The organism is Amycolatopsis sp. NPDC054798 (assembly GCF_053611505.1).
Genome location: NZ_JBSHAM010000030.1, coordinates 1 through 55,051, shown reverse-complemented (window position 1 = coordinate 55,051; position 55,051 = coordinate 1). Strand labels below are relative to the sequence as shown.

At 68.7% G+C, this 55,051-nt stretch carries 60 protein-coding genes and 1 pseudogene (1 of these 61 cut by a window edge); 34 read left to right on the top strand and 27 right to left on the bottom strand.

What is annotated here, in order from left to right; translation table 11 throughout:
• The 5 genes from ACWGIC_RS20125 to ACWGIC_RS20105 all read right to left on the bottom strand — a co-directional run.
• On the bottom strand, positions 1 to 294 hold the 5' portion of the coding sequence (locus ACWGIC_RS20125; protein WP_452077454.1) for a hypothetical protein. The gene continues 177 nt to the left of window position 1, outside the view; the window shows 294 of its 471 coding nt (coding positions 1-294); its start codon is at positions 292 to 294; the stop codon falls past the left edge of the window.
• Between the two features lie 191 nt (positions 295 to 485).
• On the bottom strand, positions 486 to 1,121 hold the full coding sequence (locus tag ACWGIC_RS20120; protein ID WP_452077495.1) for a DUF3558 domain-containing protein: 636 nt from the start codon (positions 1,119 to 1,121) through the stop codon (positions 486 to 488).
• A gap of 2 nt (positions 1,122 to 1,123) precedes the next feature.
• A complete protein-coding gene (locus ACWGIC_RS20115) occupies positions 1,124 to 1,354 on the bottom strand; it encodes a hypothetical protein (RefSeq protein WP_452077453.1) in 231 nt (76 codons plus the stop codon).
• A 230-nt stretch (positions 1,355 to 1,584) separates the two neighbouring features.
• On the bottom strand, positions 1,585 to 2,223 hold the full coding sequence (locus tag ACWGIC_RS20110; protein WP_452077452.1) for a DUF3558 domain-containing protein: 639 nt from the start codon (positions 2,221 to 2,223) through the stop codon (positions 1,585 to 1,587).
• A gap of 141 nt (positions 2,224 to 2,364) precedes the next feature.
• Positions 2,365 to 3,522, bottom strand: a complete 1,158-nt coding sequence (locus tag ACWGIC_RS20105; protein ID WP_452077451.1) for an acyl-CoA dehydrogenase family protein — start codon at positions 3,520 to 3,522, stop codon at positions 2,365 to 2,367.
• Between the two features lie 120 nt (positions 3,523 to 3,642).
• On the opposite strand from ACWGIC_RS20105, the gene ACWGIC_RS20100 reads away from it, so the two are divergent.
• A complete protein-coding gene (locus ACWGIC_RS20100; protein WP_452077450.1) occupies positions 3,643 to 5,316 on the top strand; it encodes a class I adenylate-forming enzyme family protein in 1,674 nt (557 codons plus the stop codon).
• A 45-nt stretch (positions 5,317 to 5,361) separates the two neighbouring features.
• Here ACWGIC_RS20100 and purE read toward each other — a convergent pair whose 3' ends face one another.
• Together purE and ACWGIC_RS20090 are read right to left on the bottom strand one after the other, a co-directional pair.
• Positions 5,362 to 5,859 (bottom strand): 5-(carboxyamino)imidazole ribonucleotide mutase, encoded by a 498-nt coding sequence (gene purE / locus ACWGIC_RS20095; RefSeq protein ID WP_037815998.1) that lies wholly within the window; start codon positions 5,857 to 5,859, stop codon positions 5,362 to 5,364.
• Positions 5,860 to 5,870: 11 nt separating this feature from the next.
• Positions 5,871 to 7,055 (bottom strand): 5-(carboxyamino)imidazole ribonucleotide synthase, encoded by a 1,185-nt coding sequence (locus ACWGIC_RS20090; RefSeq protein ID WP_452077449.1) that lies wholly within the window; start codon positions 7,053 to 7,055, stop codon positions 5,871 to 5,873.
• An 814-nt stretch (positions 7,056 to 7,869) separates the two neighbouring features.
• On the opposite strand from ACWGIC_RS20090, the gene ACWGIC_RS20085 reads away from it, so the two are divergent.
• Together ACWGIC_RS20085 and ACWGIC_RS20080 are read left to right on the top strand one after the other, a co-directional pair.
• Positions 7,870 to 8,043 (top strand): hypothetical protein, encoded by a 174-nt coding sequence (locus ACWGIC_RS20085; protein ID WP_452077448.1) that lies wholly within the window; start codon positions 7,870 to 7,872, stop codon positions 8,041 to 8,043.
• Positions 8,044 to 8,055: 12 nt separating this feature from the next.
• Positions 8,056 to 8,235, top strand: a complete 180-nt coding sequence (locus ACWGIC_RS20080) for a hypothetical protein (protein ID WP_452077447.1) — start codon at positions 8,056 to 8,058, stop codon at positions 8,233 to 8,235.
• Between the two features lie 156 nt (positions 8,236 to 8,391).
• Here the strand turns inward: ACWGIC_RS20080 and ACWGIC_RS20075 are convergent, their stop codons facing one another.
• Both ACWGIC_RS20075 and ACWGIC_RS20070 read right to left on the bottom strand, forming a co-directional pair.
• Positions 8,392 to 9,726: a glycosyltransferase 87 family protein gene (locus ACWGIC_RS20075; protein ID WP_452077446.1), complete on the bottom strand. Its 1,335-nt coding sequence runs from the start codon at positions 9,724 to 9,726 to the stop codon at positions 8,392 to 8,394.
• A gap of 53 nt (positions 9,727 to 9,779) precedes the next feature.
• Positions 9,780 to 10,631: a GGDEF domain-containing protein gene (locus tag ACWGIC_RS20070; protein WP_452077445.1), complete on the bottom strand. Its 852-nt coding sequence runs from the start codon at positions 10,629 to 10,631 to the stop codon at positions 9,780 to 9,782.
• 256 nt (positions 10,632 to 10,887) lie between these two features.
• On the opposite strand from ACWGIC_RS20070, the gene ACWGIC_RS20065 reads away from it, so the two are divergent.
• The 4 genes and pseudogenes from ACWGIC_RS20065 to ACWGIC_RS20050 form a co-directional block, all read left to right on the top strand.
• Positions 10,888 to 13,164, top strand: a complete 2,277-nt coding sequence (locus ACWGIC_RS20065; RefSeq protein ID WP_452077444.1) for a sigma-70 family RNA polymerase sigma factor — start codon at positions 10,888 to 10,890, stop codon at positions 13,162 to 13,164.
• Between the two features lie 10 nt (positions 13,165 to 13,174).
• The gene (locus ACWGIC_RS20060; RefSeq protein ID WP_452077443.1) at positions 13,175 to 13,675 is read left to right on the top strand and encodes a GtrA family protein; all 501 of its coding nucleotides are present in this window, start codon (positions 13,175 to 13,177) and stop codon (positions 13,673 to 13,675) included.
• Positions 13,676 to 13,712: 37 nt separating this feature from the next.
• A complete protein-coding gene (locus ACWGIC_RS20055) occupies positions 13,713 to 14,237 on the top strand; it encodes a GtrA family protein (protein WP_452077442.1) in 525 nt (174 codons plus the stop codon).
• A pseudogene (locus ACWGIC_RS20050) lies at positions 14,234 to 14,764 on the top strand (HAD family hydrolase); the annotation flags it as partial. The gene ACWGIC_RS20055 and the pseudogene ACWGIC_RS20050, both read left to right, overlap by 4 nt.
• Positions 14,765 to 14,850: 86 nt before the next feature.
• Here ACWGIC_RS20050 and ACWGIC_RS20045 read toward each other — a convergent pair.
• Together ACWGIC_RS20045 and ACWGIC_RS20040 are read right to left on the bottom strand one after the other, a co-directional pair.
• Complete coding sequence (locus tag ACWGIC_RS20045) at positions 14,851 to 16,134, bottom strand: ATP-binding protein (RefSeq protein WP_182894666.1); 1,284 nt, start codon at positions 16,132 to 16,134, stop codon at positions 14,851 to 14,853.
• Between the two features lie 12 nt (positions 16,135 to 16,146).
• Positions 16,147 to 16,848: a response regulator transcription factor gene (locus ACWGIC_RS20040; RefSeq protein ID WP_009072764.1), complete on the bottom strand. Its 702-nt coding sequence runs from the start codon at positions 16,846 to 16,848 to the stop codon at positions 16,147 to 16,149.
• A gap of 42 nt (positions 16,849 to 16,890) precedes the next feature.
• Here ACWGIC_RS20040 and hisN point away from each other — a divergent pair, with 42 nt between their 5' ends.
• Positions 16,891 to 17,682 carry a histidinol-phosphatase gene (hisN, locus tag ACWGIC_RS20035; protein WP_452077441.1) on the top strand — a complete coding sequence of 264 codons (792 nt, stop codon included), beginning with the start codon at positions 16,891 to 16,893 and terminating at the stop codon, positions 17,680 to 17,682.
• Here hisN and ACWGIC_RS20030 read toward each other — a convergent pair.
• The 6 genes from ACWGIC_RS20030 to ACWGIC_RS20005 form a co-directional block, all read right to left on the bottom strand.
• The gene (locus ACWGIC_RS20030) at positions 17,676 to 17,939 is read right to left on the bottom strand and encodes a hypothetical protein (protein ID WP_452077440.1); all 264 of its coding nucleotides are present in this window, start codon (positions 17,937 to 17,939) and stop codon (positions 17,676 to 17,678) included. The genes hisN and ACWGIC_RS20030 overlap by 7 nt on opposite strands.
• Positions 17,936 to 18,751, bottom strand: a complete 816-nt coding sequence (locus tag ACWGIC_RS20025) for a TNT domain-containing protein (RefSeq protein WP_452077439.1) — start codon at positions 18,749 to 18,751, stop codon at positions 17,936 to 17,938. Before ACWGIC_RS20025 ends, ACWGIC_RS20030 begins: the two co-directional genes overlap by 4 nt.
• Positions 18,752 to 18,833: 82 nt before the next feature.
• Positions 18,834 to 19,412, bottom strand: coding sequence for a GNAT family N-acetyltransferase (locus ACWGIC_RS20020; RefSeq protein ID WP_452077438.1), 579 nt, complete (start codon positions 19,410 to 19,412; stop codon positions 18,834 to 18,836).
• A complete protein-coding gene (locus ACWGIC_RS20015; protein WP_452077437.1) occupies positions 19,402 to 20,331 on the bottom strand; it encodes a hydroxymethylglutaryl-CoA lyase in 930 nt (309 codons plus the stop codon). Before ACWGIC_RS20015 ends, ACWGIC_RS20020 begins: the two co-directional genes overlap by 11 nt.
• 1 nt (position 20,332) lies before the next feature.
• Positions 20,333 to 20,908, bottom strand: a complete 576-nt coding sequence (locus tag ACWGIC_RS20010; protein ID WP_452077436.1) for a PH domain-containing protein — start codon at positions 20,906 to 20,908, stop codon at positions 20,333 to 20,335.
• Positions 20,909 to 20,991: 83 nt separating this feature from the next.
• A complete protein-coding gene (locus ACWGIC_RS20005; RefSeq protein ID WP_452077435.1) occupies positions 20,992 to 21,801 on the bottom strand; it encodes a biotin--[acetyl-CoA-carboxylase] ligase in 810 nt (269 codons plus the stop codon).
• 80 nt (positions 21,802 to 21,881) lie between these two features.
• Here ACWGIC_RS20005 and ACWGIC_RS20000 point away from each other — a divergent pair, with 80 nt between their 5' ends.
• Positions 21,882 to 22,991 carry a C40 family peptidase gene (locus tag ACWGIC_RS20000; RefSeq protein WP_452077434.1) on the top strand — a complete coding sequence of 370 codons (1,110 nt, stop codon included), beginning with the start codon at positions 21,882 to 21,884 and terminating at the stop codon, positions 22,989 to 22,991.
• Between the two features lie 2 nt (positions 22,992 to 22,993).
• On the opposite strand, the gene ACWGIC_RS19995 is transcribed toward ACWGIC_RS20000, so the two are convergent.
• Both ACWGIC_RS19995 and ACWGIC_RS19990 read right to left on the bottom strand, forming a co-directional pair.
• Complete coding sequence (locus tag ACWGIC_RS19995; RefSeq protein ID WP_452077433.1) at positions 22,994 to 23,365, bottom strand: hypothetical protein; 372 nt, start codon at positions 23,363 to 23,365, stop codon at positions 22,994 to 22,996.
• Positions 23,362 to 23,916: a MarR family winged helix-turn-helix transcriptional regulator gene (locus tag ACWGIC_RS19990; RefSeq protein WP_452077432.1), complete on the bottom strand. Its 555-nt coding sequence runs from the start codon at positions 23,914 to 23,916 to the stop codon at positions 23,362 to 23,364. Before ACWGIC_RS19990 ends, ACWGIC_RS19995 begins: the two co-directional genes overlap by 4 nt.
• Positions 23,917 to 24,068: 152 nt before the next feature.
• Here ACWGIC_RS19990 and ACWGIC_RS19985 point away from each other — a divergent pair, with 152 nt between their 5' ends.
• Positions 24,069 to 24,575, top strand: coding sequence for a hypothetical protein (locus ACWGIC_RS19985; protein WP_452077431.1), 507 nt, complete (start codon positions 24,069 to 24,071; stop codon positions 24,573 to 24,575).
• Here the strand turns inward: ACWGIC_RS19985 and ACWGIC_RS19980 are convergent.
• Positions 24,535 to 27,474 carry a BTAD domain-containing putative transcriptional regulator gene (locus ACWGIC_RS19980; protein ID WP_452077430.1) on the bottom strand — a complete coding sequence of 980 codons (2,940 nt, stop codon included), beginning with the start codon at positions 27,472 to 27,474 and terminating at the stop codon, positions 24,535 to 24,537. The genes ACWGIC_RS19985 and ACWGIC_RS19980 overlap by 41 nt on opposite strands.
• A 70-nt stretch (positions 27,475 to 27,544) precedes the next feature.
• Here ACWGIC_RS19980 and ACWGIC_RS19975 point away from each other — a divergent pair, with 70 nt between their 5' ends.
• The 3 genes from ACWGIC_RS19975 (at position 27,545) to ACWGIC_RS19965 (ending at position 30,309) form a co-directional block, all read left to right on the top strand.
• The gene (locus ACWGIC_RS19975) at positions 27,545 to 28,405 is read left to right on the top strand and encodes an alpha/beta fold hydrolase (protein ID WP_452077429.1); all 861 of its coding nucleotides are present in this window, start codon (positions 27,545 to 27,547) and stop codon (positions 28,403 to 28,405) included.
• Positions 28,406 to 28,539: 134 nt separating this feature from the next.
• On the top strand, positions 28,540 to 29,376 hold the full coding sequence (locus ACWGIC_RS19970) for an alkaline phosphatase family protein (RefSeq protein ID WP_452077428.1): 837 nt from the start codon (positions 28,540 to 28,542) through the stop codon (positions 29,374 to 29,376).
• 111 nt (positions 29,377 to 29,487) lie between these two features.
• A complete protein-coding gene (locus ACWGIC_RS19965) occupies positions 29,488 to 30,309 on the top strand; it encodes an NBR1-Ig-like domain-containing protein (RefSeq protein WP_452077427.1) in 822 nt (273 codons plus the stop codon).
• Positions 30,310 to 30,435: 126 nt separating this feature from the next.
• Here ACWGIC_RS19965 and ACWGIC_RS19960 read toward each other — a convergent pair whose 3' ends face one another.
• Positions 30,436 to 31,419 (bottom strand): GlxA family transcriptional regulator, encoded by a 984-nt coding sequence (locus ACWGIC_RS19960; protein WP_452077426.1) that lies wholly within the window; start codon positions 31,417 to 31,419, stop codon positions 30,436 to 30,438.
• A gap of 70 nt (positions 31,420 to 31,489) precedes the next feature.
• Here ACWGIC_RS19960 and ACWGIC_RS19955 point away from each other — a divergent pair, with 70 nt between their 5' ends.
• From ACWGIC_RS19955 to ACWGIC_RS19945, 3 genes are read left to right on the top strand one after another with little or no spacing between them, the layout of a single operon-like run.
• Positions 31,490 to 32,191 carry an NAD(P)H-dependent oxidoreductase gene (locus ACWGIC_RS19955; protein ID WP_452077425.1) on the top strand — a complete coding sequence of 234 codons (702 nt, stop codon included), beginning with the start codon at positions 31,490 to 31,492 and terminating at the stop codon, positions 32,189 to 32,191.
• A 31-nt stretch (positions 32,192 to 32,222) separates the two neighbouring features.
• Positions 32,223 to 32,789: an SRPBCC family protein gene (locus ACWGIC_RS19950; protein ID WP_452077424.1), complete on the top strand. Its 567-nt coding sequence runs from the start codon at positions 32,223 to 32,225 to the stop codon at positions 32,787 to 32,789.
• 33 nt (positions 32,790 to 32,822) lie between these two features.
• Entirely contained in the window at positions 32,823 to 33,098 is a 276-nt protein-coding gene (locus ACWGIC_RS19945; protein ID WP_452077423.1) for a hypothetical protein, read from the top strand.
• Here ACWGIC_RS19945 and ACWGIC_RS19940 read toward each other — a convergent pair.
• Complete coding sequence (locus tag ACWGIC_RS19940; protein ID WP_452077422.1) at positions 33,095 to 33,913, bottom strand: GNAT family N-acetyltransferase; 819 nt, start codon at positions 33,911 to 33,913, stop codon at positions 33,095 to 33,097. The genes ACWGIC_RS19945 and ACWGIC_RS19940 overlap by 4 nt on opposite strands.
• A gap of 93 nt (positions 33,914 to 34,006) precedes the next feature.
• Between ACWGIC_RS19940 and ACWGIC_RS19935 the strand changes: the two genes are divergently transcribed.
• The 7 genes from ACWGIC_RS19935 (at position 34,007) to ACWGIC_RS19905 (ending at position 39,530) form a co-directional block, all read left to right on the top strand.
• Positions 34,007 to 35,551 (top strand): hypothetical protein, encoded by a 1,545-nt coding sequence (locus ACWGIC_RS19935; protein WP_452077421.1) that lies wholly within the window; start codon positions 34,007 to 34,009, stop codon positions 35,549 to 35,551.
• Between the two features lie 14 nt (positions 35,552 to 35,565).
• Entirely contained in the window at positions 35,566 to 37,203 is a 1,638-nt protein-coding gene (locus tag ACWGIC_RS19930; RefSeq protein WP_451995431.1) for an acyl-CoA carboxylase subunit beta, read from the top strand.
• 7 nt (positions 37,204 to 37,210) lie between these two features.
• Positions 37,211 to 37,423 carry an acyl-CoA carboxylase epsilon subunit gene (locus tag ACWGIC_RS19925; RefSeq protein ID WP_452077420.1) on the top strand — a complete coding sequence of 71 codons (213 nt, stop codon included), beginning with the start codon at positions 37,211 to 37,213 and terminating at the stop codon, positions 37,421 to 37,423.
• A gap of 98 nt (positions 37,424 to 37,521) precedes the next feature.
• Positions 37,522 to 38,142 carry a helix-turn-helix transcriptional regulator gene (locus tag ACWGIC_RS19920; protein ID WP_452077419.1) on the top strand — a complete coding sequence of 207 codons (621 nt, stop codon included), beginning with the start codon at positions 37,522 to 37,524 and terminating at the stop codon, positions 38,140 to 38,142.
• Positions 38,143 to 38,150: 8 nt separating this feature from the next.
• Positions 38,151 to 38,534, top strand: coding sequence for a RidA family protein (locus ACWGIC_RS19915; protein ID WP_452077418.1), 384 nt, complete (start codon positions 38,151 to 38,153; stop codon positions 38,532 to 38,534).
• Positions 38,521 to 38,808 carry a hypothetical protein gene (locus ACWGIC_RS19910; RefSeq protein WP_452077417.1) on the top strand — a complete coding sequence of 96 codons (288 nt, stop codon included), beginning with the start codon at positions 38,521 to 38,523 and terminating at the stop codon, positions 38,806 to 38,808. Before ACWGIC_RS19915 ends, ACWGIC_RS19910 begins: the two co-directional genes overlap by 14 nt.
• Entirely contained in the window at positions 38,796 to 39,530 is a 735-nt protein-coding gene (locus ACWGIC_RS19905; protein WP_452077494.1) for an alanine racemase, read from the top strand. Before ACWGIC_RS19910 ends, ACWGIC_RS19905 begins: the two co-directional genes overlap by 13 nt.
• Position 39,531: 1 nt before the next feature.
• Here the strand turns inward: ACWGIC_RS19905 and ACWGIC_RS19900 are convergent, their stop codons facing one another.
• On the bottom strand, positions 39,532 to 39,933 hold the full coding sequence (locus ACWGIC_RS19900) for a hypothetical protein (protein WP_452077416.1): 402 nt from the start codon (positions 39,931 to 39,933) through the stop codon (positions 39,532 to 39,534).
• Between the two features lie 12 nt (positions 39,934 to 39,945).
• Complete coding sequence (locus tag ACWGIC_RS19895) at positions 39,946 to 40,557, bottom strand: TetR/AcrR family transcriptional regulator (protein WP_452077415.1); 612 nt, start codon at positions 40,555 to 40,557, stop codon at positions 39,946 to 39,948.
• A gap of 73 nt (positions 40,558 to 40,630) precedes the next feature.
• On the opposite strand from ACWGIC_RS19895, the gene ACWGIC_RS19890 reads away from it, so the two are divergent.
• Complete coding sequence (locus tag ACWGIC_RS19890) at positions 40,631 to 41,938, top strand: MFS transporter (RefSeq protein WP_452077414.1); 1,308 nt, start codon at positions 40,631 to 40,633, stop codon at positions 41,936 to 41,938.
• On the opposite strand, the gene ACWGIC_RS19885 is transcribed toward ACWGIC_RS19890, so the two are convergent.
• Positions 41,928 to 42,644: a tyrosine-protein phosphatase gene (locus ACWGIC_RS19885; RefSeq protein ID WP_452077413.1), complete on the bottom strand. Its 717-nt coding sequence runs from the start codon at positions 42,642 to 42,644 to the stop codon at positions 41,928 to 41,930. The genes ACWGIC_RS19890 and ACWGIC_RS19885 overlap by 11 nt on opposite strands.
• 258 nt (positions 42,645 to 42,902) lie before the next feature.
• Here ACWGIC_RS19885 and ACWGIC_RS19880 point away from each other — a divergent pair, with 258 nt between their 5' ends.
• The 4 genes from ACWGIC_RS19880 (at position 42,903) to ACWGIC_RS19865 (ending at position 47,616) form a co-directional block, all read left to right on the top strand.
• Positions 42,903 to 43,511 (top strand): PadR family transcriptional regulator, encoded by a 609-nt coding sequence (locus tag ACWGIC_RS19880; RefSeq protein WP_452077412.1) that lies wholly within the window; start codon positions 42,903 to 42,905, stop codon positions 43,509 to 43,511.
• On the top strand, positions 43,492 to 45,111 hold the full coding sequence (locus ACWGIC_RS19875; protein WP_452077411.1) for a DHA2 family efflux MFS transporter permease subunit: 1,620 nt from the start codon (positions 43,492 to 43,494) through the stop codon (positions 45,109 to 45,111). The genes ACWGIC_RS19880 and ACWGIC_RS19875 overlap by 20 nt, the downstream gene beginning before the upstream one ends.
• Positions 45,112 to 45,554: 443 nt before the next feature.
• Positions 45,555 to 46,166, top strand: coding sequence for a Maf family protein (locus ACWGIC_RS19870; RefSeq protein WP_452077410.1), 612 nt, complete (start codon positions 45,555 to 45,557; stop codon positions 46,164 to 46,166).
• Positions 46,167 to 46,269: 103 nt separating this feature from the next.
• Positions 46,270 to 47,616: a dicarboxylate/amino acid:cation symporter gene (locus tag ACWGIC_RS19865; RefSeq protein WP_452077409.1), complete on the top strand. Its 1,347-nt coding sequence runs from the start codon at positions 46,270 to 46,272 to the stop codon at positions 47,614 to 47,616.
• A gap of 42 nt (positions 47,617 to 47,658) precedes the next feature.
• Here the strand turns inward: ACWGIC_RS19865 and ACWGIC_RS19860 are convergent, their stop codons facing one another.
• Positions 47,659 to 48,378 carry a hypothetical protein gene (locus ACWGIC_RS19860; RefSeq protein WP_452077408.1) on the bottom strand — a complete coding sequence of 240 codons (720 nt, stop codon included), beginning with the start codon at positions 48,376 to 48,378 and terminating at the stop codon, positions 47,659 to 47,661.
• A 50-nt stretch (positions 48,379 to 48,428) separates the two neighbouring features.
• Between ACWGIC_RS19860 and ACWGIC_RS19855 the strand changes: the two genes are divergently transcribed.
• From ACWGIC_RS19855 to ACWGIC_RS19835, 5 genes are all read left to right on the top strand, one after another.
• Positions 48,429 to 48,728 (top strand): SAV_915 family protein, encoded by a 300-nt coding sequence (locus ACWGIC_RS19855; protein ID WP_037816056.1) that lies wholly within the window; start codon positions 48,429 to 48,431, stop codon positions 48,726 to 48,728.
• A 101-nt stretch (positions 48,729 to 48,829) separates the two neighbouring features.
• Complete coding sequence (locus tag ACWGIC_RS19850) at positions 48,830 to 50,623, top strand: acetyl/propionyl/methylcrotonyl-CoA carboxylase subunit alpha (RefSeq protein WP_452077407.1); 1,794 nt, start codon at positions 48,830 to 48,832, stop codon at positions 50,621 to 50,623.
• A gap of 54 nt (positions 50,624 to 50,677) precedes the next feature.
• On the top strand, positions 50,678 to 51,238 hold the full coding sequence (locus tag ACWGIC_RS19845; protein ID WP_452077406.1) for a DUF1707 SHOCT-like domain-containing protein: 561 nt from the start codon (positions 50,678 to 50,680) through the stop codon (positions 51,236 to 51,238).
• Positions 51,239 to 51,246: 8 nt separating this feature from the next.
• Positions 51,247 to 51,630 (top strand): DUF1707 SHOCT-like domain-containing protein, encoded by a 384-nt coding sequence (locus ACWGIC_RS19840; RefSeq protein ID WP_452077405.1) that lies wholly within the window; start codon positions 51,247 to 51,249, stop codon positions 51,628 to 51,630.
• Positions 51,615 to 52,886 (top strand): histidine kinase, encoded by a 1,272-nt coding sequence (locus tag ACWGIC_RS19835; RefSeq protein ID WP_452077404.1) that lies wholly within the window; start codon positions 51,615 to 51,617, stop codon positions 52,884 to 52,886. Before ACWGIC_RS19840 ends, ACWGIC_RS19835 begins: the two co-directional genes overlap by 16 nt.
• 1 nt (position 52,887) lies before the next feature.
• On the opposite strand, the gene ACWGIC_RS19830 is transcribed toward ACWGIC_RS19835, so the two are convergent.
• Positions 52,888 to 54,342, bottom strand: coding sequence for a class I adenylate-forming enzyme family protein (locus ACWGIC_RS19830; RefSeq protein WP_452077403.1), 1,455 nt, complete (start codon positions 54,340 to 54,342; stop codon positions 52,888 to 52,890).
• Positions 54,343 to 54,488: 146 nt separating this feature from the next.
• On the opposite strand from ACWGIC_RS19830, the gene ACWGIC_RS19825 reads away from it, so the two are divergent.
• A complete protein-coding gene (locus tag ACWGIC_RS19825; RefSeq protein WP_452077402.1) occupies positions 54,489 to 55,022 on the top strand; it encodes a GNAT family N-acetyltransferase in 534 nt (177 codons plus the stop codon).
• Positions 55,023 to 55,051: the final 29 nt, after the last annotated feature.

Sequence of the window (55,051 nt, the reverse complement as noted above, 5' to 3'; positions counted from 1 at the left end):
CTGATTGAATCCAGTGCTGCCCGGGTCCTGCGCCGGCGGCGTTAGCTGGGTCAGCGACATGGCCTCCGCACGCATCGCCCCCGCGTTGTCGCGGAGCCGCTTCGCCCGCTCGAGCAGCGAACGCGCTTCATCTGGGCTCAAAGTGAACCCGGCCCCCGCCTTCGTGGCAGACGCCACCGCAGCAGCGTCCGACACCCCCTGAGCCACGTTCATCGCCGCACCCACGACAGTAATCGGCAGCCCGGTCAGCCACCCCGTCGTTTCTATCGTGTTCCCCGGGTCGCCTTCAGCCATGTCCGCCCTCCCCTGCACCGCCACACCGCCCCACAACCAGGCACTCAGCCTTGAGTGAGACCCCTCCGGAGGTCACTGTAACCAACTGCTCACAGCAGAACAGCAGAAACAGGCAAACTCACCCCACTGCGCACTTGCACCGAACAGGCCACCGCACCGCGGCATCAGCAACGCGGGCGAGTCTCGGCGCATCATCTACCTGCCTTCTGCCTCAGATTGGTGACGACCATGTCCGCAACGATCGCCGCCACATCGCACGGATCTTTCTTGCCCACCTTGGAATCACCGAGCGTGACTGACACATCAACCGTTTTCTGGTCGCTTATACCAACAATCACCTGGCAGAATGCCTTGGTCGTTGCCTGCAGCTTGTAAACTGAAGCAGCTACGGCCGGAAGTCCCTGGATAGGGGAAAGCGGACGCCACACTGGTGCCTGCGGCCTCGTGTTCGCATAGGACGCACTCAGCCCATCAGCCACCTCCGTCGAGTAAATCACGGTGACCAATGAGCCAGAGTCATTGTTGGGCCAGTGACACTCCGCGCCAATTGCCGGATTGTCGGCATGCTCACCCTGCACCGGCTTCCCGAGAAGAGTTTTCACCTGCTCCAGCGTGAGCGCGCCATCACACGGATGCACCGAGAGCACCGAATCCGGCATTGGGTGCTCTACTTTTGGAGCACCCGCATACGGCAAGGTCTTCCCCGTTGCCGATGACGAAGCCGGAGCACTCGTCACACCAGGCGTCGGACTCGATGTCGAACCACCAGAGCACCCCGCCAGCAGCACAGCAGTCGCGACACTAACAACCGATACCGAGAACCGCATCCTCATCCGACGAATCCTTTTTCCTGATCACAGCCACCGACAGCTTTCACATCTGCGGCCACCTGATTGTCCGATTTTCCAAAAATGCTCAATTTCTTCTCCAATCGTCCAATCAGCGCCGTAATATTCTGAGAGAATTCGCCCAGAAATCCTTTACCAGCTGCGACAGCGTTGATCTCACGCTTCGGGCGCACCAGGAGCGAGCGTGCTTCACCGGCGCTCAAGGCGACCACGACCCCCGTGCCCCGGCAGCGCCTCCCTAGACCGCCCTTGGGCATCCCCGCCCTCACATCCACCGCAGGCCACCTCTCGACCAGCCCTCGACAGTTCACTGCAGCTAACTATTCACAGCAAGATAATTAAAAACTTCACCTCACCTCGTCGCGCAAATACTCATATACACGCGCGCCCGAGCCACCGCAGGAAAAGTTCGGCTTAGCCACACAGTTGGAGAAACCAGCGATCACGCGCCAGACTTCCGCTTCAAATTAGTGATAACCATGCCCGCGACCTGCACTGCAGCAGAGCACGGGTCCTGTCGCGAGCCAACTTTCGCCGGACTGAGGTTAACCGAAACACCGACGGTATACTTGTCACTAATTCCAACACTTACCTGACAAAATGATTTCGACCCTTCAGTACTATATGTCGAATGCGCGACCGCCGGAAGTCCCTGCATAGACGAAAGAGGATGCCATACCGTGGATTGGGGCTTCGTATTTGCATAAACCGCACTCAACCCGTCCGACACCTTGGTAACGTAAATCACACTCACACCCGCACCGACATCACTGTTAGTCCAATGACACTGCGCACCGAGCTCCGGCTTGTCGTCATGCTCTCCACGCGGTATTTTCGAAAGAGCCTCGCCCACTTGATCCGGAGTGAGTGCACTGTCGCACGGATGCGTCGACAACACGGACTCTGGCAGCGGATGCTCAACCTTCGGCGCGCCCGCGTACGGCAATGTCTTCCCGGCAGCCGACGGCAAGGGACTCATCGCGCCAGTGTCCGAGGTGGGCACAGAGCCACCGGAACACCCCGCTACGAACGTGGCCCCCACCGCCGCGACAGCAGCCACGCTTGCGAAACGCACCTTCATCCGACGATCTCCCCCTACGACTCCGCAGTCTCCCAGCCGCAACTGTAGCCAGGCACTCGCTCACAGACAGCGAGTTCGGGCATAAAAAGAGCCCCACCACCCGATCCGGGCAGTGGGGCTCTTCGGTGAGCTACCGAGAACTCAGCCCTTCAGCAGAGCCCGGGCCATCACGACCTTCTGGATCTGGTTCGTGCCTTCATAAATCTGCGTGATCTTCGCGTCCCGCATCATCCGCTCCACCGGGAAGTCACGCGTGTAGCCCGCGCCGCCGAACAGTTGCACCGCATCTGTCGTCACCGACATTGCGACGTCGGATGCGTAGGCCTTGGCTGCCGACGCGGTGAAGCTGGCTCGTTTGTCGCCGCGTTCGGAGGAGGCTGCGGAGGCGTATACCAGGTGGCGGGCGGCTTCGATTTTCGTTCCCATGTCGGCCAGCATGAACTGGATTCCCTGGAAATCGGCGATTGCCTTGCCGAACTGTTTGCGTTCCTTGACGTAAGCGACGGCTGCGTCCAGGGCGCCTTGTGCGATTCCTAGCGCCTGCGCGCCGATTGTCGGGCGGGTGTGGTCCAGGGTGCGCAGGGCGGTTTTCAGGCCGGTGCCTGGTTCGCCGATGATGCGGTCGGCGGGGATGGTGCAGTTTTCGAAGTAGATCTCGCGGGTCGGGGAACCCTTGATGCCCAGTTTCTTTTCCTTCGGGCCCACCGAGAAGCCTGGGTCGTCCTTGTGCACGACGAAGGCGGAAATGCCGTTGGCCTTCTTTTCCGCGTTCGGGTCGGTTACGGCCATCACCGTGTACCACGACGATTCGCCGGCGTTGGTGATCCAGCACTTCGTGCCGTTGAGGACCCAGTGGTCGCCGTCGAGGCGGGCGCGAGTGCGCATTGACGCGGTGTCCGAGCCTGCTTCACGCTCCGACAGCGCGTACGACGCCGAGGCTTCGCCGGACGCGATCGACGGCAGGACCAGCTTCTTCAGCTCTTCCGAACCGGACAGGATGATCGGCTGGGTGCCCAGCTTGTTGACTGCCGGGATCAGCGAGGCGGAGGCGTCGACGCGGGCGACTTCCTCGATCACGATGCACGCGCCGATGGCGTCGGCACCTTGGCCTTCGTACTCCTCGCCGATGTGGACGGCGTTGAAACCTGCCTTGATGAGCGCTTCGTTGGCCTCGACCGGGTAGCGCTCCTGCTCGTCGACCTCCGCCGCGTACGGCGCGATCTCCTTTTCGGCCAGGGCCCGGACCGCGGCCCGCAGCTCCTCGTGCTCTTCGGCCAGCTGATAAAGGCCCTCGGCCACCTTCAGTCACCTCTTCTACAGCGAAAACGGGAGAAAGTCCCTCGATGTTAGCCCGCGTTCACTCCGAGCGCGGCAGCTCGCTGCTTGTGTCCTCGGCCTCACCGTTCGTATGGTCAAGTGATGGCTGCCACTGCGTCGACCCCGCCGCCCGGATTGCCCGCTTCCCTTGACTACCCGCAGGTGCCGATCGGTTCGATACTCGCCGGCGCCGCAACGCGCTACGGTGACCGAGTCGCGTTCGCTATGGACGACGACCAGCTCACGTTCTCGCAGACCTGGCAAGCCGCCTGCCGGTTCGCCCAGGCGTTGCTGGCCCGCGGCATCGGCCGGGGCGACGTGGTCGCCGTGCATCTGCCGAACTGTCTCGCGTATCCGATCGCCTACCACGGCATCCTGCTGACGGGGGCGACGTTCAGTCCGACGAACCCGCTGCTTCCGCCAGACGACCTCGCCTTTCAGCTCACCGACTGCGGTGCCGCCGCGGTGGTGACGTTCGGGCCGGTCGCGGGCACGCTCGCGGCGGTCGCCGACCGGATTCCGGCGCGGCTCACGATCGTCGTCGCGCCCACCGGCGAGCTCGGCGAGGGGAGCGTGGAATTCCGCGAGTTCTTCGCTGACCAGCCTGCGACCAGGCCAGACGTGGCGATCGATGTGGACCGCGACCTCGCTCATCTCGCCTATACGGGCGGCACGACCGGACGGTCCAAGGGTGTCGAACTCACCCACCGCAACGTCGTCACGAACACGTTGCAGCACACTTGCTGGTCGACCGGTTCAGTACCGGCGCTCGACGCGAACGGCGACCTGACGATCGACCAGATCGGCAGCCCGGACGAATGGCCCACCCGGCTTGGCACCGGCACCGCGATCAACCTGACGCCGTGGTTTCACGCGATGGGCGTGATCGCGGGCCTCAACGGTCCGTTGATGGGCGGCGGCACGACTGTGCTGCATGCCAGGTTCGACCCGGCGGCGTACGTCGCGGACGCGGAACGTCTGCGGGTCACGACCATCGGCGGCGCGCCCGCGCTGTTCGCGGCGCTGCTGGCGACACCGGAGTTCCACACCGCTGACCTGTCGTCAGTGCGCAACATCGGCTCCGGCGCCGCGCCGATGAGCCACGAGATGATCCGTGCGCTGCACGAGCGGTTCCCTGACGTCGTGATCGCCGAGGGATACGGGCTCACCGAGGTGACGATGGGTGCGGTGATCTCGCCGAGTTACCGGTCCGGCGTGCGCAAGGTCGGCTCGGTCGGCGGGCCGATTTTCGACACCGAGGTCAAGCTCGTCGCGGACGGCAGCGAGGAGCCGTTGCCACCCGGGCAGGAGGGCGAGGTGTGCTTGCGCGGACCGCAGGTGATGCGCGGGTACCGGAACCGTCCGGAAGAGACCGCTGCCGCGCTGGTCGACGGGTGGCTGCATACCGGCGACATCGGCGTTCTCGACGAGGACGGCTATCTGTCCATTGTGGATCGCAAGAAGGACATGTTGCTGTACAAGGGGTACAACGTCTTTCCGCGCGAACTGGAGGAGCTGCTGAGCGCGTCGCCGGGCGTGCTGTCCGCGGCGGTGGTCGGACGGCCGAGTCCGGAGGTCGGAGAGCTGCCAGTGGCGTTCGTGGTGCGGAAGCCGGATTCCTCAGTGGACGCGGAGCAGCTGATGGCGGCGGTGAACGAGAAGGTGCTGCCGTACAAACGCTTGCGGGAACTGCATTTCGTGGCCGAAATCCCGGTGTCGGCGGCGGGCAAGGTGCTGAAGCGCGAACTGCGAAAGCAGCTTCCCGACCCAGCGTGAGCGGGCGGTGCGGGCGGAGGCCGGTTCCGGACCGGCCTCCGCGCCCTACTTGCCTGCTTTTTCGCGGAGCTTGGCGTCCTTGTCGAGCACCAGCTGCTCCAGGTCCTCCTGGAACTGCGTCAGTTTCGCCTGCAACTGCAGGTCAGCGGCGGCGAGGATGCGGACCGCGAGGAGACCGGCGTTGCGTGCTCCTCCGACGGACACCGTCGCGACCGGGATGCCTGCCGGCATCTGCACGATCGACAGCAGCGAGTCCATGCCGTCCAGGTACTTCAGCGGAACCGGCACCCCGATGACCGGCAGCACCGTCGCCGACGCGACCATGCCCGGCAGGTGCGCGGCACCGCCCGCGCCCGCGATGATCGCGCGGATGCCCCGATCGGCCGCGGACTTCGCGTAGTCCAGCATCCGCTGCGGGGTGCGGTGCGCCGAGTAGACGCCGACCTCGTACTCGACGCCGAACTCGTCCAGCGCTTGTCCCGCAGCCTCCATCACCGGCCAGTCGGAGTCGCTGCCCATGATCACGCCCACCTGCGGCGCCATTGTGTTCCCCTTCAGTGGATCTCGTAGCCGTCGAGCCAGACGGCGTGGGACAGCCAGTGCGCGGACAACAGCGCGCGATTGCGCAGGTCGTCCATGCGGTCGCCGACGAAGTTGACGTGCCCGAGCTTGCGGCCGGGGCGGTCCTGTTTGCCGTAGAGGTGGATTTTCACCTCGGGGAACCGCGCGAACAGGTGGTGCACCCGTTCGTCCGGGCTCATCTGCGGCGAGACGTCCGCGCCGAGCACGTTCGCCATCACGCACGCGGGTGCGATCAGGTCGGTGCGGCCGAGCGGGTAGTCCAGGACGCCGCGCAGGTGCTGCTCGAACTGCGAGGTGCGCGAGCCGTCCATGGTCCAGTGGCCGGAGTTGTGCGGACGCATCGCCAGCTCGTTGACCAGCAGGCCGGTCTCGGTCTCGAACAGCTCGACCGCAAGCAAGCCGGTCACGTCGAGCGTCGACGCGATGCGCAGCGCCAGCTCCTGCGCCTCGTGCACGCGCGATTCGGCCAGCCCCGGTGCCGGGGCGAGGACCTCGGTGTTGATCCCGTTCGTCTGCACGGTCTCGACCACCGGGTACGCCGCGCCCTGACCGAACGGGGAGCGCGCGACCAGCGCGGACAGTTCGCGCTTCATCGCGACCTTTTCCTCGACCAGCAGCTCGGTGCCGGCTTCGAGGAGTTCGGGAACGGTCTCGCGGGCCTGCTGCGCGGTGTCGAGCATCCAGACACCCCGGCCGTCGTATCCGCCGCGCGACGCCTTCAGCACCACCGGCCAGCCGTGCTCGCCGCCGAACGCCACCACGTCGTCCACTTTGGACACTTCAGCGAAGGCGGGACCGGGCACGCCGAGACCGGCCATCATCTCGCGCATCACGAGCTTGTTCTGCGCGAACCCGAGCGCGGTGGGCGCGGGGCGGACGACGAAACCCTCGGTGGCGAGGGTGAGCAGGTGCTCGCCGGGCACGTGCTCGTGGTCGAAGGTGACGACGTCGACCTGGCGGGCGAAGTCGATCAGCGCGTCGAGGTCAGTGTGGTGGCCGATGACGACGTCGCTGGCGACGAGGGCCGCCGCGTCGCCCTCGTCGGCCGCGAGCACCTTCAGCGACTGGCCGAGGGAAATCGCCGCCTGCTGCGTCATGCGGGCGAGCTGCCCGCCGCCCACCATGCCGACGATGGGAAGACCGGTTCGTTTGTCCATAACGCCGCCCAGGTTACTGGGCGAGAACTGGCGGACCACCGGCGACCTGCGGCGGAGGCGGCCGGGTGGGTGGGGTGGGGGGCGGGGGTCTGGATGGGTGGGGGTGGCTGAGTTGGCGGGGGCGGGGGTGGCTGGGTCGGCCGGATAGGAACACCGGCGCGGGCGGGGCAGGGTCAGCCGGGCGGGCAGGGTCGCGCGGGCGGGCGGGGCAGGGTCGGCCGGGCAAGGCAGGTCGTGCGGACGGGGCAAGCTCGGCCGGGGACTGCCGGGACAGTCAGGCGGGGGCGCAGGTGGGGCTGCGGGCGGCAGCGCGAAGGCGGGCGCGCGGGGACGGCCAGACTCAGGCGGGCACTGGCACTTACAGACTCAGGCTGGCACGGGCACTTGACGCGGGCGGGACGGCTGGGCGGGGTCGAGGTGGCCTGGGGTCGGCCGGGCGCGGCTTAGCGGAACCGACTGGGGCAGCGCGCACGTTCCGCAGGAGCGGCCAGATGTTGGCCGCGAGAATCTCGCGTCTAACCGAAACCGGCGGGGAGAAGCGCGGTGAAAACGACCGGCTAGCAGGGGCTCGGACCAGCGCGAGCGAGCCCAGCCGAGTTCAGTCGGCACACCTGCGCTCACCGAACAGGGTCGGCCGAACCCCCTGTCACGGCACGCAATTCCGGCGAATCGGCCTAGCCGGGCACCCCGCCGCGCCCGCTTCCGCCAAACTGGCCTGGCAGAAGCGCCACAGCAACAACCCAGACCGATCTCAAGTGGACACCCCACCACCGAAACCCCACCCCAAACCGTCCCGCTGCAGCAGGATGGCCGGATGGACTCCGTCACTCTCCCCCGCCCGGTTCTGCACGCCCTCCGTCAAGCCAGCCTCCCCGGGGTAGCCACCGGAATGCTCACCGGAGAACCCCGCCCGCTCGCCTTTCCCGAAGGATTCGGCGACGTCCTCGCCTGGCGCTGGAGCACCGATTCGAACGCAGCCGTCATCTAGCTCGCCGAGCTGATGAAGCAGCTCCGCGAGCGGCACCCACTCGCAAAGACCGTCACCCCGCCACTCCGGTTCGACGAGTTGCTCACCGCGGCCCGCGCTTGCCTTCCGGATGACTTCGCGCACGCCGATCTGCTCATCCAGTACACCCGCACCGCGCTGGGCGATTTTTACGGCGGGTCGGCGGAGCAATAGGCTCACTATTCGGTTGATCTGTCCGAATCCGGATCAGAACGATGGCCGTGCCCGTCCGCGAACCAAGGCTCCGGACGGCCGCGTAACCACCGCGATCCAGACAGTAACCGCCACCACCGACAAAAACCGCAAAAGAGCCGCTGACCAGCAGAGAAGCTACGAACCCTCCTGCTGCGCCCGGTTCCGGGCCCGCCGCTGCAAGCCCCACCGCAGCGCTAGTGCGACGGCCAGTACGACCGGCGTCAGGATGTAAGCGTCGCCGAGAATGTTCTGCCACACCTTCCAATGCAGCTCGACATTCCGGCCGTTCGGCAAGATCAGCAGCACGCAACTGACGAATACGAACGCGACCAGGAACGTCCCCAGCCACCGTTTCCACGCGGTCGCGGGAGTGGTTTTCGGCAGCCTGGACACCAGCAGCACGACCAGCGGCGCGACCCAGACCCAGTGGTGCGACCAGGAAACCGGCGAGATCAGCAGGATCCAGAACGCCGTGACGAGCAGCGCGGCCAGCGCCTGTCCGCGCCGGTGGAAGCGGAGCATCAGCCACAGCGCCGGAATGGCGAGCACCAGGCCGATGACAGTAGCCGCGGTGGAGGCCCAGGGGGCAAGGTCCGTGGCGCGGTTCATCAGGGCGTTCAGGGACTGGTTACCCGCCCAGTGCACCGGGCCGATCCGGCCGGTGTCGGGCAGTGTTTTGGTCCAGTATTTCCACGAATCGTGCGGATTGACCAGGAACAGCAGCAACTGCATTCCGACGAAGGTGCCGAGTCCGCGCAGAGCGTCTTTCCAGCGGCCGGTGACCAGCAGGTGGCCGATGAACACGATGGGGGTCAGTTTGATCGCCGCGGCGAGGCCCACCAGCACGCCGCCCCAGCGGCTGCCGCGCGCGCAAATGACCAGCAGGTCCAGCAGGACCATCGCCATCAGGATCAGGTTGATCTGACCGAGGAAGATCGTCCGCCACACCGGCTCAAAACCGAGGAAGACCAGGAAGAACACGATGGTCGACCGGGCGGGCGAGGCCCACCAGCGGGGGCTGTCGGCGGTGGGGCGGGGCAGCGCGCCGATCGCGATCCGTACCGACAGCGCGAGCGCGCCGAGCGACACCACCGTGAGGAAACCCCAGGCCACCTGCACCGGCACCAGTGCGAGCGGCGCGAACAGCAGCGCCGCGGTCGGCGGGTAGGTGAACGGCAGCAGCGCCCAGCCCGGTTCGGTGGGCAGCGTGTTCGCGTCGTAGAGGTTGTCCCCGTGCAGCAGTTGCAGCGCGCCTGCCCGGTAGACCGCGCTGTCCACGCCGAGGTTCCAGTCGTGCGTCCAGCCCCAGAACCCCATGGCGATCGCCAGCAGCGGGAACACGGCGAAGATCAGCATCGACCGCGGGCGCACGGACAGCCGTGCCAGAGATCGGCGCAGAGCCAGCCGGGGCTGCCCGGATCGATTCACCGGAGCTTCGCCGTCGGCAGCGGAGGGTACGGTCCTGGTCACCACACCAGGAAAGCACGACTTCGGGAATGCTGGTCAGGAAGGGTGACCGGGGCTCAGCTGTGCGCCAATTCCGTCAGCAGTTCGCACGCCCGATCGTGTGTCCCGGGCAACCGCACGGCCGAAACGAGCGGGCGGGCGACGTCGCGCAGCTGCGGATCTACCGATAGCCGCTCGTTGAGCGCCCTGCGCAACGCGACTCCGCGCGTGGCCAAGCGTTCGTTGCGTTCGGCCAGCACCGCGACCGCGGACGGGCCGATCGTCGCGTAGCACTCGCCGGTGTCGAACACTGCCCGGACGGCATCCGCGGCGAGGATCATCGCGGTCAACCGAGGCCAGCCGGACACTGCCGTCAAGTCCAGCGACACCGTGAGCAGCACGTTCGCTTCGCTGACCCCGCCGCGGTAGATCTCGCCGAGCCGGGTCCGCAGGTACGCCGCGGACGGCAGGCCGGTGAGCGGGTCGGTGACCTCGGTGTGCACGAGCTGGTCGGTGGCGACGTCTGCCCAGGCCAGCGCGGTCACGCGGAGCAGCCGGGCCGGGGTGGCGTCGACATCCGGCGCGACGAATCCGTCGACCGCGTCCGGGTCGGCGAGCACCGCGTGCAGTGCGGCCAGGTCGGACAGTGTTTCCGACAGCCCCGCTCCCGCTGCGGCCCGCGCCCGGCCCAATCCGGCCAGCGCGTTCTCCGCGCCGGTCGAGCCGTGCCGCACGACTGCCGCGCACACCGCGTCGACCTCGGGCAGTGCCCAATCGCTCGGGAAACGCCAGCCGGCCGCGAGGCTGGCTGTTCGCCAGCGAGCCCGCAAAGCCCGCAAATGGCGGTCCCGCTCGAACCTCGCACGCGTCTCGTCCCCCGACGAGTCGCCTGCGGAGCCGAACCGCGCCCCGGTCGCCGGTACGTCCACCGAACCCCCAGCTCCTTCCGGTTCCCTGTCGATCTTGTCCCCAATCACGGAGGGGACGCTGCCGAACTCCTCTCGTGACGCGTTTTCCCCGATCTTTTTCAGCTAATCCCCAGACGGAGAGGTGAACTTGCTGCGCCTACCGAGGCATGTGCCAGACCACGGCGTGACGAGTGTCGCCGCATCCGTCACACTTGGTGTGCGTTGTAGGGAGAAAGGCGCGTGGAGTCCGCCGCGCGCGCAGCCTTGAAGGAGCCCCGTGTCCACCGTTCCCGCCGATCTCTCCGGTAAGAGTGACGCCGAGCTGATCGCAGAGGTGCGCGCGGGAAAGATCGCGTCCTACGGTCCGCTCTACGAGCGGCACAGCGGTGCCGCGCACAACCTCGCCCGCCAGCTCGCGCGGTCCAGTTCGGAGGCCGACGACCTCGTGTCGGAGGCGTTCTCGAAGGTGCTGGACACGCTGCGTGGCGGAAAGGGCCCGGACAGCGCCTTCCGCGCGTACCTGCTTACCGCGCTGCGGCACACCGCGTATGACAAGACGCGCCGTGACCGCCGGATCGATCTCAACGAGGACATGACCGACGTCGGCGGGGCCGCTGGCGAAGCGCTCACCGTGCCGTTCTCCGACACCGCCGTCGCGGGCCTCGAGCGCACGATGGCCGCGAAAGCGTTCGCACGGCTGCCGGAACGCTGGCAGGCAGTGTTGTGGCACACCGAAATCGAGCAGCAGAGCCCGGCCGAAGTCGCGCCGCTGCTCGGGCTGACCGCGAACGGCGTGTCCGCGCTCGCCTACCGCGCCCGGGAAGGGCTGCGTCAGGCGTATTTGCAAGTCCACCTGCAGGAAAACGACGCGGACCGCTGCCGCGCGACGACCGACCGGCTCGGGGCCTGGACGCGCGACGGACTGTCCAAACGCGAACGCTCTCAGGTGGAAACCCACCTCGACGAATGCGACAAGTGCCGCGTGCTGGCGGCCGAATTGGCCGACGTCAACGGCAGCCTGCGCGCGATCATCGCCCCGATCGTCCTCGGCGGCGCTGCTCTCGGCTACCTGGCCACGATCGGCGCGGCCAAGGCGAGTGCGGCCACCGCAGGCGCCGCCGCAGTCGGTGCTGGGGCCGCGGCGGCAGGCGGAGCCAAGGCGGGTGCGGCGGCAGCCGCGTCCGCGCCGCGCCAGTTCGCCGGGGTCGCCATGTCCGGGGCCGCGATGGTGGCCGCCGTCGCGGTCGCGCTGGCCGCGGGCGGCGGAACGCAGACCATCCCGACCGCTCAGCAGGCCCCCGCGCCGCCAGCCGCCGGGCCCGCGCCCGCACCCGCGCCGAAGCCCGTTCCCCCAGCCCCTCCGGCTGCCCCTCCAGCCGCGCCACCGGCTCCCCCGGCCCCGCCGCCTGCCCAGCCCGCGCCTCCGGCTGTGCCGCCGCCCGCGGCTCCCCCGGCCGCCCCGCCGGCGCAGCCGCCAGCTCAGAATCCGCCTTCCGCGCCGCCGCAGCTGTCCGCGAACATGCCGGCGGGCGGGGTCGAACTCCAGCCGGGCGGCGGACCAGTCGCGCTGCCGATCACCGTGCGCAACAACGGCGGCACAGTGTCCGATCCGGTCCAGGCGACGCTGAACCTGCCGCCTGGCGTGCGGGCCGTCCAGGCGAACGGCGGCGGCGCTGCCGGTGCGTACTCCACCGAAGCGGCCACGCAGTCCGGGCCGACGAAGGTCGCGTGCCCGGGCGGCACGGGCACGGTCACCTGCAAGACCGGCAGTGGTTTGCAGCCTGGCCAGTCGGCTGTGCTGATGTTCCGGCTGCAGGCGGACGAGAACGCGACGGGCAGCACAGTGACCGGTTCGGTCACCGCGGGTGCTTCGGTGAATGTCGCCATCAGCGTTCGGGTGAAGGTCCAGGCCCCGAAGGACGCCCTGTCGCTGTCGGCCGAAAAGCTCGGCCCTTGGTTCCATCCGGTCGTCAAGGCCAACGTGCAGAACACCGGACAGAGCACGAAACCCGTCACGATCACCTTCGACCACAGGGCTACCGGCCCGTTCAGCGTCAAACGATTCAAATGCACGTCCGGCGACGCGAGCCTGAGCTGCACTAGCGTCAACCCACTGGCTCCCGGCGAGACGGCGGAGCTGTGGGTAGGCGTGAGCCGCGAGCCGTTTGACGGCCCGTTCAGCGTCACCGTCAACGCCTCGCTCGGCAGCGCCTCAGCAAAACCGGTTTCGGTGCCGCTCGACTGCTGGTGGGACATGTGCCACGACCCGACGATCGGACCGCTGTCGTCCACGTCGGTGCCACTGCCGTCGAAGCCCTCGACCTCGAAGAGCCACGAGCCGAGTTCGTCGAAGCACCCGAAGCCCAGCTCCACGCCGCCGACCACGCCGCCGACCGACGACGACACTCCGGATCCGACGTCCAGCAGTCCGGCCACGACCACGAGCGCGCCGCCGAACCCCGGTTCGAGCAGCAAGCCCGGCAAACCCGGTAACCAGGACAAGCGTCCGCCGTCGGTCGAACCCCGGGGCTTCTTCGGCTGGTTCACGGAGTAGCGTCCGCCAGGTGCGCGAACTTCTGGCGAAGCACCGTGAGCTGGTTCGGTTCGCCCTGGTCGGCGGCACGAGCTTCGTCATCACGCTCACGATCACCTACGCGCTGAAGTTCACCGTGCTGCGGACCCATCCGGTCACCGCGCTGATCGTCGGTGTGCTGATCGCCACGATCTTCTCCTACGTCGCGAACCGCGAGTGGGCGTTCCGCACTCGCGGCGGCCGGGAACGAGCCCACGAAGCCGCGCTGTTTTTCCTGATCAGCGGGGTCGCGCTCGGGCTGAACGCGCTGCCGCAGTGGGTTTCGCGGTACGTCCTGCAGTTGCAGGTGCCGCACGTGAGCCTGGTCGGCCAGGAGACGGCCGACTTCGTGAGCGGGATGCTCCTCGGCACCCTGCTCGGGACGCTGTTCCGTTGGTGGGCCTTCAAGAAATGGGTGTTCCCCACGGAGGGCGCCCGGCCGCAACCGGTACGGAATGACAATCCGGATATTCCGGACCGTAAGGCCGCCTGACACCTGCCGTGACCTCGAATTCTCTAGACTGCGATACGTGACCGTCGTCGAAACCGTGCTTGCCCGCACCCCCGAGCCGTTGCGCTCCGTGCTCGTTAAGCACCGGGAGCTGCTGAAGTTCGCGATCGTGGGCGGCACGACCTTCCTGGTCGACAACGGCGTCTGGTACCTGCTGAAGCTCAGCGTGCTGGAGTCGAAACCGACCACGGCGAAGGCGATCGCGATCATTGTCGCGACGATCGTGTCGTACGTCCTCAACCGCGAATGGTCGTTCCGCACCCGCGGCGGCCGCGAACGCGCCCACGAAGCGACGCTGTTCTTCCTGATCAGCGGAGTCGCGGTGGTGGTGAACCTCATTCCGCTGCTCATCTCGCGCTACTGGCTGCACCTGGAAGTGCCGCACGTGTCGCGGTTCGTGCAGGAGGTCGCGGACTTCGCGAGCGGTTCGATCATCGGCATGCTGCTGGCGATGGTGTTCCGGTTCTGGGGGTTCAAGAGGTGGGTCTTCCCGGATGAGCTGGGGGAACGGCGGAAGGACGGGGTTACCCGGCTTCCGCAGTGACCCGGTTGGCGTTGTTCGATCTCGATAACACGCTGACTGATCTGAGCGGTGCGTTTTCGCGTTGGGCGGCGGAATTCGCCGAGGTGCACCGGCTGCCCGGCGACGCGGTGGCCTGGCTGGTCGCCGCGCGGCGCGAGGGCCCGCTGGACCGGTTCTTCGCCAAAGCCCGGAAGCGGTTCGATCTGGCCGAACCGGCTGACCGGTTGTGGGCGAGTTACCGCGCGAGGATCCCGCAGCTGGTGCGACTCTTCCCGCACACGCTTGAGCATCTCGGCACCCTGCGTGCCGCCGGATGGCGAATCGGCATTGTCACCAACGGGATGCAGGACAACCAGCTAGCGAAACTCCAACGCACCGGTCTCGCCGAAGCAGTCGACGGCTACTGCATTTCCTCCGCCGTCGGCCTGCGCAAACCCGATCCGCGCATCTTCCACCTCGCCGCGCAAAACTGCGGAACGCAGCTGTCACCCGGCAATTGGCTCATCGGTGACAGCCCTGACCTCGACGTCGCGGGCGGGCATAACGCCGGAATACGCACTCAGTCACCACCGCACCTGGCCGCCAGATCGGCGACCACCCCACCGCGTCGCCACCGATCTGCAACAAGCCATCCTCAGCGAGGAACCGGCTCCGCGGGCCACCGCAATTCCCCCACCTCGTCCGGACGCGGCACCTTCAGAAACAAACTGAAAATCGCCGGACGCTTATTCGACAGCTCCAGCCGCCCGCCGTCCGCCTCGACAAGAGCGCGGGCCAATGCCAATCCCACCCCGGTCGAACCCCCGCCAGAAAAACCGCGTTCGAAAATGTGCGGCGCGATTTCATCCGGCACCCCGGATCCGGTATCCGCGACCTCGATCACCACAGTCCCCTCCGCGTCACCGCGGCGGGCGGAGAGCGTGACCGTCCCCGCTCCGTGGCGGAGAGCGTTGTCCAGCAGCACTCCGATCACCTCGCGCAGCCGCGCCGGAGTCACGCGCACCATCAAGCCGTCCGCGACCTTCAGGCGCAGGTTCCGTCCCTCGACGCGCAGCAGCTGACGCCATTCCTCCGCGACGGCGGGCAGCGTCACCGGAAGATCAACCGGTTCGGCATCTACCTCGCGCGCGGCGCGGGCGGCGGCCAGCAGCTCGTCCAGGGCCTGGGCTAGGCGGTCCGCCTGTTCCTGCGCGGCCCGGGACTCCTCGACGACGTCCGGGTCTTCGTGCCCGGTCAGTGGCTCCAACCGGAGCTGCAGTGCGGTCAACCGGCTCCGCAGCTGGTGCGAGACGTCCCCGACCAGCTGCCGTTCCCGCTGCACGAGCTGCGCCAAGGCGGACCCCGACGTGTCCAGTGCCTCGGCGACCATGTCCAGTTCGGCCACGCGGTAGCGGCTCGGGTCCGGACGGAAATCGCCGCCGCCCAGGCGGGAGGCGCGGTCCGCGACGTGCCGGAGCGGTTTCGCCAGACGGCGCGCGGTGACTGTCGCCACCACCGTGCCGGTGCCGACCGACAGCACCACCAGCAGCACGACCAGCAGCGTCACCTGTGTCTGCTTCGTGCGCACCGGACCGCTCGGGATCGCCAGCATCACCGTGCCGCTTCGCGCGGTCGGTACCGATTCGACCACTGGGTCGGGGCCGGGATTCGCGCCGAGGTGTTTTTCGCTGAAACCCTCGGCGCGCACGATCAGCATGCCGCCTTCGGGAACGCCGACCCGGAATTGCTCCAGGTCGATTTCCTGGCCGTTCGCGACCTGGGTGTCGACCGTCGCGGCGATGTTGCGGGCCCGTTCGGCCAGGCTTTCCCGGTTGAGGTTCTCCACCAGCCGCCACGCGGTGACGCCGAGCGGGATGCCCAGCACGGCCGCGGTCACCAGCACGGCGAGGAGGATCGCCAGCAGGATCCGGCGGCGCATGCTCATCGGCGGCTACTCGACATTGAACCGGAACCCGACGCCGCGCACGGTCGCGATGCGCCGTTCGGCGTCGGAGTGCGCCGGTTTCGCCTGCCTGCCCGCCGCCTCGTCGGCGGCGACCGCGAGTTTGCGGCGCAGCCAGGACATGTGCATGTCGAGCGTCTTCGAAGTCTTGGACTCCAGGTCGTTCCACACCTCGGCGAGGATCTCGTCGCGGCTGACGACCTGCCCGGCGCGGCTCATCAGCACGCGCAGCAGCTCGAACTCCTTGTTCGCCAGCTGCACCTCGTGTGAGTCCACAGTGACCAGTCGCGCGCCGAGGTCCATCCGGACGCCGCCGGCTTCCAGCACTTCCGGCACCCGGCGGCGCAGCAGTGCGCGGATCCGTGCGAGCAGTTCGGCGAGCCGGAACGGCTTGGCCACGTAATCGTCCGCGCCGGCGTCGAGGCCGACGACGAAATCGACCTCGTCGGTGCGCGCGGTGAGCATCAGCACCGGCAGTTCGGTGCCGCTCGCGCGCAGTCTGCGGCACACCTCCAGCCCGTCCATCCCGGGCAGTCCGAGGTCGAGCACGAGCAGGTCGACCCGGTGCGCGGCGGTCGCGGCCAGTACCGCCGGGCCGTCGGTGACGACCTCGATCTCGTACCCCTCCCGGTGCAGCGCGCGGGACAGCGGCTCGGCGATGGCCGGATCGTCTTCGGCAAGTAGGACCATGCTCACCTGGCCAACCTTACGGCGAACGGGCGTGAAACCATCGTGACCGTGCCTGCCTACTCGGATGACCTCGCTCTCGCCACCCGGCTGGCGGACGCCGCCGACGCGCTGACCACTGCCCGCTTCCGTGCGCTCGACCTCGCGGTGTCCGCGAAACCGGACCGCACGCCGGTGACCGACGCCGACACCGCCGTCGAGGACGCGATCCGCGAAATCCTCGCCGCCGAACGGCCGGACGACACCGTCGCCGGCGAGGAACGCGGCGGCACCGCGGGCAGCGAGGGCCGGGCGTGGGTGATCGATCCGATCGACGGGACCAAGAACTTCCTGCGCGGCGTCCCGGTGTGGGCGACGCTGATCGCGCTCGTCGAGGACGGCACGCCGGTGGTCGGCATGATCAGCGCGCCGTTGCTGGGCCGACGCTGGTGGGCTGCTCGCGGCGAAGGCGCGCACCTGCGCGACGCGGCGGGCGAACGGCGTATGTCGGTGTCGAAGGTGGCGGCGCTCGGCGACGCCTATCTGTCCACGACGGACTTGAACAGCTGGACCGAGTACCACTCCCGCGAGAAGTACCTCGCGCTCACCGAGGCGTGCTGGGAGTCGCGCGCGTTCGGCGATTTCTGGAGCCACTGCCTCGTCGCCGAAGGCGCGATGGACGTCGCGGCCGAGTGCATCGTGAACCCGTGGGACGTCGCCGCCGCACAGGTGATCGTCACCGAGGCGGGCGGCCAGTTCACCGATCTTTCCGGCGCGGAGACCTACGAGGGCGGTTCAGCGCTGTCCACGAACGGGCTCCTGCACGACGAAGCGCTGGCTGTTCTGCGCCGTCAGTGAGCGCCGGGCAGCACGCCGACCGCGCCTCGCGCCACCTGTGACCAGGTCAGCCTGCCGAAGAGGTAGTGGCAGGCGACCTGTTCGGAGGTGAACGCGGCCCAGTCGTAGCGGTTGCCCTGCTCGCGCCAGAACACTTCCCAGCCGCCGTCGGAGGTCGGCAGCAGGCACCACGTGTTGTCCGCTTCGCGGCCGATCGACACGACTTCCTCGGGCACTCCGATGATGCCCAGCCACTTCCGGATCGACTGGGTGTTCATCGTGCCTCCCGCGTGACGTCGACCAGGAATCCCAGCGTGACCAGTTCGTCCGCGGACAACAGAGCACGGTAGCGGATTCCGCCGCCCGGTCCGTCGAACCACTCCGCCGACGTCGCCTGCCACATCGGCATCGGCTTCGCCACGCGGTAGCGGCGGTAGCCCGAACGCAGCGCGGCGGGCGGCAAAGCGCGTTCCGCGAACGGCGTGCCGTCGGGCGCGAAAACGCGGCCGTGGTCGCTGCCGAAGCGGTCCAGCAGCGTATTTTCCGGCAGTACCACCGGATTCGGCTCTTCGACGCAACCCTCCGCCGGTGGCCACACGTACTCAGCACCGACGACGAACCGCCGTTCCCATTCCGGACCCTCTGGCGGCACATAGCCTTCGACGACCGCTTCGGGTGGCTCCGGATCCACCGGCGGCGCGGGCGAACGCCGAAACCCTTGCTTCACGTACCCGAGCACCGCGGTGTCGTCGAGCAACGCCGATTCCGGATGGTCGAACAACGGACGCCGCGCTCCCTCGGCGACCGCGACCCCGGCTGCGGGGAGCGGCAACTGCCGGTCCGGACGGTCCGCGGCCACCGGCAAATGACCGAGCGGGAACATGTGGACCGCGAACAACGCCAGCACGCTTTCCCGGTCGGTGCGCGGAGAACCGACCGGCGGACGGCTTTGCGCGGGCAGCACTCCGGTGCCCGCGGGCGGGGTGGGCACGTCGTCGAAGCCGCGCTCGAGCAGCCCGCCGTACTGGACGGGCACGCGCACCGGGCCGGTGGCGACTTCGGTGTCTGCCGGTTCGGGATGGTCGGACACTGGCACCCTCTTCTCGGTCGTGCCGGCACCGGGTCGGACGCCCACTCGACCCGGAAGGTTCCGGGCGAGCGGGAAACCCACCTTATCGGGCGACTGCGATGCGCCGCCTCACCAACGCGCGGGCCAGGCCGCGCTTCTCGACGACCTCGAATCCCGCTTCGGCGAACATGCCGGTCGTGCCGTGGTAGAGGTCCGAGGAGGTCGACTTAGGTCCGACCTCCACCGGATAGCCCTCGACGCTTTCCGCTCCCTGTTCGGCGGCGTAGTCCACGGCAGCCCGCAGCAACGCCGTCGCCAGCCCGCGCCGACGACCGCGCCGGTGGATGTAGAAGCAGGTGACCGACCAGACCTCGCCCGGTTCGTCCGACGCCATCACGCGCGAGGAGGCCAGCCGCGGATTGTCCTTCCGCGGCGACACGGCCACCCAGCCCAGCGGTTCGCCGTCAACAATGCCCAAGAGCCCCAACGGTTTCCCGTCCTTGGCCTCGGTGCGGACGTGCTCCTTGCGGCCGTCCCGACCGGCGGCCTTGTAGTCCTGGTTGCCGAGCCGGAAGAACGTGCACCAGCAGCCGCCCTGCACGCCGCCCGGTCCGAAGAGCTGCTCGAACAGCGGCCAGGTCTCCGCGTCGAGCGGGACGAACTCGGGAGCGCTATCCGGCAAGCGCGTTCACCACCCGCGACGGCGACGGACGGCCCAGCTGCCCGGCCATCCACACGCTGGTCTCCACCAGCTTCCCGAGGTCGACGCCGTGCTCCACGCCGAGCCCTTCCAGCAGCCAGACCAGATCCTCGGTCGCGAGGTTGCCGGTCGCCGACTCGGCGTACGGGCAGCCGCCGAGGCCGCCTGCCGACGAATCCACAGTGGACACCCCGGCGCGCAGTGCGGCCTCGGTGTTGGCCAGCGCCTGGCCGTAGGTGTCGTGGAAGTGCACGGCCAGTGCCGACGTGTCCCCGAACGCCTCGATCAACCGGGTGACCTGGTTCGTGGTGGCGACGCCGATGGTGTCGCCGAGGGAAAGCTGCGAGCAGCCGAAGTCGAGCAGCCGCTTGCCCGCCCGCACGACCTGCTCCACGTCGACCACGCCCTCCCACGGGTCGCCGAAGCACATCGACAGATAGCCGCGGACCTCGAGGCCCTCCTTGCGGGCCCGCGTGACCACCGGTTCGAACATGCCGAACTGGTCGTCGAAGGTCGAGTTCAGGTTGCGCTGGGCGAAGGTCTCGGTGGCGCTGGCGAAGATCGCGATGTGGTCGACGCCCGCGTCGAGCGCGCGGTCGAGGCCGCGGTCGTTCGGCACCAGCACCGGGTAGCGGACGCCGTCGCGGCGGTCGAGCCCGGAGAGCAACTGTTCGGCGTCGGCGAGCTGCGGCACCCACTTCGGGTGCACGAAGCTGGTCGCTTCGAGCGTGGTCAGCCCCGCGCCGGCGAGCCGGTCCAGGAATTCGAGCTTGACCTCGACCGGCACGACCGAGCTTTCGTTCTGCAGCCCGTCCCGCGCCCCGACCTCCCAGATCTCGACCCGCGGCGGCAACCCGCCCGCGGTGACCCGTTCCGGCAGGCCGACCTCTCGAGCACCCACGTCAGCGTCTCCTTCCGCGCGGTTCCCGGCCGCGCGGGGGCAGAGGTTCGGTGTCCTGCGGACCGGGCGCGCCGTGGTAGTCGTCGTAGGGATTGTCGTTGACTTCGCGGTAAATGACCGTGTGCACGTGCTCGACGTGGGGAATGTCATCGAAGCGCAGCGGCTCGTCCGAGGCCGACTCGATGATGAGCGTGCCGCAGCCGAAGATCCGGTCGAGCAGTCCGTGCTCGAACTGCACGCTGTTGATCCGCGACAGCGGGATGTCGATGCCGGTGCGCTTGAGCACGCCCTCGCGCGCGATCAGCCGGTCGGTGGTCACGATGAAGTGCGTCGTACGCCAGCGGACCAGCGGCGCGAGGAAGAGCCACACCACGAAGATCAGCGCGATCGCGGCGACCGCGATCATGGTGATGTTGTTCCACGGCCCGGCGAAGTCCTTGGCGACCACGAGCAGCCACACCGCCGCGCCGACGGTGATCACGAACGCCAGGAACGGGAAGATCAGCATCTTGAAATGCGGGTGGCTGTGCACCACCACGCGTTCGTTCTGGCTGAGCAAATCGTCCGGATAGGCCACGGCGGGCGCTCCCCTGCGAATGTGTGCCGATGTGGTGGATCCACCGTACCGGCGCGGGCCCCGCGCGGGCGCGCCCGTTCCGGTCAAGCAGGGCGGACGTGCACCACATCACCGGCGAAAACAGTCAGCCGCCGCCCGTCGGGGACATCGACCTGCAGCTGCCCGGCCGCGTCCAGGTCGGCGGCGCGGCCGGTGAGCGTCGACCCGTCCGGCAGCTGCACCTGGACGTCCTGGCCGAGGGTCGCGCACCGGGCGCGGTAGTCGCCGAGCAATCCGGCCTCGGTGAGGTCGCCGCCCGCGGTGCGCCAGCGGCGTTCGAGATCGTCGAACCTGGTCAGCAGGCCGAGCGCGACCTCGGTGCGGTCGGTGGTCGTCGCGCCCTGCTCGGCGAGCGAGGTCGCGGGCAGGCCGCCCGGGCCGGCCGGGACGTCGTCGCCCAGCGGCAGGACGTTCAGCCCGATGCCCAGCACCACGGCCGCGTCGCCGGCGCCGACCGCCTCGGCGAGGATGCCCGCGCATTTGGCCCGTTCGGGACCGGCGAGCACGTCGTTAGGCCATTTGAGGGCGACGTCGACCCCCAGATCGGTGGCGAGCGCGTGCACCGCGAGCCCGGCGACCACGGAAAGTGAACCGAGCGCGGAGAACGGCACGCCCGCCGGGCGCAGCGCGATGCTCAGATACAGCCCGGCACCCTTCGGCGAACTCCACGAACGAGCCCGCCTGCCCACTCCGGCGGTCTGGTGTTCAGCGAGCAGAACGGTCCGGTCCTCCGCGCCCGCGGTGAGGGCTTCCCGCAGGTCAGCGTTGGTGGAACCGGTCGTCTCCACGACGTCGAGGCGGGCGTAGCGGCCGCCGAGTCCGTCCCGCAGCCGCGCCGCGTCGAGTTCAGCCATGTGCCCACAATATGAGAGTCCCCCTAACGTGCAAGCCGTTCGCTCGTTACGCAGAAGTGCGCTCTTCTAGATTGGACGCCGTGACGCCGGAGACCCCCACCGCCGACGCGCCGTCGAAGCCCACCTGGGCTCGCGGTGCCCTGCACCGTGGCCTCGTGGCGTTGCCGCTGGTCGCCGGACTCGCCACCGCGGGCTGGCTGGTGGCCGGACGCGACCAGCCCGCTCCCGTTCCGGCGCAGGCCGCGCTCACCGCTCCGGTGCCCGCGCAGACCGTCAGCGGTCCGTCGGTGCTGCAAGCGAGCGCTCCGGTGCAAGCGCAGGAACCGGCGCAGGGCGCGGCCGGCGGAGGCGGTGGTCCGGCTCCGCTGCAGAAGTGGGCGGATTCGCTCGCCGGGCCGCTGGACATCCCGGCCCCCGCGTTGCTCGGGTACGCCAACGGCGAGCTGACCATGCGCAAGGAGCGCCCGGACTGTCACCTGTCGTGGGTCACGCTGGCCGGTCTCGGTGTCGCCGGAAACAACCACGGCCGCGGCGAAGGCGATCCGATGGGGCTTTCGACGCAACAGTGGAAGAAGTACGGCGCGCAGATCCCGGGCATCGCGAACCCGGCGCTGTCCGACCCGTCGTCAGCGTCGGTCGCCGCGGGCCGCGCGCTGTGCGCGAGCGGCGTCGACCTGTCCGCGGGCAATGGCTGGTGGAAGGCCGTGGCCGGGTACCAGAACGGCAGCGGCATGGAGCTGTTCCGGCAGCGAGTGCTCGGTTACGCCCAGCTGTACGCGACGCTTTCGCTGGATCCGGCGAAGTCGAACGCGCCGTCGGTGCACGCCGCGCGGTTCGCGCTCGGACAGCTCGGCCTGCCATACGTGTGGGGCGGCAACGGTCCCGACGCGGGCGCGGCTGGGTTCGATTGCTCAGGTCTCACCAAGGCTTCTTACGACAGTGCCGGGGTTTCCTTGCCGCGCACGGCGGACAGCCAGTTCCGGTCGATCCCGCAGGTTCCGGGCGGACAAGAACCGAAGCTGGGCGACCTCGTCTTCTACGGCAGCCCGGCGACGCGGATTCACCACGTGGGGCTGTATCTGGGGAACGGGCTGATGATCAACGCGCCCACTGAGGGGCAGGCGATCCAGATCCACACGTTCCACCGGCCCGGGGACGACTACGCCGGGGCGGGGCATCCGGCGGACTGACTTCACGCGGGTCCGGCCGCGGCCATCACCGCCTGCCACGGGGTCGCGTCGAAAATCAGCAGGATCGACGTGATGCGCCCGTCGGTGAGACGGAAGTGTTCGGCGGTGCGCTGGATACCCACTGGCGAGGCGGTGTGCACGTCGTAGACCAAGGTGGCTTCGGTGTCGCTGTACAGCTCGCTGATCAGCTCGACGCCGGTCACGATGGACAGCATTCCGTCGATTCCGTCGAGGTGGCCCGTCGCGCTTTCCGAGGCGATGAACGGGCTGCGAAAGCGAAAACCCTCGCCGATCTGGGCCGCGGCCGCCGCGATGTCGCCCCGGAACCGGGCTTCGTGATAGGCCCGGACCGTGCTCCGGGTTTCCGCGGTCATGGTGTCTCCTGGGAAAGATGCTGCTCGATCTGGCGCTGGTTTTCCGCCAGGCGAAGGCACAGGTGCCGGTACTGGGCGAGTTCTTCTGGGCTGAAGCCGCAGAACAGGGCGGCCATCGCACGTTGCGTTGGTTCGAGGAAGGAAGCCAGCCATTCGCGGCCGGCTGCCGTGATCCTGGCGCGGACCGACCGGCGGTCGTGCTGGTCTTGGACGCGTTCGACCAGATGATCGCGGGCAAGGGTGTCGACCAAGCCGGTGACGTTCCGCGAACTGACCCCCGCGGCGCGAGCGAGTTCGCCGATGCTGAGGCCCGTTTCGGGACCGGTGCTCAACCTGGCGAGGACATCGAGCGCTCCCGTGCTGAGACCGCGTCCGCCCGCACCGTGTCCGCGCAGCCGGTCGACTGCTTGCGCGGCGGAGCGGATCGCCGCGGCTGCTTCCAACGCGAGAGTGTCACCACCCAACGCGAACGCGCTCATCGCTTCTCGGACCCCTGGGTCGTAGAGCAGACCCGCCGCGTCCGTGGCCGAGGATTTATGTACGTCCTTCACAATGAAGTCATTCTATACTTGGGAGGAGTGCTCGGCGCAAGCGGCAAAATTCCCGTTTCCGCACGCAGCGTCCGACTGTCGCTTAAGCTCCGAAGCATTCTTCCTGACGGGAAAGGCACGCCATGTCCGCTCGCATCCTCTCCGTTTTTGCCGTGGGCGCTGCCCTCCTGATCACCAGCTGTTCCGGCGAAAGCGGCGGCACCGCGGCTCCGGCGTCCTCCCCGGCCGCCCCCACGTCTTCCTCGGCCGCGAAGCTCTCCCCTTCGCCCTCGCCCTCGACCGCCGCCGCGCCGTCGTCCTCCGCGGCGGCGGAGAGCACCGGCGGAGACGCAGTCGAGCGGTACGAAGCCTTTATGCACGCCGCGGGCAGGGAAGACCTCGCGACGGTGTGCGAGATCGCCGGTCCGGCCGCCAAACAGGCGGAGGACGAGGGCATGGGGCCGTGCGAGAAGACGATGCCACTGGCGTTCCAGATGATCTCCCCCGCGCAGAAGAAGGCGCTGCAGAGCGCCACGGTCGACCGCTCCAAGATCAAAGAGGGGGCCAAGAAGGTCGAGATCCCGGCGCGCGCGGTGAAGGCCTCGGTCAAATTCACCGACAGCGACCTCGGCGACGCGGTTATGGAGAATCGCGGCGGCAAGTGGTACGTAGTCGACTGAGCGCCGCTTCGGCCCAATGCGAAGCACCAGCGCGGCGGGCAACTTCGACGGCCTTACGGTAGTGCTCCTCGGGCGGCAGTCCGAGCCGGACGGCCAGCTCGCCCAGGTAGTAGGCCACCGGACCCAGCGTCACCAGGCCGGAACCGGCACCGGCGAGTTCGTTCTCCGCCGGGGCGAGTCGTTCGTACAGCTCACGCGAGTCGCCGGTCGACACCGTGAGGCACGCGCGCAGTTCCAGCATCAGGTCCGGCCGGTCCGGGGGCAGCGTGAAGTCTACTGTGGACTCCAGACCGTGTTGCCGGTAAAGGCAATGCCGGGCGAGCGGCAGCAGGCCACGGTCCAATCCGGACATTCCGCTGCCGGACAACCGTGCAGCGGCACTGCGGTAGGCGGCTTCCGCGGCGGCGACCGGACCGGTGACGGCCAAGCGGAGCGCGCGGTACCAGTCGGTGAAAACGCTGACGAGCGGGAGGTCGTACTGCTCCCCCAGCCGATCGGCCGCGGCCGCGTGCGTGTCGGCGGCGGCGAAGTCCGCGAGCGCTGACCGGGCCTGCATCAACACCATGTGCCCGAGCACCTCGAAGGTCACCAAGCGATGCCGGGCGGCCAGTTCGACCAGTTCCTCGCCGATCCGGGCGCGTTCCGGAGCCAGGCCCGCGCGGGTAAAGGTCTGTGTCCAGCGTGCGTTCAACGCCAGCGCCAGCAGCGCCGGATCACCAGCGGATCGCGCCAGTTTCTCCGCCTCGATGGCCGCGTCGAGTGCGCGTTGACCGCCTTCGTTGCGCAATTCCAGCGCGATGGACGCAAGCAGGCGGGCGCGGAGGAGCGGATCGTCGGTGTGGACGCGTTCGGCGGCATCGGCGATGCGGCGGGCCAGCGCGGGATCGTCGTTCTCGGTCCAGATTCCCGGGACGTCGAACGCGGTCAATACCCGGATGGTCAAAGCGGAATCGTCGCCGGCGAGGTCCAAGGCTTCGGCGCGATAGCGACGCGCGGCGGCCAAGGAGCCGGTGAACGCGGACGTCCGCGCGAGGCCCATCAGCAATTCCACGGTGCGCGGGCCTTGCGCCAGCGCGGCTTGCCAGAGCCGAAGTGCTTCGTGCGGCGCGAAATCCCGCTCAGCGCGCTCTGCCGCCGCCTGTGCGTAAGCGGTGCCGCGGTCGTCTCCGGCGAGCAGGAAATGGTGCGCCAGCAAGGTAATCTCGGACGGCCGGCGGCTTGCCAACGCCTCGCCGACCTCACGGTGCAGCTGTGCACGCCGAGCCAGCGAAAGGTCGTCGTATACGGCGTCGCGGACGAGCGAGTGGGCGAACCGGAAAGTCCGTGGCCCGTTTTCGGTCAGAAACCCAGCCTGCACAGCGGTTTCCAGCTCGTCGAGGACATCGCCGAGCAGTCCGAGGTCGACGTCCGCACCGATCACCGCGGCCTTCCCGAGCACCGCGCGCACGTGGTCGGGCAACGCGGCGATCCGGTTGCGGACGACGTCACGCACTCCGTCCGGCAGGCCTCCCTCGGCGTCCAGTGCACGGGCGAGTTCCTTGACAAAGAACGGGTTTCCGCCGGACCGCCGATGAATCACCGGGGCGGAATCCGCACCGACCAGTTCCGCCACCGCCTCGACCGAAAGCCCGCTCAGATACAGCCGCACCGGGTCGGCGCGCGCGAGCCTGCCCAGCACCGCGGTCAGTTCGGCGGACACTTCGGTCGTCCGGTACGTCGCGACCAGAAGCACCGATTCCGCGGTCATCGACGTCAGCAAGGCCAGGGTTTCCTCGCCCGCCCAGTGCAGATCGTCGAGGACGAGCAGAAGCGGACCGCGGCGGGCCACCTCAGCGATCCGCGCGGTCATCGCCTGATGCCATTCGAACCGCGCCACCGCCGGATCGCCGCCCGTCGCCCGCCGCGGAACCGGTTCGCCCAGCGCGGCCAGAATCCGCGTCCACGGCCAGGCGGGCGGCACCCCGGCGCCGTCCGGGTTCACGCCCCACGCCGTGGTCCAGCCCAGCCGTGCGGCGAACTCCTCGACCAGCGCCGTCTTGCCAGCGCCCGCCTCTCCGGACACCAGCACGAGCCGGAACCGCTTGCGGTCAGCGACTTCCGCCGCGACCTCGGCGAGCCGCGCCAGCTCCGGCTCCCGCCCGGCCAGCCGACCGGGCACAGCCGGTGCCAGCTGCGGAGACTGCGCGAGGATGTCCTGCTCCACCTGCCGCAACGCTGGACCAGGATCGACCCCCAGCTCCGCCGCCAGCCCGGCCCGCGCCCGGCGCAGCGCGGCGAGCGCGTCGCCCTGGCGTCCAGCGCGGTACAACGCGAGCGCCAGCAACCGCCACGCTTCCTCGCGCAGCGGATGAGCGTCCACAAGGGACTCCAGGTCCGGTACCGCTTCGGCGGCGCGGCCGAGATCCAGCAGACCAGCCGCGCGCCGTTCCAAGGCGAGCAAGCGAAGCTCGTCGAGCCGAGACCGTTCGGCGCGCGCCCACGGCTCGTCGGCGAACTCCGCGTACGGTTCGCCCCGCCACCAGCCGAGCGCCTCGTCCAGCTGCGCGACGGACGGCGTGCCGCGCAGCAACGCCTCGAACCGCCACGCGTCGACCTGCTCCGGTTCAGCACGCAGCGCATACCCCGGCCCCTCGGTGACCAGCAGTTTCGCGGGCGTCCGCGGCGGACGGTCCGGTTCGAGCGAACGCCGCAACGCGCCGACGAAGGTCTGCAGCGCACCGACCGCGCCTGCCCGCGGCTCGGCCCACAACGCGTCGATCAGCGCGTCCGTCGAAACCACCTTCCCGCGGGCGACGAGCAGGCGCGCGAGCACCGCACGATGCCGCGGCCCGGGCAACGCCACCGGCCCGCGCGCGTCGTGGGCCGCCAACGGGCCCAGCACCGAGAACGAGATGGTCATCAGTTCCGTACTGTAATCAGCTCGGTCGTTGCTGATCGGTTGCTGATCGGCCCGGCGCACGCTGGGTCCCATGAACTTCGACTACCAGAAGGTGCCCGTCGCCGACGGCGTGTCCCTCAACGTGGCGGTCGCGGGCTCCGGCTCGCCCGTCGTCCTGCTGCACGGCTTCCCGCAGACCCACCTGATGTGGCGGCACGTCGCCGCCGACCTCGCCGCCGACCACACCGTGCTGTGCCCGGACCTGCGCGGCTACGGCGACAGCGACAAGCCCGCCGACGACGGCGAGACCTACTCGAAGCGGACCATGGCCGCCGACGTCGTCGCACTCGCCCGCGCCTTCGGGCACGAGCGGTTCGCGCTCGCCGGACACGACCGCGGCGCGCTGGTCGCGATCCGCGCCGGCCTCGACCACCCGGACCACGTGTCCCACCTGGCCATCCTCGACGTGCTGCCGACCCTGGACATGTGGGACGTGCTGCAGGGCGTCAACGCGGCCGTCGCCTTCCACCTCTACCTCATGGCGCAGCCGCCCGGCCTGCCCGAGCAGCTGATCAGCGGCGCACCCGACGCGTTCTTCAGCTACTTCCTCGACCAGTGGGGCGCCGACCCGGAGGCCATCCCGGCCGACATCCGCGCCCGGTACCTCGAAGCGAGCCGCAACGCGGTCCCGTCGATCGTCGCCGACTACCGCGCCTCCGCGGGCATCGACATCGAACACGACCGCGCCGACCGCGACGCGGGCAATCAGCTGAAAATGCCGACCACGGTGCTGCAGCAGGATTGGGGGGTCGCGCTGGGCTACGACGCGGTCGCGCTCTGGCGGTCCTGGGCACCGGACCTCGTGCACGAAACCGTGCACAGTGGACATTTCATGGCCGAGACTTCCCCTGCGGGCGTAACGAAATCGCTGCGGGACCTGCTCGCGCGCTGACCCGTCGAAAGTCGTGCCCCGGACGAGTGGTCGCCAGTTATTCACCCACTGACCACTCTCCGGGGCAGCTTCGCCATGGCACGGTCTATGCCGCTCCCACCTGAGCGCGTTTCCCGACCGACCTTGGAGGACCTGTGTTCCGCAAGCGGATCGTGGCCGCCGTCGCGACGGCGATTCTCGGAGCGGCGACCGCCGCCCAGCCCGCCTCAGCCGCGGCGACCGTGCCGACCTTCGACCACATCGTGCTCGTGATGTTCGAGAACGAGTCGTCGACGTCGATCGACTCGACCACCGCGCCGTACTTCGCCTCGCTCGCCGCGCAGGGCGCGAACTTCACCGACTCCCACGCACTCACTCACCCGAGCCAGCCGAACTACGTCGCGCTGTTCTCGGGCGATACCCATGGCGTCACCGACGACACCTGCCCGCAGAACCTCGGCAACGTGGGCAACCTCGGTTCGCAGCTCGCCGGGGCGGGGAAGACCTTCACCGGCTACTCGGAGTCCATGCCGTCGGACGGCTACACCGGCTGTTCGTCCGGCGAGTACCGGCGCAAGCACAACAGCTGGGTCGACTTCTCGAACGTGCCCGCGTCGAGCAACCTGCGCTACTCCCGGTTCCCGTCGGACTACTCGCAGCTGCCCAGCGTCGCGTTCGTGACCCCGAACATGTGCAACGACATGCACGACTGCTCGGTCGAGACCGGCGACACCTGGCTGAAGAACAACCTCGACGGCTACGCGCAGTGGGCCAAGACGCACAACAGCCTGCTGATCGTGACGTTCGACGAGGACGAAGGCACCTCGGCGAACCAGATCTACACGTCGTTCACCGGCGCGCACGTGAAGCAAGGCGACTACCCGGAGACGATCAACCACTACACCGTGCTGCGCACCATGGAGGCCGCCAACGGTCTTCCCGGGCTCGGCCACGCGGCGAACGAGACGCCGATCACCGACGCCTGGCAGTGACGCGCGCCGGTCGCGGCCGCCTTGCCGGGGCCGCGACCGGGGTGCGCCCAGCTGTGCCGAACTGGAATGTCAGACTTGTCCGACCAGCGGATCTGACAACCAGGGAGAGCAATGGGCGACGGGCAATCTGCCGCCGAGGTGCTCTCCGCGGAACTCGCCGCGCTGCGCGCGCGGGCCGGGAATCCGTCGTTCCGCAAGATGGCGGGCCGCTCCGGGCAGATCTCGCACACCACGCTGCACGAGGCGGTCCGCGGCACCCGGTTCCCGTCGTGGGACACCACTCGCGAGTTCGTCCGGGCGTGCGAGGCGGACGAACAGCAGTGGCGGCGCCGCTGGGAAGAACTGAAGGGCGTGCCGCCGGAACCCGAGGCCCCCGTCGCCGAACCGGAACCAGAACCGGACCCGCCGACGGAACCGGTGCTGATCGCCTCGGATCCGGCCACCCCGGAAAAGCCCCGGCGCCGCCGCAAGTACACGCTGGCCGCGGTCGCGTTCGCCGTCGTGCTCCTCGCCGCCGTCGCCGTGATCGTGGTGCCGAAGCTGAATCGCGGCGGCTTGGTCGACGTCGGGGCGCGCGTCCCCGGCGACAACTCCAAGTTCGTCGGCGACGTGACCGTGCCGGACGGCACCGTCATCCACGTCGGCGAGACCGTCCAGAAGGTATGGGAACTGCAGAACACCGGTTCGGCGATCTGGCATCAGCGGTACCTGCAGCGGATGGACCTGCCGCCGAGCCCGGGCTCCTGCCGTACCCCGGACCGGGTGCTGATCGGCGACACCCCGCCCGGCGAGCACGTGATGGTGAGCGTCCCGCTGACCGCCTCGCCCGCGCCGGGGCGCTGCTGGATCGGCTGGAAAATGGTCGACGCGAACGGCGCGGAGTTCTTCACCACCCGCCGCCCGGTGTACGTGCTGGTGACGGTCGTCTCCTGACACGTGTCAGATTCTGTAAGACCTGGTCACCGGGGTACCGAACACCCCAGCCCGCTCGCAAGGATGAGTGCCACTGGGGGTCGGTCCGTGGCAGCTTGCGAACAGCGCTGCCACGGACCGCCGCGTTCAGGCCGGACGGCGGAAGGTGGTCCGGTAGGCGCTCGGCGACACCCCGACCGCGGCTTGCAGGTGCTGGCGCAGCGACGCCGCCGTCCCGAATCCGCACGCCGCCGCGACCCGGTCGACCGGCAGCTCCGATTCCTCCAGCAGCTGCCGCGCGCGCTCCACCCGCTGCTGGGTCAGCCACTGCAGCGCCGACATCCCGACCTCGTCCCGAAACCGCCGGGTGAACGTCCGCGTGCTCATCGATTCGCGCGCCGCGAGATCGCGCAGCGTGATCGGCCGGTCGAGATGCTCCAGCGCCCACGCCCGCGCGGCCGAGGTGGACGACGACCGCGGCTCCGGCACCGGACGCCGGATGAACTGGGCCTGCCCGCCCTCGCGATGCGGCGAAACGACCGTGCCGCGAGCGACCTCGTTGGCGACCGCCGCGCCGAAGTCGCGCCGGATCATGTGCAGGCAGAGGTCGATGCCGGACGCGACGCCAGCTGAGGTGAAGACGTTGCCGTCCTCGGTGTAGAGCACGTCCGGGTCGAGACGCACGCGCGGGTATTCGAGCTGGAACTCGCACGCCGACCGCCAGTGCGTGGTCGCGCGGCGGCCGTCGAGCAGGCCCATCGCGGCGAGCACGTACGCGCCGGTGCAGATCGAGGCGATCCGGCTGTCCGGGCGCACCAGGTTCATCGCGTGCTTGAGCTGCTCGGTCAGCTGCCGTCCAGTCGGCTCGTACTCAAGCGACGACGCCGGGACGATCACCGTGTCCGCCTCGGCCACCGCCTCCGGGCCCTGCTGGACCGGGATGGTGAAGTCCGAATCGGTGCGGATGTCGCCGGGCTCCGGGGTGCAGGTGACGACCTCGTACAACCGCTCGCCGTCGGCGGACCGGGCCTGGCCGAACAGCCGGTGGACGATGCCGAGTTCCATCACGAGCATGCCGTGCCGCACCAGCACCGCGACCTTGTGCCGCTCCGGATGCCGAAAAACAGCCATGGCTCGATTCTTGCACAAGGTGGCCATCGGGCCACTGTTTCGAGCGTTTCCCCGGTTGCACCCTGGCCTCATGAACGTCTTGTGGATCTACGCCCACCCCGACCCTTCCTCGCTCAACGGCGCGCTTCGCGACGAGGGCGTCGCGACGCTGCGCGATCTCGGCCATGACGTGCGCGAATCCGACCTCTACGCGATGCGCTGGAACCCGATCGTCGACGAGATCGCGACCGTGCCCGAGGACGTCCGGATCGAGCACGAAAAACTCGCCTGGGCGGACACCGTCGTCGTCCAGTTCCCGCTCTGGTGGGCCGACACCCCGGCCATCCTGAAGGGCTGGTTCGACCGCGTTTTCGTGCAGGGATACGGCTACGACTACCGCGACGAAACCGGCCACACCCTGCGCTACGGCAACGGCGTGCTGGCCGGGAAACGCGCGATGGTGATCGTCACCGCCGGAGCGCACGCGGACAGCCTCGGCCCGCGCGGCGCGCACGGTTCCCTGGACGATCTGCTGTTCAACGTCCAGCACGGCACGCTCTTCTACACCGGCATGACGATCCTGCCGCCGCTGAAGGTGACCGGCACGAACCGGATGACCCCGGAGAAGTTCGACTGCGTCGTCGAACAGCTGCGCAAACGTTTGCATTCACTGGAAACGACCGATCCGCTGCCGTACCGCACCCAGGACGGCGGCGACTACGACCGGCGGCTCGTCCTGTTTCCCGAGGTCGCCCCAGGTCAGACCGGCTACCGGGTGCATCTGACGGCTTGACCCGTATATACCTCAGTGGTTATATACGGGCATGGCGATCCTGCGAACCACTCCGAGCGGACGACCGAGCGTGAAACTCGAACGGACCCTGGCCCATCCGCCGGAGAAGGTGTGGCGCGCGGTCACCTCGCCCGGCGAGCTGGCGCACTGGTTCCCGGCCGCCGTCACCCTGCCCGACGCTCCGGCTCCGGGCGGGAAGATCACCTTCACGTTCACCGAAACCGGGGACGTCAGCGAGGGCGAGATCGTCGGCTACCGGCCGCCGGAGGTCTTCGAGTTCACCTGGAACTCCGACCTGATCCGGATCGAGGTGTCCGCCGACGGCGCGGGCAGCAAACTCGCCTTCACGCACGTCTTCAACCGCGGCGAACCGGACCTCGCGCTGCTCGGCGCGGGCCGGCACGTCACCGGCTGGGTCGCCTGCCTCGATTCCCTCGAAGCCGCGCTGGACGGCCGCACCCCGGAACGACCGACCGACTGGCACGCGCGAATGGTGCGCTACATCGAGGAATTCGGCCTGGAGGACGGCGAAGTCCTGGACGACGGAGTGCTCCGGTTTCGCCGGGACCTGGTCTGGCCACCGGCCGAGGACGTCTAGAAACGGCTGCCCCAGCCGGAGGACGGGGCGGAGGTGCTGGAGTCGCGGTCGCCGGAGGTGCTGGCCTACACCTGGCTGCACGACGGGAAACCGGCCGGGCGCGTGCGCTGGGAAGTGACCGCGGATCCGCTGGACGGTGTTCGGGTGGAGCTGACCCAGACCGTTCCGGCGGAACTGGGCGATCGGGTGCCGGATCTGCTGACGGCACGGCATGAGCAGCTGAACGCGTTGTTCGCCGGGACGTTCGGCGTCGAGGTGGAGCCGTGGTCGGAGGAGCGGAAGGCCGAGGTCAGGAAGCGGTACAGCTAGCCGAGCGCGGTGTTGTACGGCGAAAACCGCACCTCGGCCGGACCCGGCAACGCTTTTCCGTGAAGGCCCAGCCGCGGTGCCGGACCGCGGACCGCCAGCCCGCGCGCCGCGCACCACTCCGACAGCTCCGGGAACCGGTAGTCCACCGCCAGCCGAAGATCACCGGACGTGGTGCGAGCGATGCCGCGGATCAGGGCCCGGGCCTGGTCCTCGTCCGCGGCCACCACCGGACCGATCACCAACACCCCGGCCTGCACTGTGCCAAGTGCGTAACCGTCGTCGGTCACGTGGACGTGGTCGGCCTCGAACAGCATGCGGTTCAACAACTCCCGCCGCGCGAAGCCTTGCGCCGCACTGTCCAATTCGTACACTCGCGCCACATCGGCCGGACCGATCGGCCGGGACGCCGGACCGCCGTCGTCGGTGAACCGGCCGCGGTGGTCGTTGCAGCCGCCGTCGAACTCGAAGCCCATCGATTCGTACAGCGGGCGCGCGTTTTCCGTGGTGTGCAAGGACACCACCGCGTCGCCCGCTTCGTCGAGCGCCTGCTCCATCACACGGCGGCCAAGGCCCTGCCGTGCGAACCGTTCCGCGACGACGACCATCGACACGCTCGCGGTCGGCCCGGTGCGGGTGAGCACCGCCGCCGCGGCGAGACCGCCGTCCGGGGCGTCGATGCCGAATCCGCGGCCGACGTCCAGGAGCATCGCCCATTTCCGTTCCTCGCGCGGCCACCCGCGATCGGTTCCGAGGTCGAGGCAAGCGGACAGGTCGGCGGGCCCGAGCGAGCGGACCGAGGCGTCGGCGAGCAGCACGCTGCCCACCCTAGGCCCGGCAGCGGTCACGTTGGTCGGCTCGGCGCCGAAAATTCAACTGCCCCCTTTCCGGGGAGGCCATAGGCTTCGCCAGTGATCGACTCAGAAGTGCTGACCGTCCAGCAGGTTCTCGGCGGTGGCCGGTTCTCCGAAGTCGGCAAGGTTCTGCTGACCGAGACCGATCCCAGCGGAACTTATGTGGCAGTCGGGGGTTCGCTGGGACGCCCGCTGTGGGCCGGGCACAGCGTGGAGAGTTCGTCCGAGCCGACCGCCTGGAACCGGGTCGGCGTCTACCGCGCCGACACTCTCGAATGCGTACACCTGGTGAGCCAGTATTGGCCGGTCAATGCGCTGGCATTCCATCCGGAGCTGCCGGTACTGGCCATCGGCTCCGGGTCCTACGACCACGTCTCTTGCTACCCGGGTGAGCTGACTGTCCTCGACCTCGAATCCGGCCGCGCGACCTCTTTGCTGCACGACCTCCGTGAGGTCACCGAACTTCGCTGGCGCGATCACCGCACTCTCGACGCGAAAATTTCGGTGCTCGACGAGGACGAGGAGGAAGACCTCGGTTCCCGCCTGATGGCCGTCTCCATCGCCGTGCCGGACTGGCGAGCCGTGCGGGCCCGTTCGCTACGGGTCGACGGCCCCGCCGCGATCCCGGTCGCCAGGCCGGTTCTGGAGGAAAAATCGCGGCGGAAGGTGTGGGCGGTCGCCGCGTTGAGCGACGGACGGGTTATCGCCAGTCTTGAGCACGTCGCCGCGGAATGCTGGTCGGCCGACGGCGAACGCGAATGGTCCGTGCCCGCCTCGGGCGTCGGCTGCCAGCTCTACGTCGACCCCCAGGAGAACACCGCCGTCCTCAACGCCTGGAGCGGCCGGATCGCATCGACCTCGACCGTCGAACGCGTCCGGCTGGCCGACGGACACGTCGAACCAGTCCGGACTTTCGACCGGCCCGTCGTGCTCACCACCGACGAAACCGGACGGATCGCCATCCGGACCACTTCCGGGCCGACCGAGGTGCTGTCCCCGGAAAGCCGCTTCAAGCTCGGCGGCTACAACATGCACGAGCATTTCTTCGACATCCGCCGCGCCCCGGCGCTGTTGTTCCTGCAAGGCAAGAAACGGGAGCCGGCCAAGGACAGATGGGTCGTCGCCTTCGATCCCGCGCGGCGCAGAACCAAGCGATTGTTCCCGTTGGAATGGGACGCCGACCAAGACCGGCACCTCTTCGGCGGCCCCGGCGTGTTCGTCGACGGCTCGATCGTCCACGCCACCGAGGTCTACAGCGGAGCCGGACTCCAGCCCGGCAACTCCGGCGTCGTCCGCCGCTCCTACCCCGACGGTGCCGCCCAGTGGATCTTCACCGCCGACCACCAGGTCACCGCGATAGACACCATCGGGTACACCGTCTACGTCGCGTTCAACTCCGGCGAGATCGTCGCCCTTGACGCCACCGACGGACGTGAACTCGGACGGCAGCACCTCCAGGTCAACGGCCACCCCGTCGTCCCGCTCTCGCTGAGCGCCCAAGCCCCGGACCGGCTCGTCATCGGCACGATGGACGGCCGCGTGCTGGTCTGCGCCGCGCACGGGAGGGAGTCCTACGCCACACGCGCGGCAACCGCGCAGTAGCTAAGCTCCGCCACATGAGCAGTGCGACGCAGCCGCTCGGGACGCCGCCCGAGGGAGAACCGGACATCCACACCACGGCCGGCAAGCTCGCGGATCTCTACCGCCGCTACGACGAAGCCGTGCACGCCGGCTCGGCGCGCGCGATCGAGAAACAGCACGCCAAGGGCAAGAAAACCGCCCGCGAGCGGATCGATCTGCTGCTCGACGAGGGCTCGTTCGTCGAACTGGACGAACTGGCGCGGCACCGCTCCACGAACTTCGGGCTGGAGAAGAACCGCCCGTACGGCGACGGCGTCGTCACCGGGTACGGCACCGTCGACGGACGTCCGGTGTGCGTGTTCAGCCAGGACGTCACCGTGTTCGGCGGCGCGCTCGGCGAGGTCTACGGCGAGAAGATCGTCAAGGTGATGGACCTGGCGATCAAGACCGGCCGTCCGATCATCGGCATCAACGAGGGCGGCGGCGCGCGGATCCAGGAAGGCGTCGTGTCGCTCGGCCTGTACGGCGAGATCTTCCGCCGCAACACCATGGCCTCAGGCGTAATCCCGCAGATCTCGCTGATCATGGGCGCGAACGCGGGCGGGCACGTCTACTCCCCCGCGCTCACCGACTTCGTCGTGATGGTGGACGAGACGTCGCAGATGTTCATCACCGGACCGGACGTCGTGAAAACGGTGACCGGCGAGGACGTCACCTTCGAGGAACTGGGCGGCGGGCGCACGCACAACACCAAATCGGGTGTCGCGCACTACCTCGGCTCCGACGACGAGGACGCCATCGCCTACGTCAAGGAACTGCTTTCCTACCTGCCGCAGAACAACCTGTCCGAGCCGCCGGAGTTCGACGCGAACCAGCCGCCCGCCGGATTCTTCGAGAACGTCACCGACACCGACCGCGAGCTGGACACGCTCATCCCGGACTCGCCGAACACGCCGTACGACATGCACGAGGTCGTCACCCGGGTGCTCGACGACGGCGAGTTCCTCGAGGTGCACGAACTGTTCGCGCCCAACATCCTGGTCGGGTTCGGCCGGGTCGACGGGCAGAGCGTCGGCGTCGTCGCGAACCAGCCGACGCAGTTCGCCGGCTGTCTCGACATCGACGCGTCCGAGAAGGCCGCCCGGTTCGTGCGGACCTGCGACGCGTTCAACATCCCGGTACTGACCTTTGTGGACGTTCCGGGCTTCCTTCCCGGCACCGACCAGGAATGGAACGGCATCATCCGCCGCGGCGCGAAGCTGATCTACGCGTACGCGGAGGCGACCGTCCCGCTGATCACGGTAATCACGCGCAAGGCGTACGGCGGCGCGTACGACGTGATGGGCTCCAAGCACCTCGGCGCGGACATCAACCTGGCCTGGCCCACCGCCCAGGTCGCGGTGATGGGCGCGCAGGGCGCGGCGAACATCGTGCACCGCAAGACACTGGCCAACGCGGCCGCGGAGGGTCGCGACGTCGACGCCTTGCGCGCCGACCTGATCCAGGAGTACGAGGACACCCTGCTCAACCCGTACGCGGCGGCCGAGCGCGGCTACGTCGACTCGGTGATCGCGCCCGCGCACACCCGCGGCCACGTCGCCAAGGCGCTGAGCCTGCTGCGCACCAAGCGCGAATCCCTGCCGCCCAAGAAGCACGGCAACATCCCCCTGTGAGGCCGCGATGACGGACACTCCCCTGCTCCGCGTAGTCCGCGGCAACCCGGACGACGCCGAACTCGCCGCGCTCACCGCGGTGGTGGCCGCTGCCGCGTCGGCACCGGCACCCGCTCCAGTACGGCGTCGCACGTCGTGGTGGGGCGACCGGGCGGCTGCGGTGCACGCGCCGATCGCGGCTGGCGACGGAGGCTGGCGAGCCTCGTCGTTGCCTCGCTGAAGTTCCTCTGGTGATCCCGGTGTCAAAGCCGGGGTCACCTTTTATGCTCACCTGGTAGACTTATTTTCTAAGCTTAGATTCAAAGTCAAAGGGGCGGCGTGGACACGGACGAGCACCTCCTCCGGGAAACCGAGAAGATCGCCGTCGCGCTCGGCCGGATGTTCCCCGGGTTGTGCGAGGTCGTGCTGCACGACCTGCGGGATCCGGACCACGCGATCCGCGCGATCGAGAACAACCTGTCCGGCCGCGAGGTCGGCGATCCGGCGACCGAACTCGGACTGCGGCGAATCAGCGACCCGGACTACCCGAGCGTCCTGCAGAACTACGCGAACCAGTTCCCGGACGGGCGGCCGGTCAAGAGCACGTCGATCGGCATCAAGAACGCCGACGGCGACTACATCGCCGCGCTGTGCCTGAACCTCGACGTCTCGGTGCTGTCGCCGCTCACGCACACGCTGGCCAACCTGGTCGCCACCGACCTCGAACACCGCGGCGTCACCGAGGACCTGCGCTCTCGCACCTCGCGTGAGCTGCGAGAACTGATCGAACGCCGAGCTGCGGACCGAGGCGGCAGCCCGCGTTCCCTTTCCCGCGAAGACAAACGCGACCTGGTCCGCCGACTGCACGACGAGGGGTACTTCGAATCCCGCGACGCCGCGCAGACCATCGCCGACCTGCTCGGCGTCTCCCGGGCGACCGTCTACAACTACGCGAAATGAGCACGCCGATGACCGAAATCGTCCTGCGCGACAGCCCTGAACTGTCCGCGCCCGGCGGGCATTACTCGCATACCGCGCAGTTCGGCGGATTGGCGTTCGTCTCCGGGCAACTGCCCATCACGAGCGACGGGACACGGCTGGTGAACGAGCCGTTTTCCGTGCAGGCCAAGCAGGTTCTGGCCAACGTCGACGCTTGCCTCGCCGCGGCTGGCACGAGCCGCGAGCGGCTGGTGTCGGTCACCGTCTACGTGACAGACATGGGCGACTGGCCGGAGTTCGACCGGATTTACCGTGCCTGGCTTGGCGAACACCGCCCGGCGCGCGCGGTCGCCGGGTCGAGCACCCTCCACTTTGGAGCAAAGATCGAGGTGCAGGCAGTTGCCGCCGGCTGAGGAAACCCTGGCAGGTCCGGACACTCCGTTCGCCGTCGTCGATCTGTCCCGCGCACAGCCCACACACAAAAAGGCGAAGACGTTGCCCGCCACAGCGCTGATGCACGGCGGCAAGCCAGGTCCGATCACGGTGTCGACGCTGGCCGAAGCAGAAGCTTTCGCCGACGGTGGCTATACCGACATCACGTACGCAGTCGGCATCGATCCGCACAAACTTCCGCGAGTGATAGCGCTACTGCGGCGCGCGAAGCTGGGTTACGGATTCCGGCGCTGATCGAAGTTGACTGCGACGGTCACCGTGGCGGCGTACTGCCCGAAGACCCCGCACTGCTCGCCATCGGACGACAGCTGCACGACTGCCTCGACGGTGTCCTGGTGCACGCCGGCGAGTCCTACTTCGCGACCACTCCTGCAGCGCAACGCGAAGCCGCTACGCACGAGCGCGACGTCGCTGTCGCCGCAGCACAACGCCTTCGCGACGAAGGCCTGTACGCGGGCACAGTCAGCGTCGGCTCAACCCCGACCGCGCACGCAGCCGACGACCTCACCGGCGTCACCGAAGTCCGCGCTGGCAACTACATCTTCTTCGACCCGGTGATGGCTGGACTCGGCGTCTGCCGCGTCGAAGACCTCGCGCTGTCGGTGGTCGTCACCGTGATCGGACACCGCCCCGAGCACGGCTGGATCCTCACCGACTGCGGCTGGATGGCCTTGTCGCGAGACCGAGGCACCGCGGACCAGGCTGTCGACCAGGGATACGGCCTGGTCACCGACCTGGACGGCACCCTCTTGCCCGGCCTCGTCGTGACCGGCGCAAGCCAGGAGCACGGCATCCTCACCGCCCGCGACGGACATCCGCTGCCCGACCTGCCGATCGGCACCCGGCTGCGTGTCCTGCCCAACCACGCCTGCGCCACCGCCGCGCAACACGGCAGCTACCGGATCCTCGAGAACGGCCGCCTCACCGATACCTGGCAACGGATGCGCGGCTGGTGAATCAACGCCGGCGCTGAGCCCAGTCCGGAGCATCCGCGCCGGCGTGCGCCAGCAGCTCCTCCCGGGTGATCGAACCGAGCGGCCCAACGCCGCGCAGCAGAAGGTAATCGCCCGGGTCGGCCTGATCGTGTTCGATCTCGACGTCCTCGGCGTGGTAACTGTCCGTCCAGACGATCCGGACCTGACAGCCGCCGTTCTGGGTGAGCGCGTGCACCTGCTGGACGGTCGCGAGCCGCGCCATCGGCTCCGCCTCCCACCGCTGCTGCAGGAATCTCCAGCGCGAGGCCTGTTCGGCGGCCCGCAACCGCTGATCGAGGCCGCCCGCGCGATCCCGGAGCACCCAGAGCGTCCCGGCGACGGCCGCGGCGACCACCGCCACGACCAGCCACCAGACCATGCCCATGTCTCCAGGACCCTACTCGGGTTGATGCCCCCGCAGGAATCGCTCAACCAGGCCATCTGTGAACTCCGGCGGCACCGGTGCGCCGGTGACCAGGACGCGGTAGTGAATGGGCCCGACGAGTTGCTCGACCACGCTGTCCAGGTCGAGGCCCGACGGCAATTCGCCGCGGGCGACGGCACGTTCGAGCGGCAGCCGGTCGCGCGCGTGCTGGGCGCGGAGGTGCACCTCGCGCAGCTGGCGCGCCAGGTCCGGATCGTGCTGGGCCTGACCGAGCAGCGCGCGGAACACCGCGCCAGCGTCGGCGGTGGTCAGGAAGGACGCGATCGCGGCGAGGTGCGCGCAGAGGTCCTTGCGGAGATCGCCGGAGTCGGGCGGGGAAAGCTCCTCGAAGAGGTCTTCGCCGAGCGCTTCGAGCAGAATGTCCACTTTGGACGGCCACCAGCGGTAGACAGTCTGCTTGCCGACGCCGGCCTTGGCCGCGATCCCCTCCATGGTGAGCCGGGCGAAACCGACCTCCACCAGCAGATCGTCGACCGCGTGCAAGACCGCGCGGCGCGCGTTCTCGCTGCGGCCGTAGCGGTTTCCGTGATGCCGGCGCTCGCCGGGCTCAGTGACGTCGCCCACGTGAATAAGTCTAGCCAAGACGCAACGTCTCGTCTAGCGTTACGAGCACCAGCTTACGAGGGGGTTCCCAATCATGTGTTCCGCGTGCGGGGTGCCGACGCACCAGCCCGAGTCCGGGGTCACCGGCACAGCAGCCCCGCGCAAATTCGCGGCGCTGTACAACAAGGACTGCCGTCCGTATCTCATCGGCACCGGCCTCGCCATGATGGCCGACAACATCGAACACGTCATCACCTACTGGGTGCTGTGGGAGAAATTCCAGTCCCCCGCGCTGACCGGGTTCGAGGTGATCAGCCACTGGGTGCCGTTCCTGCTGTTCTCGGTGTACTTCGGCGGGCTGGCCGACCGGCACGACTGCCGCCGGATCATCCAGGCCGCGCAGGTGCTGTTCATGGCGGTGTCCGTGGCGTGGGGCGTGCTGATCGTGACCGACACCCTCGAGGTGTGGAGTGCGTGCGTACTGCTGATTTTGCACGGCTGCGCGGGCGCGATCTGGGGCCCGGGCGAGCAGTTGATGCTGCACGATTTCGTCGGCCCGGCCGAACTGCCGAGCGCGGTCCGGCTCAACGCCACCTTCCGCAGCCTCGGCATTCTCTTCGGCCCGGTCGTCGGTTCGGCGCTGCTGCTCGGCCTCGGGCCGGTGGCGGGCATTTTCGTGAACGTCGCGTTCTACCTTCCGCTGACCGTGTTCCTGTTCCGCACCAAGTTCACCGGACACACCCGAGACGGCGGAATCATCCGCAGGCCGCGGGTCGGATTGCTGGATTCGGTGCGGATCCTGAAGGACATCAGCGGGAACCCGACAATGGTCGGGATGATCATCCTCGCCGGGCTCGGCGCGTTCTTCGTCGGCGCTTCAATGCAGAGTTCGATGCCGATCTTCGCGCAGGACCTCGGCGCGGGCAGCGCCGGAACCGCGTACGGCGTGCTGCTGTTCGCCAACGGCGCGGGCGGCGTGATCGGCGGAATCCTGCTGGAAGCGACCGGAAAGATCAAACCGAGCGTGCGCGCCGCGGTGATCAGCACGGCGATCTACGGCGTGTCGAGCCTGTTCTTCGCGATGACCGCCAGCTACCCGATCGCGGTGGCACTGCTGGTGATCGGCGGCGTGGCGAACCTGGCGTCGATGTCGATCGGCCAGACCGTCGTGCAACTGCTGGCGAAACCGGAGGAACGCGGCCGGGTGATCGGCGTGTACAGCGTGTCCGCCAACGGTCTTCGCGCGGGCAGCGGGTTCACTGTGGGGCTGCTCGGTTCCGCGGTCGGGGTGCACTGGTCGCTGGGCATCAGCGCGGCCGCGCTCACCGTCGGCACCGCGATCGCCGGCTGGTACTCGCTGGGCAGCCGCCGGGCGCGGCAGCTGCACCAGTTCACCGACTGAGCCGGTCGCGAAGACGGTCTACCTCGTCCGCGGCCATTCCGGCGCGGACGAGGTAGTCGCGGGCGTTGAAGCCGTCGAGGGTCGCCAGGACGGCTTCTCGAACGGTCGTTTGGCGGCGCGCTAAAGCAGCTTCGAGCAGCGCGGTTTGGTCTTCGACTCCCAGCGCTCGGTACAGCGGGATGACGGCCGCGGTCGAGAGGGCGTAGTCGGCGGCGATGGTTTCCGGGTCGACGCCGGCCAGTGCGAGCAGGAGCAGCGAAACGAGGCCAGTACGGTCTCGGCCGGACGTACAGTGGAAGAGCACGCCACCCTCGGCGCGGGACAGCGCCCTCAGCGCGGTTGCGCAACGTTCTGCTTTGCGGTCAAGGAAAACGCGGTAGTAGAGCGGGGTTCCGTCGAGGTGCTCGTCAGCGATGTATTGCCAGAAATCGGTGTCCTCGACGTCGTCCAGCGGGACTTCGAGGCGCGTCGTTCCGGACGGCACAGTGACGGCGGAAGTGCTGATCTCGGCGGGGTTTCGCAGATCGATGATGGTGCGCACGCCGGAATCTCGTGCCTGCGCCCAGCCATCGCCGGTGACGAACCGGAGAGTCGCGGACCGGTAGAACTGCGCGGACCTGGTGGCGGCACCGGATTGGGTGGGGAGACCGCCGAGGTCTCTGGTGTTGTAGAAGCCCTCCCACTCCACTGCACGGTTCTCGCCCATCAGCCGATCCTGGCCTGAATCTGCTCCCGGCGACAACCAGCCCGGAGAGGACCTGGAAAGGGCCGTCGAACAGGCGATCCCCGTTTTTTGTCGGTGCTCCCGCTTACGCTCTCCCCATCACGCAGCACCCATCACCGTCAGCGACAAGCTGCTCACCAGCACAGATCACACTGGACCGCAGCTTGCTCCACACCGTATAGTCCATGTGGAATAACCCACGATGGATCACCCTATTGGATCTCCTGGAGGAACAGCGTCATGGTCGCGGCCAAGCTCACGGCACTGGGCGTCGCCGTGCTCGAGCTGCTGCACGAGCGGCCGATGCACCCGTACGAAATGGCCCAGCTGATGCGGGAACGGCACGTCGAAACCCGCGTGAAGCTCAAGGCCGGCTCGCTCTATCACACGGTGGATCGATTGCAGCGCAACGGTTTCATCGATGTAGTCGAGACACAGCGAGACGGCAGACGCCCCGAACGCACGGTGTACGCGATGACGGCGGCGGGCAAAGACGCCTTCCAGGAACGAGCCCGGCAAATGCTGGGCGACGTGGTGCCGGACTACAGCGACGTGCTCAGCGGGCTCGCCGTGATCGACGACCTCGGGCGCGACGTGGCGCTGGTCGAACTGGAGCACCGCATCACCCGGCTGCGCGCGGCCGTGGCGGCCGACGAGGTGCTCATCGACCGGCTGGAATCCGACGGCACCCCCGACATCTACTGGCTCGACTTCCGCTACAGCGCGGCGCAGCGGAAGTTCGAGCTGGACTGGATCGAGCAGCTGTTCTCGGACCTCGACAGCGGCCGGATCCCTTTCCAGGACAAGAAACTCAAGCTCAAGGAAGACCATGAACGCAAGACCGGTTAACCCGTGGGCCGCGCTCAGCGCGCTCTGCATCGGGTTTTTCATGATCCTGCTGGACACCACGATCGTGTCCATCGCGGTGCCCGCCATGCTGCAGCACCTCGGCGCCGGGCTGAACTCGGTGGTGTGGGTGATCAGCGTCTACCTGCTCACCTACGCCGTGCCGATGCTGTTCACCAGCCGCCTCGGCGACCGTTTCGGCCCGAAGCGCGTGTTCGTCGCCGGGCTCGTCGTGTTCACCGCTTCGTCGCTGTGGTGCGGGCTTTCCGGCAACGTCGAGATGCTGATCGCCGCCCGTGCCGTGCAAGGCCTCGGCGCCGCGCTGATGACGCCGCAGACGCTGGCGTTCATCAGCCACCTGTTCCCGCCCGCGAAGCGCGGCGCGGCGATGGGTGCGTGGGGCGGCGTGGCCGGACTGGCCACGATCACCGGCCCGCTGCTGGGCGGTGTGCTGGTGCAGCACCTCGGCTGGGAGTGGATTTTCTACGTGAACGTGCCGATCGGCGTCATCGCCATCGCACTGACGCTGTGGCTGGTGCCGGACTGGCAGCCGAAGCACTCGCACTCGTTCGACCTGATCGGCATCCTGCTGTCCGCGGCCGGGCTGTTCTGCGTGGTGTTCGGTGTCCAAAATGGACAGCAGTACGACTGGGGCACGGTGTTCGGCGGCATCACGGTCTTCGAAATCATCGGAGCCGGCGTGGCGCTGCTGATCGCCTTCGTGCTGTGGCAGCACTACAACCGCCGGGAACCGCTGGTCCCGCTGGCGGTGTTCGCGAACCGCAACTTCTCCGCGGGCACGCTCACCGCGACCACGGTCGGCTTCACCATGACCGGCATGTTCCTGCCGCTGATCATCTACATCCAGACGGTGCTCGGCCTGTCCCCCACCATGGCCGGTCTGCTCACCGCCCCGATGTCGCTGCTGTCCGGCGTGATCGCGCCGTTCGTGGGCCGCGCTTCGGACAAAATCAACGGCAAGTACCTGGTGATGGGCGGCCTGGCCCTGCTGGCGGCGGGCATCGGCATCATCGCGCTGCAGGCACGGCCGGACACGAGCCCGTGGGCGCTGATCCCGGCGCTGCTGGTGTGCGGTCTCGGCGTGGGGTGCATCTTCTCGCCGATGAGCAACCTGACGATGGGGTCGGTAGAGCCGCGGCTCACCGGCACCGCCTCGGGCATCTTCAACACCGCCCGCCAGGTGGGCGGCGTGCTGGGCAGCGCCGCGATCGGCGTGCTCCTGCAGGCGAGGATCAGCGCCTCGATCACGAGCGAGGCCGCCACCGCGGCCGCGCAACTGCCGGAGCAGTACCGCGCCCCGTTCACCGAGGGAATCGCCCACGCCGCCGCGTCCACCGGCGAATTCGGCTCCTCCGGCGGTCCGGGGGCGATCCCTGGGCTTCCCGCGGACATCGCCGCGCAGGCAGGCCGTCTCGCCAGCGAAGTGGTCCACAATGGACTCACTGACGCCGCCAGGGCGACCCTGATCCTGCCGATCGCGGTGCTGGTGCTGGGAGTCCTGTCGGCGGCCGCACTGCGCCGGATGTCGCCTCGACGGCACGCGGCAGCGCCGACCGCCCCGGCCCCGGAACCGGTGCGATGAACGGGTGACCTTGCTGGCCCCGGCTGGGCGCGACCCAGCCGGGGCAGGGCAGGCGGCGAGGGGAGGAAGAGCCTCCTCATTCAGCGCGCTCCCGGTCCGGAGCGGGCAAAGCGGAGCGGCTTGAGCACGCCTTGCAACGCGCAGCAGCGGTATCGCGGTTGCTGCTCAACGCTCCCCCAGCCTTGAACGACCGAACCCGCTCAAACACCCCCGCATCACACAGCAACGACGCTGCGGTTGCGACGTCAGATTTGCGGGCCGGTGCATGAGGGTTTGCGCTGAGGCCCGCAAATCCGCATCCGCGACCTCTCCGGCCCCAGCCCGCCTAGACAGACCCCACCCCCAGACCACGTCGGCGCCCCGGCGTGCGACCGCGCCCCGGCGCAGCCCCCTCCCTGGACCACGCCCCACCCCGCCCCTCCTCGCCGAGGTAGCGTGCGACCGTGCGTCTAGTCCTCGCCTCCCAGTCCCCCGCCCGCCTTGCCGTGTTGCGCAGCGCCGGTCTCGATCCGGCTGTCGTCGTGTCCGGCGTCGACGAGGACGCCGTCGCGGCCGCGCTCACCGATCCGGCTCCCGACGAACTCGTCTCGGCTCTCGCCAAGGCCAAGGCGAACGCCGTCGTCGAGATGGTCTCCGAGCCGGACGCCGTGATCGTCGCCTGTGATTCCATGCTTTCCATCGGCGGCGAGATGGTCGGCAAGCCCGCCACCGCCGAGATCGCGAAGCAGCGCTGGGCCCGGATGGCAGGCGGCTCCGGCGTCCTCCTCACTGGGCACGCCGTGGTCCGGCTCGACGGCGGGCAGCGCACCAAGGAAGCCTCCGGCACCCGGTCGACCACCGTGCACTTCGCCAACCCCAGCAAGGCCGAGATCGACGCCTACGTCGCCACCGGCGAACCGCTGCACGTCGCGGGGGCGTTCACGCTCGACGCGCTCGGCGGGTGGTTCGTCGAGGGCGTCGAGGGGGACCCGTCGAGTGTGATCGGGATCAGCCTTCCGCTTCTGCGCCAGCTCCTCGCAGAGGTGGGTGTCAGCGTCACCGAGATGTGGAAATAGTTCACATACTGGGACGATGTGTCACTCGGACGAGTGATCAGGGAAAGTCGGCGCTGGCCCGCACCCGGGCCAGCGGAAACTCTCGACCTCCCTGGGGTGGCACATGTCCTTCGTCAGGACGTACACCAAGCCGCGCGTGTTCGCCGCGGCCGTCCTCGGCTCGCTTGTCGTGGGCGCCGGCCTCGGCGTGCTCGCGCGGACGACTGAAGCCGGCTGGCTGACCGACACCCTCGACCACATCGGCACGATCTTCACGACCCTGCTGCAGATCGCGGTGATCCCGCTGGTCTTCACCGCGATCGTGGTCGGCATCAACAGCCTGCGCGGCCTCGGCGGCGGCCGCACCGCCGCGCGGCTCGGCGGAAAGACCGTGCTGTGGTTCGCGATCACGTCGCTGATCGCCTCGCTGATCGGGATCGCGATCGGCAAGCTGTTCAACCCCGGTTCCGGCGGGCTCGGCGAGGGCGTCGCGGCCACCGCGAAGAACGCCGACAAGGCCGCGAAGAGCATGAGCCACTGGGGTTCCTGGGACGCCTTCATCAAGGGTCTGCTGCCGGAGAACTTCTTCTCCGCCTTCGCTGAGGGCAGCACGCTCCAGGTGCTCTTCCTCGCCGTCGTGATCGGCGCCGCCGCCTACAGCTTGGGCGACAAGGCGAAGCCGTTCGTCGACTTCACCACGAGCGTTTTCGAAATCGTCCAGCGCTACCTCGGCTGGATCGTGCGGCTCGCCCCTATCGGCATCATCGGCCTGATCGGCGCCGCGGTTTCCAACTACGGCGACGCGCTGTTCCGCCCGCTGCTGTCGACCACGATCGCGGTGTACGTCGGCTGCCTGCTGATCCTGTTCGTGGTCTACCCGATCCTGCTGCAGTTCGTCGCGAAGGTGAGCCCGCTGACGTTCTTCGCCAAGGCGGGCACCGCGATCCAGTTCGCCTTCGCGTCGCAGTCGAGTTCGGCGACGCTGCCGCTGACCCGGCAGTCCGCGGTGAACCTCGGCGTCGACCCCGGCTACGCCGCCTTCGCCACCCCGCTCGCCAGCGCGACCAAAATGGACGGTTGCGCCGCGGTGTTCCCGGCGATCGGCGCGATCTTCATCGCCAACCTCGCCGGGGTGCCGCTGAGCTTCGGGCAGTACGTCGGCATCGTGGTCGTCGCCGTGGTCGGCGCGCTGGCCACCGCGGGCACCACCGGATGGCTGACCGCGCTCACCCTGACCACGGCGTTCATCGGCCTCGACGCCAAGCAGGTCGCGCTCGGCATCGCGCTGATCTACTCGGTGAACCCGATCATGGACATGATGCGCACGGCCACGAACGTCGCCGGCCAGATCGTGGTCCCGACGATCGTCGCCCGCAGCGAGGGCCTGCTCGACGACGAAATCCTCAGCACGCAGACCGCTCGCCCGAACCACCGCGACGAGGGCGGCGCCGCCCGGCCCGCCACCGCCTGACGCCTCGTGAGCGGCGATCCCGGTTCTCACCGGGATTGCCGCTCACGAGTTGCCGGAACAACGGCGCAGCTGGGATTTCTTCAGCTCGACGTCCGGCCAGCCGCGGAAATTCGACGGCGCGGTGACGGTGCTCGTGCAGCCCATCACCTCGCCGTCGAGTTCGTAGACCTCCGCCACCACCGGCGACGCCTGGCAGCGCGGCGAGCCGGACACCGCCTGCGGGCACTCGTGCCGGACGACGATCACGTCCGGACGGCCGTCCTGGCTGACGTCGTAGAGCGACAGCGAGCCAGCGTCCGAGAAATACGGCTTGCCGTAATCGCGCCACACCCCGCCGGACTCGGTGAGCAGTTCGCCGTACGAGCCGCCGGCCGCGTCGCCGCGGATCAGGCACGCGGCGGTCGATCCGTCGATGCAGCGCAGCGAGGTGGCCGTCAGTTTCGCGCCCATGGCCGTGATCGCCAGTTCGAACGGCTGCGTTCCGACCTGGACCCGGCCCAATCCGCCCGAGGCGTCCGCGAGCAACACGACCGGGGTACCGCCGACGCTCACCGCCGCCAGTTGCTTGCACGGACCGTTTCCGCAGGTCGCGGACGGTGCTTCCACCGGGGCCGCGGCGGGTTCCCTCGGCATCATGGTCTCCGCGCCGTCCGGCTTCGGGCGCAGCACGACGACCACGACGAGCGCCGCCGCCGTCACCACCGCCGCGAGAACGGCGGTGAGCAGCGCGGATCGCGGGACGCGCTTCGGCCAAGTCCGCATATCCGAGACTGTAAGCGACCTTGCGCACCGTGGCCGTCTATGTTGTCCGAGTGACGAACCCCAATTTGCCCCCGGCCCTTTACCTGCCGACCGGCCCCACCGGCCCGACCACCGACGGCCAGACCGGAGCCAACGTCGAACTGCGCCGCACCCCGGACGGCCGCACCGCGCTGGTCGCCTTCACCGCGCTCGACCGGCTCGTCGACTGCTGCGGCGAGCACCAGCCGTGGATCCTGGTCAACACCGAGAACCTGGCGCTCGTGCACCAGGTCAACCCCTACGACGTCATCGTGCTCGACTCCGAACTACCGGCCGAACTGCGGCATCAGGCCCCGGCCGGACGGGTATAAACAGGACCGAGCTGGGTGGTCCACCTCTCAATCCAGGCCCTGTCCTGGTCCGTAGACTCCCGGTTGACCAGCAGCGCGGCGACGGGCACGGGAGGTATGTGGTGAGCGAGCAGGACACCGCGAGCGCAGGCGGTCCGGTGACCAAGATCCTGGTCGCGAACCGGGGCGAGATCGCGGTTCGCGTGATCCGGGCCGCGAAGGACGCCGGCCTGCAGAGCGTGGCCGCGTACGCCGACCCGGACCGCGACGCGCCGCACGTGCGGCTCGCCGACGAGGCGTTCGCCCTCGGCGGGACCACCGCGGCCGAAAGCTATCTCGCGATCGACAAGATCCTCGACGCCGCCAAGCGGTCCGGCGCGGATTCGGTCCACCCCGGCTACGGCTTCCTTTCCGAGAACGCCGAATTCGCCCAGGCCGTCCTCGACGCGGGCCTGACCTGGATCGGGCCGAGCCCGCAGTCGATCCGCGACCTCGGCGACAAGGTGACCGCGCGGCACATCGCGATGCGCGCGGGCGCGCCGCTCGTGCCCGGCACCAAGGAGCCGGTGAAGGACGCCGACGAGATCATCGCGTTCGCCGACGAGCACGGCCTGCCGGTCGCGATCAAGGCGGCGTTCGGCGGCGGCGGCCGCGGCCTGAAGGTCGCCCGCACGCGGGAAGAAATCCCTGAACTGTTCGAGTCCGCGACGCGCGAGGCGGTGGCCGCGTTCGGCCGCGGCGAATGCTTCGTGGAGCGGTACCTGGACAAGCCGCGGCACGTCGAGGCGCAGGTGCTGGCCGACCAGCACGGCAACGCGATCGTCGTCGGCACCCGCGACTGCTCGCTGCAGCGCCGCCACCAGAAGCTGGTGGAAGAGGCCCCCGCGCCGTACCTGTCCGACGACCAGCGCGCCCGGATCCACGAGTCCGCCAAGGCCATCTGCAAGGAGGCCGGCTACTACGGCGCGGGCACCGTCGAATACCTCGTCGCGGTCGACGGCACCATTTCCTTCCTTGAGGTGAACACCCGCCTGCAGGTCGAGCACCCGGTTTCGGAGGAAACCACCGGCATCGACCTGGTCCGCGAGATGTTCCGCATCGCGCGCGGCGAGAAGCTGCGGATCACCGAGGACCCGACGCCGCGCGGCCACTCGATCGAGTTCCGCATCAACGGCGAGGACGCCGGGCGCGGCTTCCTGCCCGCGCCGGGCACGGTCACCAAGTTCGTCGCTCCCTCCGGGCCGGGCGTGCGCGTCGATTCCGGCGTCGAATCCGGCAGCGTGATCGGCGGCCAGTTCGACTCGATGCTCGCCAAGCTCATCGTCACCGGTTCGGACCGGCAGAACGCGCTGGAGCGCAGCCGCCGCGCGCTGGCCGAGTTCGAGGTCGAGGGCATGGCCACGGTGCTGCCGTTCGACCGCGTGATCGTGGACGACCCGGCGTTCATCGGCGACGAAAACGGCTTCAGCGTGCACACCCGCTGGATCGAGACCGAGTTCGACAACAAGATCGAGCCGTTCACCGCGCCGGACGTCGAGGCCGAGGAAGAGGCGCCGCGGCAGAACGTCGTGGTCGAGGTCGGCGGCCGACGGCTCGAAGTGTCGCTGCCGGGCGGGTTCGCCCTCGAGGGCGGCGGCGCGCCCGCGGCGACGAAAGCCAAGCCCCGCAAGCGGGCCGGCGGCGCGAAGGCAGCGGTGAGTGGCGACGCGGTCACCGCGCCGATGCAGGGCACCATCGTGAAGATCGCGGTCGAGGAAGGCCAGCACGTCGAGGCGGGCGAGCTGATCGTGGTGCTCGAAGCGATGAAGATGGAAAACCCGGTAACCGCACACAAAGCGGGCACTGTCACCGGGCTTTCGGTCGAGATCGGTTCCGCGGTCACCCAGGGAACACAACTCTTGGAACTCAAGGACTGAAGTTGTGCTGAATGTCGTGGGTGCCGCGCGCTCGCGCGGCCTACCATCGACTACGTGACTGAGGTTCCGTCTCCGCAGCTGCGGATCAGCGACCAGGAGCGAGAGTCCGCGCTGAATGCGCTCGGTGAGCACATGAGCGCGGGGCGGATCGACATCGACGAGTTCGGCGAACGATCCGCCCGGATCACCGCGGCCAAGACCCGGGGCGAACTGGGCGAGCTGTTCGTCGATCTGCCGGTACCGCATCCGATGTTCGGCGCGGGCACTCCCGCCGCGCCGCAACCGGCCGTGGCACCTCCCCCGCCGATGCCGGTGCCGCAGCCCGCGGCGTCCGGCGAGGTGGCCGCGCGGCAACAGGAGTGGTCGCCGGGGCAACGCCTCGTCGCCGCCCTGATTCCGCTGGTGTGGATCGCGGCGATCGCCTTGATCGCCACGGGCACCGCGGGATGGCCGGTCATTTTCGCGCCGATCGCGCTCACCGCGGTCGGCCGTGCGCTCTGGGGCAAGGGTTTCGAGCATCATGACCATCACCACCACGACCGGCACCGGGAGCGTCGCGAGGAGTTCCGGGCGATGCGCGACGAGCACCGGCGCCAGCGCCGTCTCGACCGCTGAGGCGGGCCATGGCTGACCTGCGGCTGAGCGACGCCGAACGACAGGACGCGCTCGACGTCCTCTCCGAGCACGTCCGCACCGGACGCCTCGACATCGACGAATACGGCAGCCGTTCGGCGAAGGTCACGTCCGCCAAGCTAGTGAGCGAGCTGGAGCCGTTGTTCGACGACCTGCCCTCGCCGCGGCCGAGCGCGCTGCTGGCCACGGCCCGGCCGGAACCGGTCGTGCCGTCCGCTGGAAACGGCAGGCTGGGCGGGTTCGTGATGCGGTATTCGGTGCCGCTTTCGATCGCCTTGGCGGTCGTCGTGCTCATCGTGACCCGCGGACGGCTGCTGATCGTGTTCGCGCTGCCGTTGCTGCTGATCCTGTTCAGCGGATGGCGGCGGCGCTGAGCCCGCGAGAACGCTCGGCGCGACCCAGCCCGATGATGGGGTTGCGGCCGGGTTCGGTGGACCCGAAGGCCGAGCGGTGGGCGGGCCCGGTGTTCGCCGGGATCGGAATTCTGGCGCTCGCGGTGTGCACGATCATCGCCGCCGGTCAGCCGCACGGTGCTCCCGCGCAGTGGCGCACCACCCTGCTTCTCGCCGCGGCGAGCGGGCTGTGGCTGCTGGTGCTGATCCCGGTTTTCCCGCAGCGCACGCGAAAACCGTGGCTGGCCATCGGATTCTTTGTCGTTCTGCTGGCCGGCGCGACCATGCTCACCTCCCGGCTGGACCCGTTCACCGCCTTCGCTTCGATCGGCTATCCGATCGCGTTCGTATTGTTCCCGGTGCGCTGGAGTATCTTCGCGGCAGCCGCGACGGCGATAGTTCCGTTGCTGGCCAAGGGAATTTGGCAGCCGTCACCGCCGTGGATCACCGCGGTTTCGATCGTCGGCCCGATTCTGTACGTGGCGTGGTTCGTCGGTGCGGAGAACGAACAACGCCGCCGTACCAACGAAAAACTCGCGCAATCGAACGCGAAACTGGAAACGGCCTTAACGGAAAACGCGGCATTGCACGCCCAACTGCTTACCCAAGCCCGAGAAGCCGGGGTGCTCGACGAACGCCAGCGAATGGCTCGCGAAATTCACGACACTGTCGCCCAAGGATTGACCGGCATCGTCACGCAACTGCAAGCCGCCGACCGGGCCACCGAAGCCGCGGATCGGCAACGGCATCTCGACCACGTCCACACGCTGGCGAAGGACAGTCTCACCGAGGCCCGCCGGGCGGTTCAGGCGTTGCGGCCAGAGCCGTTGGCCGACTCGAATCTGCCGGAAGCGTTGGCAGAATTGGCAAATCGAGCGTCCAGCACCTCCGGAGCCGAGGTAACCGCCGATGTCGAAGGCAACGCGCGGCCGTTGCTGCCGGAACTGGAAGTGGCGCTGTACCGGGTGACGCAGGAAGCCTTGGCCAACGCCGAAAAACACGCGTGCGCCAGCCGGATCGGCATCACCCTGACCTACACCAGCGACCTGGTCATGCTCGATATCCGCGACGACGGAAGGGGTTTCGCCCCCGGCGACCGCGGCGACGGCACCGGCTTCGGCCTGGAGGCGATGCGCCAGCGAGTGCAACGGGTGGCGGGTTCGCTGACCATCGAGTCCGCGCGAGGGGAAGGGACCGCCGTGCACGCGGAGTTCCCGGCGATCCCTTCGTCCGCTTAAGTCACTGCCCACCCGCGGCACGCAGCTGCCGCCGCAACACCTTGCCGTTCGCGTTGCGCGGCAACGCATCCAGCCAGGTCACGTCCTGCGGCACCTTGTACCACGACAGGTGTTCCCGAGTCAGCGCGACCAATTCCGCGCTCAAGTCGTCGTCGCCGGTGCCCGAAGTGGTGACCACATAAGCGCGCAGCGTCGTGTCCCCCGCCTCGCGCCGCACCGCGCTGACCGCTGCTTCCCGCACCTTCGGGTGGCTTTCGAGGAGCTGTTCGACCTCGCCGGGGACGACGTTCTGCCCGCCGATCACCTCGACGTCGTCCAACCGGCCGTAGACGTGGACGACGCCCTGCTCGTCGATCGACCCGAGATCGCCCGTCGACCACCAGACGTCGGTCACCTGATCCGGGCCGAGGCTGCCGCGAGCGACACCCCGAGTGGCGTACGGGACCAAAAACTGCAGTTCGCCCCGCACCCCGGCCGCCGCCTCCTGCCCGTCGACCACTACGCGTGCCGAACGCCCCTCGAAGACCGGCCCGACCGCGGACACATCCGCGTAGTCCGCTGGGCAGCCCGCGGCGTATCCACCGGCCTCAGTAGCGCCGTAAAGGTTCGTCAACCGATCGCCGAAGACCAGTACCAGCTTCTCGCGCAACCGCGCGGAAAGCACTTCGCCAGCACACATCGCGCCGCGCAACTGTCCGAGAGTCTCGGCGTGCCCCGGTTCAAGCAGCAGGCGCGCGTAGAAACTCGGCTGCGCGAAAAGCTTCGCGACGTTGTGGCGGCGGATCAGCTCCAGCGCGGCGGCCGGGGTCGCGCGCGGCCGCGAAAGCACCGACGTCTGACCGGTGTACATCGTGGCCATCACCGAGGAGAACAGCCCGCCGGAGAAGTACATCCGCGACACCGAGAGCGCGACCGTGCCGACCCCGTCCGTGCGGAGCATCGACGGATCGAAATTGCTGTGCAGGTAAAAACACAGCTTGGGCGCACCGGTCGTCCCGGACGTGAACATCGCGTGCGACGGATGGTCTCCGCCCGGCGCGAACTCCGTCTCCGGCTCCCCGGCAGCCAGCCGCTCCGCACTGGTGGTCGACGCGAGACCGGCGGCGTCGAGCCAGCCCGCGGTTTCCGGGTCGGCGACGATCAGCGCGGGTTCGGCAGTGCGGATGTCGCGGGTCAAATCGTCTTGGCTCATCTGGACATTCACCGGAATCGCGACGATTCCGGCCTGCCACGCGCCGAGCAGGCACCAGACCATCTCGATGCTGTCCGGAAGCGCGAGCAGAACGCGGTCGCCGCGGGTCAGCCCGGCGGCTCGATAACCGCCCGCGACCCGGGCGGCCCCGGTGTAGACCTCGGCGAACGTCCAGATCCGGTCGTCGGCGAGGAAAGCGGGCAGGTCGTCCCATCCGTGCAGACGGGCGTGTTCGGCGGCAAACTGGGTCAGATTGTCCGGCATACCGGCAACGCTGCCAGCGTGCTCATCACGCCGCGACGGATTTTCGCCTAGTGCTGCCCGAAACGGCAGGGAGTTTTCACTCGCGTCGCGACGGACGTGACACGGCACGCAGCCGCTGCCCGCATTCTGCCGGTTAGGCTCGAGTCGTGGAACCCGTGGACATCAACGCGGGCGCGTACTACCTGCGTCAACTGCGCGCGGACCGGCATCTCGACGACCGGCCCGCGCTGATGGAGGCGTTCGCCGACCCGCGGCATCGGCGGTACGTGCTGAATTACCGGTTGCGCACCCCCGACGAAGCCACCGAGTACGTGACGCTGCGTGCCGCGCAGTGGGCGTGCGACGAGCGCTGCTCGTGGGCCGTCGCCGATCCGGCGACCAGCCGTCTGCTCGGCGAGGTCGGGCTGCGCGATCTGGACCTCGACTTCGGCACCGCGGAGGCGTCGGTGTGGACGCATCCTGCCGAACGAGGCAAAGGCATTGCGGCAGTAGCGCTTTCGGCCGCGATCCAGTTCGGGTTCGACCGCCTGGGGCTGCGCGAAATCGCTTATCGGCACGACGAAAGCAACACCGCGTCCGCGGTGGTGGCGCGACGGGCCGGGTTCACCCGCGTCGGGCCAGAGGACCGGCCCTCGCCCAGCGGGGAAACGCTCATCAGGTGGGAGCTCAAGCCGTCGTGAGTGCCTGTCGCGGTTCTCACCGCGACAGG

Coding starts and splice junctions, on each gene's coding strand:
- ACWGIC_RS20120 (WP_452077495.1), bottom strand. CDS start 1,121: ATGCGGTTCTCGGTATCGGTTGTTAGTGTCGCGACTGCTGTGCTGCTG.
- ACWGIC_RS20110 (WP_452077452.1), bottom strand. CDS start 2,223: ATGAAGGTGCGTTTCGCAAGCGTGGCTGCTGTCGCGGCGGTGGGGGCC.
- ACWGIC_RS20100 (WP_452077450.1), top strand. CDS start 3,643: ATGGCTGCCACTGCGTCGACCCCGCCGCCCGGATTGCCCGCTTCCCTT.
- purE (WP_037815998.1), bottom strand. CDS start 5,859: ATGGCGCCGCAGGTGGGCGTGATCATGGGCAGCGACTCCGACTGGCCG.
- ACWGIC_RS20090 (WP_452077449.1), bottom strand. CDS start 7,055: ATGGACAAACGAACCGGTCTTCCCATCGTCGGCATGGTGGGCGGCGGG.
- ACWGIC_RS20085 (WP_452077448.1), top strand. CDS start 7,870: ATGGACTCCGTCACTCTCCCCCGCCCGGTTCTGCACGCCCTCCGTCAA.
- ACWGIC_RS20080 (WP_452077447.1), top strand. CDS start 8,056: ATGAAGCAGCTCCGCGAGCGGCACCCACTCGCAAAGACCGTCACCCCG.
- ACWGIC_RS20045 (WP_182894666.1), bottom strand. CDS start 16,134: ATGCGCCGCCGGATCCTGCTGGCGATCCTCCTCGCCGTGCTGGTGACC.
- ACWGIC_RS20040 (WP_009072764.1), bottom strand. CDS start 16,848: ATGGTCCTACTTGCCGAAGACGATCCGGCCATCGCCGAGCCGCTGTCC.
- ACWGIC_RS20030 (WP_452077440.1), bottom strand. CDS start 17,939: ATGAACACCCAGTCGATCCGGAAGTGGCTGGGCATCATCGGAGTGCCC.
- ACWGIC_RS20005 (WP_452077435.1), bottom strand. CDS start 21,801: ATGGCTGAACTCGACGCGGCGCGGCTGCGGGACGGACTCGGCGGCCGC.
- ACWGIC_RS19995 (WP_452077433.1), bottom strand. CDS start 23,365: ATGACCGCGGAAACCCGGAGCACGGTCCGGGCCTATCACGAAGCCCGG.
- ACWGIC_RS19980 (WP_452077430.1), bottom strand. CDS start 27,474: ATGACCATCTCGTTCTCGGTGCTGGGCCCGTTGGCGGCCCACGACGCG.
- ACWGIC_RS19975 (WP_452077429.1), top strand. CDS start 27,545: ATGAACTTCGACTACCAGAAGGTGCCCGTCGCCGACGGCGTGTCCCTC.
- ACWGIC_RS19965 (WP_452077427.1), top strand. CDS start 29,488: ATGGGCGACGGGCAATCTGCCGCCGAGGTGCTCTCCGCGGAACTCGCC.
- ACWGIC_RS19960 (WP_452077426.1), bottom strand. CDS start 31,419: ATGGCTGTTTTTCGGCATCCGGAGCGGCACAAGGTCGCGGTGCTGGTG.
- ACWGIC_RS19955 (WP_452077425.1), top strand. CDS start 31,490: ATGAACGTCTTGTGGATCTACGCCCACCCCGACCCTTCCTCGCTCAAC.
- ACWGIC_RS19950 (WP_452077424.1), top strand. CDS start 32,223: ATGGCGATCCTGCGAACCACTCCGAGCGGACGACCGAGCGTGAAACTC.
- ACWGIC_RS19930 (WP_451995431.1), top strand. CDS start 35,566: ATGAGCAGTGCGACGCAGCCGCTCGGGACGCCGCCCGAGGGAGAACCG.
- ACWGIC_RS19925 (WP_452077420.1), top strand. CDS start 37,211: ATGACGGACACTCCCCTGCTCCGCGTAGTCCGCGGCAACCCGGACGAC.
- ACWGIC_RS19915 (WP_452077418.1), top strand. CDS start 38,151: ATGACCGAAATCGTCCTGCGCGACAGCCCTGAACTGTCCGCGCCCGGC.
- ACWGIC_RS19900 (WP_452077416.1), bottom strand. CDS start 39,933: ATGGGCATGGTCTGGTGGCTGGTCGTGGCGGTGGTCGCCGCGGCCGTC.
- ACWGIC_RS19890 (WP_452077414.1), top strand. CDS start 40,631: ATGTGTTCCGCGTGCGGGGTGCCGACGCACCAGCCCGAGTCCGGGGTC.
- ACWGIC_RS19885 (WP_452077413.1), bottom strand. CDS start 42,644: ATGGGCGAGAACCGTGCAGTGGAGTGGGAGGGCTTCTACAACACCAGA.
- ACWGIC_RS19880 (WP_452077412.1), top strand. CDS start 42,903: ATGGTCGCGGCCAAGCTCACGGCACTGGGCGTCGCCGTGCTCGAGCTG.
- ACWGIC_RS19875 (WP_452077411.1), top strand. CDS start 43,492: ATGAACGCAAGACCGGTTAACCCGTGGGCCGCGCTCAGCGCGCTCTGC.
- ACWGIC_RS19865 (WP_452077409.1), top strand. CDS start 46,270: ATGTCCTTCGTCAGGACGTACACCAAGCCGCGCGTGTTCGCCGCGGCC.
- ACWGIC_RS19860 (WP_452077408.1), bottom strand. CDS start 48,378: ATGCGGACTTGGCCGAAGCGCGTCCCGCGATCCGCGCTGCTCACCGCC.
- ACWGIC_RS19840 (WP_452077405.1), top strand. CDS start 51,247: ATGGCTGACCTGCGGCTGAGCGACGCCGAACGACAGGACGCGCTCGAC.
- ACWGIC_RS19835 (WP_452077404.1), top strand. CDS start 51,615: ATGGCGGCGGCGCTGAGCCCGCGAGAACGCTCGGCGCGACCCAGCCCG.
- ACWGIC_RS19830 (WP_452077403.1), bottom strand. CDS start 54,342: ATGCCGGACAATCTGACCCAGTTTGCCGCCGAACACGCCCGTCTGCAC.